54 protein-coding genes and 1 tRNA gene (1 of these 55 only partly in view) are annotated in these 56,100 nt (G+C 63.6%); 26 read left to right on the forward strand and 29 right to left on the reverse strand.

Annotation, left to right across the window (positions count from 1 at the left end):
* Positions 1-433 precede the first annotated feature (433 nt).
* The gene (locus AC0L3H_RS09360; RefSeq protein ID WP_473585270.1) at positions 434-2,395 is read left to right on the forward strand and encodes a M23 family metallopeptidase; all 1,962 of its coding nucleotides are present in this window, start codon (positions 434-436) and stop codon (positions 2,393-2,395) included.
* A gap of 25 nt (positions 2,396-2,420) precedes the next feature.
* On the opposite strand, the gene AC0L3H_RS09365 is transcribed toward AC0L3H_RS09360, so the two are convergent.
* The 9 genes from AC0L3H_RS09365 to AC0L3H_RS09405 all read right to left on the reverse strand — a co-directional run bounded on the left by AC0L3H_RS09365 (position 2,421) and on the right by AC0L3H_RS09405 (position 16,283).
* Positions 2,421-3,971, reverse strand: coding sequence for an MFS transporter (locus tag AC0L3H_RS09365; protein ID WP_473585271.1), 1,551 nt, complete (start codon positions 3,969-3,971; stop codon positions 2,421-2,423).
* A gap of 137 nt (positions 3,972-4,108) precedes the next feature.
* Entirely contained in the window at positions 4,109-5,587 is a 1,479-nt protein-coding gene (locus AC0L3H_RS09370) for a L,D-transpeptidase family protein (RefSeq protein WP_473585272.1), read from the reverse strand.
* Positions 5,588-5,839: 252 nt separating this feature from the next.
* On the reverse strand, positions 5,840-6,205 hold the full coding sequence (locus AC0L3H_RS09375) for an MmcQ/YjbR family DNA-binding protein (RefSeq protein ID WP_027153335.1): 366 nt from the start codon (positions 6,203-6,205) through the stop codon (positions 5,840-5,842).
* 43 nt (positions 6,206-6,248) lie between these two features.
* Positions 6,249-8,855 (reverse strand): ATP-dependent chaperone ClpB, encoded by a 2,607-nt coding sequence (gene clpB / locus AC0L3H_RS09380; RefSeq protein ID WP_473585273.1) that lies wholly within the window; start codon positions 8,853-8,855, stop codon positions 6,249-6,251.
* A 222-nt stretch (positions 8,856-9,077) separates the two neighbouring features.
* Entirely contained in the window at positions 9,078-10,025 is a 948-nt protein-coding gene (locus AC0L3H_RS09385) for a DUF4167 domain-containing protein (protein ID WP_473495583.1), read from the reverse strand.
* A 302-nt stretch (positions 10,026-10,327) separates the two neighbouring features.
* Complete coding sequence (gene prmC / locus AC0L3H_RS09390; protein WP_473585274.1) at positions 10,328-11,218, reverse strand: peptide chain release factor N(5)-glutamine methyltransferase; 891 nt, start codon at positions 11,216-11,218, stop codon at positions 10,328-10,330.
* Positions 11,219-11,358: 140 nt separating this feature from the next.
* Positions 11,359-12,438 carry a peptide chain release factor 1 gene (gene prfA, locus AC0L3H_RS09395; protein WP_287068549.1) on the reverse strand — a complete coding sequence of 360 codons (1,080 nt, stop codon included), beginning with the start codon at positions 12,436-12,438 and terminating at the stop codon, positions 11,359-11,361.
* Positions 12,439-12,577: 139 nt separating this feature from the next.
* Positions 12,578-14,848, reverse strand: a complete 2,271-nt coding sequence (gene ptsP, locus AC0L3H_RS09400) for a phosphoenolpyruvate--protein phosphotransferase (RefSeq protein WP_023797302.1) — start codon at positions 14,846-14,848, stop codon at positions 12,578-12,580.
* A gap of 181 nt (positions 14,849-15,029) precedes the next feature.
* Positions 15,030-16,283, reverse strand: coding sequence for an aspartate kinase (locus AC0L3H_RS09405; RefSeq protein ID WP_023797301.1), 1,254 nt, complete (start codon positions 16,281-16,283; stop codon positions 15,030-15,032).
* A gap of 359 nt (positions 16,284-16,642) precedes the next feature.
* Here AC0L3H_RS09405 and ubiG point away from each other — a divergent pair, with 359 nt between their 5' ends.
* The gene (gene ubiG, locus AC0L3H_RS09410; protein WP_091600073.1) at positions 16,643-17,392 is read left to right on the forward strand and encodes a bifunctional 2-polyprenyl-6-hydroxyphenol methylase/3-demethylubiquinol 3-O-methyltransferase UbiG; all 750 of its coding nucleotides are present in this window, start codon (positions 16,643-16,645) and stop codon (positions 17,390-17,392) included.
* A 19-nt stretch (positions 17,393-17,411) separates the two neighbouring features.
* Here ubiG and AC0L3H_RS09415 read toward each other — a convergent pair whose 3' ends face one another.
* Positions 17,412-18,341, reverse strand: a complete 930-nt coding sequence (locus tag AC0L3H_RS09415) for a DMT family transporter (protein ID WP_473585275.1) — start codon at positions 18,339-18,341, stop codon at positions 17,412-17,414.
* 98 nt (positions 18,342-18,439) lie between these two features.
* Here AC0L3H_RS09415 and AC0L3H_RS09420 point away from each other — a divergent pair, with 98 nt between their 5' ends.
* Positions 18,440-18,925 (forward strand): MarR family winged helix-turn-helix transcriptional regulator, encoded by a 486-nt coding sequence (locus tag AC0L3H_RS09420; RefSeq protein WP_473585276.1) that lies wholly within the window; start codon positions 18,440-18,442, stop codon positions 18,923-18,925.
* A gap of 4 nt (positions 18,926-18,929) precedes the next feature.
* On the opposite strand, the gene AC0L3H_RS09425 is transcribed toward AC0L3H_RS09420, so the two are convergent.
* Genes AC0L3H_RS09425 through AC0L3H_RS09440 form a run of 4 tightly spaced genes read right to left on the reverse strand, consistent with a single transcriptional unit; the run spans position 18,930 to position 21,326 of the window.
* Positions 18,930-19,355 carry a DUF1178 family protein gene (locus tag AC0L3H_RS09425; RefSeq protein ID WP_473585277.1) on the reverse strand — a complete coding sequence of 142 codons (426 nt, stop codon included), beginning with the start codon at positions 19,353-19,355 and terminating at the stop codon, positions 18,930-18,932.
* Positions 19,352-20,233 (reverse strand): carbon-nitrogen hydrolase family protein, encoded by an 882-nt coding sequence (locus AC0L3H_RS09430; RefSeq protein WP_473585278.1) that lies wholly within the window; start codon positions 20,231-20,233, stop codon positions 19,352-19,354. The genes AC0L3H_RS09425 and AC0L3H_RS09430 overlap by 4 nt, the downstream gene beginning before the upstream one ends.
* 10 nt (positions 20,234-20,243) lie before the next feature.
* Positions 20,244-20,513: a glutaredoxin 3 gene (gene grxC / locus AC0L3H_RS09435; RefSeq protein ID WP_027153348.1), complete on the reverse strand. Its 270-nt coding sequence runs from the start codon at positions 20,511-20,513 to the stop codon at positions 20,244-20,246.
* A gap of 27 nt (positions 20,514-20,540) precedes the next feature.
* A complete protein-coding gene (locus AC0L3H_RS09440; RefSeq protein ID WP_091600081.1) occupies positions 20,541-21,326 on the reverse strand; it encodes a ComF family protein in 786 nt (261 codons plus the stop codon).
* A 53-nt stretch (positions 21,327-21,379) separates the two neighbouring features.
* Between AC0L3H_RS09440 and AC0L3H_RS09445 the strand changes: the two genes are divergently transcribed.
* Positions 21,380-22,267, forward strand: coding sequence for a methyltransferase domain-containing protein (locus tag AC0L3H_RS09445; protein WP_473585279.1), 888 nt, complete (start codon positions 21,380-21,382; stop codon positions 22,265-22,267).
* A gap of 28 nt (positions 22,268-22,295) precedes the next feature.
* On the opposite strand, the gene AC0L3H_RS09450 is transcribed toward AC0L3H_RS09445, so the two are convergent.
* The 5 genes from AC0L3H_RS09450 to argJ form a co-directional block, all read right to left on the reverse strand.
* Positions 22,296-22,475 (reverse strand): Flp family type IVb pilin, encoded by a 180-nt coding sequence (locus AC0L3H_RS09450; RefSeq protein WP_023797290.1) that lies wholly within the window; start codon positions 22,473-22,475, stop codon positions 22,296-22,298.
* Between the two features lie 98 nt (positions 22,476-22,573).
* Complete coding sequence (locus AC0L3H_RS09455) at positions 22,574-22,915, reverse strand: hypothetical protein (protein ID WP_023797289.1); 342 nt, start codon at positions 22,913-22,915, stop codon at positions 22,574-22,576.
* A gap of 112 nt (positions 22,916-23,027) precedes the next feature.
* Positions 23,028-23,450 carry a (deoxy)nucleoside triphosphate pyrophosphohydrolase gene (locus tag AC0L3H_RS09460; RefSeq protein ID WP_473495577.1) on the reverse strand — a complete coding sequence of 141 codons (423 nt, stop codon included), beginning with the start codon at positions 23,448-23,450 and terminating at the stop codon, positions 23,028-23,030.
* Positions 23,447-24,226 (reverse strand): GNAT family N-acetyltransferase, encoded by a 780-nt coding sequence (locus AC0L3H_RS09465; protein WP_208602559.1) that lies wholly within the window; start codon positions 24,224-24,226, stop codon positions 23,447-23,449. The genes AC0L3H_RS09460 and AC0L3H_RS09465 overlap by 4 nt, the downstream gene beginning before the upstream one ends.
* On the reverse strand, positions 24,226-25,467 hold the full coding sequence (gene argJ / locus AC0L3H_RS09470) for a bifunctional glutamate N-acetyltransferase/amino-acid acetyltransferase ArgJ (protein WP_473585280.1): 1,242 nt from the start codon (positions 25,465-25,467) through the stop codon (positions 24,226-24,228). Before argJ ends, AC0L3H_RS09465 begins: the two co-directional genes overlap by 1 nt.
* Before the next feature lie 194 nt (positions 25,468-25,661).
* Between argJ and AC0L3H_RS09475 the strand changes: the two genes are divergently transcribed.
* The gene (locus AC0L3H_RS09475; RefSeq protein WP_473585281.1) at positions 25,662-26,303 is read left to right on the forward strand and encodes a TetR/AcrR family transcriptional regulator; all 642 of its coding nucleotides are present in this window, start codon (positions 25,662-25,664) and stop codon (positions 26,301-26,303) included.
* A 79-nt stretch (positions 26,304-26,382) separates the two neighbouring features.
* On the opposite strand, the gene AC0L3H_RS09480 is transcribed toward AC0L3H_RS09475, so the two are convergent.
* A complete protein-coding gene (locus AC0L3H_RS09480; RefSeq protein WP_473585282.1) occupies positions 26,383-27,315 on the reverse strand; it encodes a peptidylprolyl isomerase in 933 nt (310 codons plus the stop codon).
* Positions 27,316-27,567: 252 nt separating this feature from the next.
* Here AC0L3H_RS09480 and secA point away from each other — a divergent pair, with 252 nt between their 5' ends.
* From secA to AC0L3H_RS09500, 4 genes are all read left to right on the forward strand, one after another.
* Positions 27,568-30,300 (forward strand): preprotein translocase subunit SecA, encoded by a 2,733-nt coding sequence (secA, locus tag AC0L3H_RS09485; RefSeq protein WP_023797283.1) that lies wholly within the window; start codon positions 27,568-27,570, stop codon positions 30,298-30,300.
* Between the two features lie 375 nt (positions 30,301-30,675).
* Positions 30,676-32,076, forward strand: a complete 1,401-nt coding sequence (locus AC0L3H_RS09490) for a lipopolysaccharide biosynthesis protein (RefSeq protein WP_473585407.1) — start codon at positions 30,676-30,678, stop codon at positions 32,074-32,076.
* Positions 32,076-33,356, forward strand: a complete 1,281-nt coding sequence (locus AC0L3H_RS09495; protein WP_091600098.1) for a GNAT family N-acetyltransferase — start codon at positions 32,076-32,078, stop codon at positions 33,354-33,356. The genes AC0L3H_RS09490 and AC0L3H_RS09495 overlap by 1 nt, the downstream gene beginning before the upstream one ends.
* Before the next feature lie 539 nt (positions 33,357-33,895).
* Positions 33,896-34,504: a hypothetical protein gene (locus AC0L3H_RS09500; protein ID WP_027153358.1), complete on the forward strand. Its 609-nt coding sequence runs from the start codon at positions 33,896-33,898 to the stop codon at positions 34,502-34,504.
* Between the two features lie 101 nt (positions 34,505-34,605).
* On the opposite strand, the gene AC0L3H_RS09505 is transcribed toward AC0L3H_RS09500, so the two are convergent.
* A tRNA-Leu gene (locus AC0L3H_RS09505) sits at positions 34,606-34,690 on the reverse strand.
* A gap of 287 nt (positions 34,691-34,977) precedes the next feature.
* Between AC0L3H_RS09505 and AC0L3H_RS09510 the strand changes: the two genes are divergently transcribed.
* Positions 34,978-35,565, forward strand: coding sequence for a YqaA family protein (locus AC0L3H_RS09510; protein ID WP_091600122.1), 588 nt, complete (start codon positions 34,978-34,980; stop codon positions 35,563-35,565).
* 92 nt (positions 35,566-35,657) lie between these two features.
* Entirely contained in the window at positions 35,658-36,176 is a 519-nt protein-coding gene (locus AC0L3H_RS09515; protein ID WP_473585408.1) for a disulfide bond formation protein B, read from the forward strand.
* Between the two features lie 152 nt (positions 36,177-36,328).
* Here the strand turns inward: AC0L3H_RS09515 and AC0L3H_RS09520 are convergent, their stop codons facing one another.
* Positions 36,329-36,886, reverse strand: a complete 558-nt coding sequence (locus AC0L3H_RS09520; RefSeq protein WP_023797250.1) for an HNH endonuclease — start codon at positions 36,884-36,886, stop codon at positions 36,329-36,331.
* Between the two features lie 229 nt (positions 36,887-37,115).
* Positions 37,116-37,757: a DNA-3-methyladenine glycosylase family protein gene (locus AC0L3H_RS09525; RefSeq protein ID WP_023797249.1), complete on the reverse strand. Its 642-nt coding sequence runs from the start codon at positions 37,755-37,757 to the stop codon at positions 37,116-37,118.
* Between the two features lie 91 nt (positions 37,758-37,848).
* On the opposite strand from AC0L3H_RS09525, the gene gluQRS reads away from it, so the two are divergent.
* Positions 37,849-38,724 carry a tRNA glutamyl-Q(34) synthetase GluQRS gene (gene gluQRS, locus AC0L3H_RS09530; RefSeq protein ID WP_473585283.1) on the forward strand — a complete coding sequence of 292 codons (876 nt, stop codon included), beginning with the start codon at positions 37,849-37,851 and terminating at the stop codon, positions 38,722-38,724.
* A gap of 380 nt (positions 38,725-39,104) precedes the next feature.
* Positions 39,105-39,980: a DMT family transporter gene (locus tag AC0L3H_RS09535; RefSeq protein ID WP_473585284.1), complete on the forward strand. Its 876-nt coding sequence runs from the start codon at positions 39,105-39,107 to the stop codon at positions 39,978-39,980.
* Between the two features lie 50 nt (positions 39,981-40,030).
* Here the strand turns inward: AC0L3H_RS09535 and AC0L3H_RS09540 are convergent, their stop codons facing one another.
* On the reverse strand, positions 40,031-40,882 hold the full coding sequence (locus AC0L3H_RS09540) for a YihY/virulence factor BrkB family protein (protein WP_031254136.1): 852 nt from the start codon (positions 40,880-40,882) through the stop codon (positions 40,031-40,033).
* A 57-nt stretch (positions 40,883-40,939) separates the two neighbouring features.
* On the opposite strand from AC0L3H_RS09540, the gene AC0L3H_RS09545 reads away from it, so the two are divergent.
* The 7 genes from AC0L3H_RS09545 (at position 40,940) to AC0L3H_RS09575 (ending at position 46,490) form a co-directional block, all read left to right on the forward strand.
* On the forward strand, positions 40,940-41,806 hold the full coding sequence (locus AC0L3H_RS09545; protein ID WP_473585285.1) for an SDR family oxidoreductase: 867 nt from the start codon (positions 40,940-40,942) through the stop codon (positions 41,804-41,806).
* 24 nt (positions 41,807-41,830) lie between these two features.
* Positions 41,831-42,022, forward strand: a complete 192-nt coding sequence (locus AC0L3H_RS09550; protein WP_023797244.1) for a twin transmembrane helix small protein — start codon at positions 41,831-41,833, stop codon at positions 42,020-42,022.
* A 28-nt stretch (positions 42,023-42,050) separates the two neighbouring features.
* Positions 42,051-42,632, forward strand: a complete 582-nt coding sequence (locus tag AC0L3H_RS09555) for a cob(I)yrinic acid a,c-diamide adenosyltransferase (protein ID WP_473585286.1) — start codon at positions 42,051-42,053, stop codon at positions 42,630-42,632.
* 25 nt (positions 42,633-42,657) lie between these two features.
* A complete protein-coding gene (locus AC0L3H_RS09560) occupies positions 42,658-43,461 on the forward strand; it encodes a rhomboid family intramembrane serine protease (protein WP_473585287.1) in 804 nt (267 codons plus the stop codon).
* 333 nt (positions 43,462-43,794) lie between these two features.
* The gene (locus AC0L3H_RS09565; RefSeq protein WP_023797241.1) at positions 43,795-44,544 is read left to right on the forward strand and encodes an electron transfer flavoprotein subunit beta/FixA family protein; all 750 of its coding nucleotides are present in this window, start codon (positions 43,795-43,797) and stop codon (positions 44,542-44,544) included.
* A gap of 20 nt (positions 44,545-44,564) precedes the next feature.
* Positions 44,565-45,494: an electron transfer flavoprotein subunit alpha/FixB family protein gene (locus tag AC0L3H_RS09570; protein ID WP_473585288.1), complete on the forward strand. Its 930-nt coding sequence runs from the start codon at positions 44,565-44,567 to the stop codon at positions 45,492-45,494.
* Positions 45,495-45,611: 117 nt separating this feature from the next.
* Positions 45,612-46,490: a 3-hydroxybutyryl-CoA dehydrogenase gene (locus tag AC0L3H_RS09575; protein WP_023797239.1), complete on the forward strand. Its 879-nt coding sequence runs from the start codon at positions 45,612-45,614 to the stop codon at positions 46,488-46,490.
* Positions 46,491-46,737: 247 nt separating this feature from the next.
* Here AC0L3H_RS09575 and AC0L3H_RS09580 read toward each other — a convergent pair whose 3' ends face one another.
* A complete protein-coding gene (locus tag AC0L3H_RS09580) occupies positions 46,738-47,613 on the reverse strand; it encodes a LysR family transcriptional regulator (RefSeq protein WP_473585289.1) in 876 nt (291 codons plus the stop codon).
* 104 nt (positions 47,614-47,717) lie between these two features.
* Here AC0L3H_RS09580 and AC0L3H_RS09585 point away from each other — a divergent pair, with 104 nt between their 5' ends.
* From AC0L3H_RS09585 to AC0L3H_RS09595, 3 genes are all read left to right on the forward strand, one after another.
* Positions 47,718-48,146, forward strand: coding sequence for a VOC family protein (locus AC0L3H_RS09585; RefSeq protein ID WP_287218910.1), 429 nt, complete (start codon positions 47,718-47,720; stop codon positions 48,144-48,146).
* Between the two features lie 88 nt (positions 48,147-48,234).
* A complete protein-coding gene (locus AC0L3H_RS09590) occupies positions 48,235-48,615 on the forward strand; it encodes a nuclear transport factor 2 family protein (RefSeq protein WP_473585290.1) in 381 nt (126 codons plus the stop codon).
* Between the two features lie 96 nt (positions 48,616-48,711).
* The gene (locus AC0L3H_RS09595; protein ID WP_473585291.1) at positions 48,712-49,362 is read left to right on the forward strand and encodes an SDR family oxidoreductase; all 651 of its coding nucleotides are present in this window, start codon (positions 48,712-48,714) and stop codon (positions 49,360-49,362) included.
* 186 nt (positions 49,363-49,548) lie between these two features.
* Here AC0L3H_RS09595 and AC0L3H_RS09600 read toward each other — a convergent pair whose 3' ends face one another.
* Positions 49,549-50,187 (reverse strand): NrsF family protein, encoded by a 639-nt coding sequence (locus AC0L3H_RS09600; protein WP_473585292.1) that lies wholly within the window; start codon positions 50,185-50,187, stop codon positions 49,549-49,551.
* A 1-nt stretch (position 50,188) separates the two neighbouring features.
* Positions 50,189-50,740 carry a sigma-70 family RNA polymerase sigma factor gene (locus tag AC0L3H_RS09605; protein WP_473585293.1) on the reverse strand — a complete coding sequence of 184 codons (552 nt, stop codon included), beginning with the start codon at positions 50,738-50,740 and terminating at the stop codon, positions 50,189-50,191.
* Positions 50,741-50,947: 207 nt separating this feature from the next.
* Here AC0L3H_RS09605 and AC0L3H_RS09610 point away from each other — a divergent pair, with 207 nt between their 5' ends.
* The 3 genes from AC0L3H_RS09610 (at position 50,948) to AC0L3H_RS09620 (ending at position 54,789) form a co-directional block, all read left to right on the forward strand.
* Entirely contained in the window at positions 50,948-51,955 is a 1,008-nt protein-coding gene (locus AC0L3H_RS09610) for an iron ABC transporter substrate-binding protein (protein WP_473585294.1), read from the forward strand.
* Between the two features lie 174 nt (positions 51,956-52,129).
* Positions 52,130-53,710, forward strand: coding sequence for an ABC transporter permease (locus AC0L3H_RS09615; RefSeq protein ID WP_473585295.1), 1,581 nt, complete (start codon positions 52,130-52,132; stop codon positions 53,708-53,710).
* Positions 53,707-54,789 carry an ABC transporter ATP-binding protein gene (locus tag AC0L3H_RS09620; protein ID WP_473585296.1) on the forward strand — a complete coding sequence of 361 codons (1,083 nt, stop codon included), beginning with the start codon at positions 53,707-53,709 and terminating at the stop codon, positions 54,787-54,789. Before AC0L3H_RS09615 ends, AC0L3H_RS09620 begins: the two co-directional genes overlap by 4 nt.
* 39 nt (positions 54,790-54,828) lie before the next feature.
* Here the strand turns inward: AC0L3H_RS09620 and AC0L3H_RS09625 are convergent, their stop codons facing one another.
* Together AC0L3H_RS09625 and ugpE are read right to left on the reverse strand one after the other, a co-directional pair.
* Positions 54,829-55,896, reverse strand: a complete 1,068-nt coding sequence (locus AC0L3H_RS09625; protein WP_473585297.1) for a sn-glycerol-3-phosphate import ATP-binding protein UgpC — start codon at positions 55,894-55,896, stop codon at positions 54,829-54,831.
* A 7-nt stretch (positions 55,897-55,903) separates the two neighbouring features.
* A protein-coding gene (ugpE, locus tag AC0L3H_RS09630; RefSeq protein ID WP_473585298.1) for a sn-glycerol-3-phosphate ABC transporter permease UgpE crosses the window boundary here: on the reverse strand, positions 55,904-56,100 show its end. Its footprint extends 652 nt past the window's final position; the window shows 197 of its 849 coding nt (coding positions 653-849); its start codon lies beyond the right edge, outside the window; the stop codon is at positions 55,904-55,906.

Genomic DNA, 56,100 nt, shown 5'->3' on the forward strand with positions numbered 1-56,100 from the left:
TCGTCGCCAGCGGCGCGCCGCCCTCGTTGGTGAGGCGTATATAGTCGGCGCCCATCCAAAGTGTCAACAACGATTTCGGTCTTTTTTGAATTTTTTGCGACGAAAGATTGCGGCGCCGATTTTCGGTAGCCGACTTCCGTGGCGGCATGGGGATAACAAAGCCGAACACCGCCACGGAGCCCTATTGCCGCCGCATTGCGGTTTGACACCAACGCCAACGAAGCTGGCGCAGCACCACTGGCGCGGCGCCTTATAAGAGACTGTAAGAGAGCCATTAAGAGAGCCACTAAGAGAGCCACTAAGAGAGAAGTATGACTGGGGATCTCGGCCGAAGCCAGCCGCTTCGTTGACTTCGCCCGCCGTGACAGGCAAATGTCATGGCCACAACAAAAGCGTCAAGCCGTCCCGCCCGGGGAAGAAGCAGCCTTTCTGGATGCCAGATACGGAAAATGTCATAGCCGAACTCGGCAACGAGCCGCCGCTGATTGCGGACGGTCGCAGTGGCCCGCCCGACCGGCGCGAGGTTTCGGCGCGCTGGCTGTCGGGCACTTTTCTTACCGGCGTGACGTCGAGCGTGCTGATGGGTGTGGCGCTGTTCGCAGCCCTCGACGGCCGTCAGCAATTGGCGACGCCGCCCGAAATCGCCGAACTGATCAGCCTTGCGAGAGGCGACGATTCCGGCGAGATCGCCAAGACCACCAGGCTGGTGGCGCCGCGCCAGATCGCCAAGGCCAAGGACCGCCGGCGCATGGAAGTGCCGATGGTGACCAAGGTCGGCGACCGCGATGTCATCCACACCATGCCTTTCGTGCAGATCAAGATGGCGCTTGCCGCCGGGCACACGACCAGCCGCGCCTATCCGCCTTTCAATCCGATGCAGGTGTTTGGCGACGACCGCGACGGCAATGCCGGTCAGCCGGCGACCGCCGCCGCAGGCCAGATCTATGGCGCCAAGGTCGAAAGCGAGTTGAGCCTGAAAACGGTCGATTTCCCAATCGAGACGGCAGCGTTCGACGAAAAGAGTGACTTGTCCGCCGACGAGGTGGAAAAGGTGGTGCGCGAGGCCGGCACGGGTCTGAGCGACGGCGCCGTGCAGGTCGCGTCGCTGCACTATGTCGACCCGCAGCGATTCGGCGATGCATTCGCCGAGAGCATGGCCGGCTCCTACGACGTCAAGATCGTTCCGGAAAACGTCTCGGTGTCGCCGCGTGCTGCCCCCGACGATCAGGCGCCGGCCTTCGCCGAGGAGATCATCCCCTTCACCAGGGACCGCAACATCGTCGAGGCTTTCGCCGATTCGGGCTATATCGGCGAGGACGCCACCGGTATGGCCGAGGCGATCGCCAAATTGCTGAATGCGACAGCGCTCAAGGCGGGAACCGTGCTGCGCGTCGGCCTCGAGATCCATGGCGACGCCGCCAAGGTCGTTCGCACCGGCATCTACGACAGGGCCCAGCATATCGTCACCATCGCGCTCGATGATCACGGCCAATATGTGCCGGCGCAGGAGCCGGAGCCCAATCCCGAATTGCTGACCGCGTTCGATGATTCGCCGCCGGTGGTGGTGCGCGGCAATCTGCCGAACGTCTATGACGGCATCTACCGCGCCGCCTACTCCTACGGCATGTCCAAGGCGATGACCAAGCGGCTGATCAAGCTCCTGGCGTCCGGCGTCGATTTCCAGTCGCGGCTCAATCCGTCGGACCGCATCGAGGTGCTGTTCTCGCAGCCGGATGGCGACGACCGGGCATCTGACGAATCCGAGCTGCTCTATGTCTCGGCGAGCTTCGGCGGCACGACGCGCAATTTCTACCGGTTCCAGATGCAGGACGGCAGCACCGACTATTTCGACGAGGACGGCCGCAGCGCCCAGCAATTCCTGCTGCGCAATCCCCTGCCCGCAGGAAAATTCCGCTCCGGCTTCGGTGCCCGCAGGCATCCGATCCTCGGCTATGTGCGCTTGCATACCGGCGTCGATTGGTCAGCCGCCATCGGCACGCCGATCATCGCCGCCGGCAACGGTGTCGTCGAGAAGGCCGGCTGGGCCGGCGGCTATGGCAAACAGATCATCCTCCGTCACGCCAATGGCTACGAGACCTCCTACAATCACCAGAGCGCATTTGCCAAAGGCATCGCGCCGGGCGTGCGCGTCCGCCAAGGCCAGACCATCGGCTTTCTCGGCCAGACCGGCCTCGCCACCGGTCCGCACCTCCACTACGAGTTGATCGTCAACGGCACCAAGGTCGACCCGATGCGCGTTCGCCTGCCGGTCGGCAAGGTGCTGAAGGGCGACGACCTCGTCGCCTTCAAGCGCGAGCGCGGGCGCATCGATGATCTGCTCAAGCAGGAAGACAATGATTCGCTGAAGGTCGCGAGCGCCAAGATCGAAGGCTGAGCCGAGTTGGGCCTTTGCCGGCTGCTCAGCGCTGCGGAGCCTCGGATCCACGCGGCCATGGCAGTCGCTCGCCGGAAACAGTCGTCCACGCCACGATCGCCGAGAGCAGGCAAAGCAGCGCGGTCACCAAGGCGACTGCTGCGAACGCTGCGTCGCTGGCGGCAAGCCTTGCTGCATCGACATCCGGCGCCGGTTCGCCGAAACCCGGAATGCCGGATGCGGCACCGCTGTTCAGCGCTGCTGCATAGACCCAGGCCGCCAGTGACCCCATCGCCGCCACTGCGATCAGGCCGCCAATGCGCGAGACGGCATTGTTGATTCCCGAGGCAGCACCGGTATCCTTGTCCTCGACCGCCGTCATCACCGCCGTCGACAGCGGCGACACCACCAGCGCCATGCCGAGCCCCATCAGCGCCATCAGCGGAAACACCCCCCACCAGAAACTGTGGATGCCGGCATAGGCCAGCAAGGCAAGCCCGGCAAAGGCGACAGCGACGACGAGACTGCCGCTGGCGATCGGAAAACGCGGACCGATCCGGTCGGACCACTGGCCGACCGGCCCCGACAACAGCGCGATCAAGACCGACAGCGGCAGGAAGATGAAGCCGACCTCGGCGGCGCTCAGCCCCCATCCGGCGATGAGCAGCATCGGCAGATAGAACAGGTTGGCCGACAGTGCGAAATAGAGGAAGAAGGTCGCCACATTGGCGCCGGCGAAGGCGCCGACCCGAAACAGCGAGAGATCGATCATCGGTTCGCGCTGCCGGCGCTCGAAGACAATGAACACGATGAGCAGCACCGCGCCGGCGGCAATGCTCGGGCCGGACATTTGCCCCTCGCCCTCCGCGCTCATCGAAGTCAAGCCGTAGGCAAGCGCTCCGAACGCCAAGGTGGCGAGTGCAGCGCCGCCGAGATCGAGGCTGCGCCTTTCGGTCGGTGCGTCGGCCGGGACCTTGGCGAGCAGAAGATAGATCGAGACAAGACCAAGCGGCAGATTGACCGCGAAGATCACCCGCCAGATGCCGTCGCCGAAGGCCGACAAGACAACGCCGCCCAGCACCGGGCCAAGTGCCGTCGTCAGCGCCGAGGCTGCCGCCCAGATGCCGATCGCCCTGCCGCGCTCCTTCTTCGGATAGGCCTTGGCGATAATGGCGAGGCTGCCTGGCACCATGATGGCAGCACCAATGCCCTGAATCGCGCGAAACGCAATGAGCATTGGCGGGTTCGGCGCCACCGCGCAGGCAAGCGAGGCGGCAATGAACAGCGCGATGCCTGCCACGAAAGCATGCCGCAGGCCAAAACGGTCGCCGGCGGCGCCGCCAACAAGGATGAGTGCCGAAAGCGTCAGCGCATAGGCGTTTGAAATCCACTGCGCCTCGGCGAAACTGGCGCCAAGATCGACGCGGATCGCCGGCGTGGCGATGGCCAGGATCGAGCCGTCGATGAAGCCGAGCGCGGAAGCCAGGATCGCCGCGATCAGCACGAACCTGCGTCGCGATTGCGGGCAGAACATATCGGCCGGCAGCGGCCTGACCAGGGGGACGGCTTCGGCGCCGACTTCGCTTGGAGAACGCATGAAGCCTGCTTAGACCTCCTATGCGCCGGCAACAACCGGCCAGAGGGTTGCTGTCGTTGAAACCAGAACAGGATCACGTCGCCTAAAGAGCCTGCTCCCGGGTTGACCCAGGACTGCGCGATGATTTGGGATTGGGCTCAGTCGATGAATTCCACCGTGACGCCCGGCGCGACGATTTTTGCCAGTTCGCGCGCGTCCCAATTGGTCAGCCGCACGCAGCCATGACTTTCGGTCTTGCCGATCTTGGAGGGGTCGGGTGTGCCGTGAATGCCGTAGGTCGGCTTGTCCAGCGCAATCCAGACCGAGCCGACGGGGCCGTTCGGGCCCGGCGGGATGGTCAGGATCTTGTTGTTTTCGCCCTGCTTGAAATTGATGTTCGGATTGTAGGTGTAGTTCGGGTCGAGAGCGACCCGCGACACCGCATGCGTGCCGGTGGGTGAAGGCGTGTCCGCCGAGCCGATGGTGGCTGGATAGGCCGCGATCAGCTTTCCCGACGCGTCAAAGGCGCGGGCCTGCTTTTTGCCCTTGTCGGCGATGATGCGTGCCACCGGCGTGGCCACCAGCCTGCCGAAATTGGCGACCTTGATGATCGTGCCGGGACGGTTGAAATTGGCTTCCGGATTGAGCGCCTTCAGATAGTTCTCGTCCATGTGGAACCGCTCGGCCAGCGCTTCGGTGACTGAGGTGTAGCTCAGCCGTTCGAGTTGCGCCTTCTGGCCGTAGTCTTCCGGCACCGATGCGACATAGGGGCCGGCAGCATCCTCGGGCGTGATCCTGTAGGAGGCGAAGGCATCGCCGCCGGATTGCTCAAGCGCCGCCTGGATGCCGACCACATCGGTCGACCGCAGATTGCTGCCGATGATCTCGTTGTAGGCGGCGAGCGCCTTGTCGACATTCGAGCCGAAGCGCCCGTCGACGACGCCGGGCGAAGCGCCGGCGCGGTCGAGCAGCACTTGCAGCGCCGCGACCTCCTGGCGTGCACCGAGTGAAAGCGACGGGTCGACGACAATCTTACCGTCGATCTTTGGCGGCAGTGCCGCCTGGTCGCCCGGCGCCATCGGCTCGACCGGTTCGATCGCAGCCTCGTTGAGCGGCTGGCGCTTGACCGTGGGCGGCTTTACCGGCTGCGGCGCTTCCGGATAATTGTTGCCATAGTTGCCGCCATCCAGCGGTGCTTCGGGAAAAGCGTCCACCGGATCGCCGTAGGCATCATATTCGTCGACCGGCGGTACGACGATCAGGCCCTCCTCTTCCAATTGCCTGCGGCGCAAGCGCGCCTGGTCCTCCGGATCGTCGAGATAATAGCGGTCGTCCTCGACCGGTCCGAGATTGCGCAAGCCCTCGCGGCGGAGTGCGCGGCGATCGAACCTGGTCTGCGGCGGCTGGATGGCGAGCACCTTGCCGGTTTCCGTATCGACGATGACGCGGTTTCCTCTGGCGTCGTAGTAGACGTCGAAATCGCCGTTCTGGGCGACCAGCACAGCATGGCTATCCGAGGCTCGGGCATCCGCGGCGCGGGCAGATCGCGGCGCGATGTCCTGCGTCGGCGCGGCCATTACACTCGAAGAAAGCAGCCCGGCGGCGAACGCCGAAAGGGTGAAGATCGTGCGGAACATGCTGGCCAAATTCTCCGGTCCGTAATTGCCGCCGCCCGGCGTTGTCTCTTTAGAGCGCCGCGCGTCCCTTCGGACGCGCAGGGACGCTCTAACACGTAAAAAACTCCGCATCATGCTTTCCGAAAATCCAATTCGATTTTCGGGCCTTTGCGGCAGGCGAACCCTTCGCCAGCAAATCAGTTGCCAACCATAAGGTTCCAACATGAACCGGGCATGAAGATGGCGGATTTCTGGCGGGCTGGAGCAAGAACACTAGCTGGCGGCGAATCCCAATTCCTTGCGCGCCTGCTTCGTCAGCTTGAGCACGACAAGGCGGTGGCTTTCGCGCAGATAGTCCTTTAGCGCGTCATCGTCCATGCTTTGGCTTGTCTGGCGCTGGATCCATTTCATGCCGCGTGAGGCAAGATAGGGCGCGGGCCGAAGGCCCGGCTGTTCCTTCAAGATGTCATAAGCGATGTCGGAGCATTTGAAGGTGACGAACGGCTCCTTGCCATCGCTCCAACCGCCGATCGCAAAGACCTTGGCTCCGACTTTCCAGACATGAGCACCGCCCCACTGGACGACATGGGTCGCCGACGGCAGCGAGGCGCAGAAGCTGTTGTAGTCGTCCAACGTCATCTGCGCCCCGTTTAATTTTTTGATTATGCGGCGGCCTCGAAAATCAGGCCGCCGCCTCGGTCGCTACGATCGTCGGCTTCGACCGGAAGTTCAACCGGTCGGAACCAGCGGTGACCTTGACGGTCGAACTGTCGAGGATGTCGCCGAGCAGGATCTTCTCCGCCAGCGGATCCTGAAGGTCCTTCTGCATCACCCGCTTCAACGGCCGCGCACCATAGGCCGGATCGTAGCCCTTGGCGGCCAGCCAGTCGATCGCCTCCTGATCCAGCGAAAGCGTGATCTTGCGATCTGCGAGCAGGCTTTCCAGCCGCTTGAGCTGGATTTCGACGATGCGGCCCATATCCTGCCGGCGCAGCCTGTGGAACAGGATCACCTCGTCGACGCGGTTGAGGAATTCCGGCCGGAACGACGCCCTGACGACTCCCATCACCTCGTCGCGCACGACATCGACGTCCTGGTTCTCGCCGAGGTTGACCAGATATTCGGCGCCGAGGTTCGACGTCATGATGATCAGCGTGTTGCGGAAATCGACCGTGCGGCCCTGCCCGTCGGTCAGGCGGCCATCATCGAGCACCTGCAGCAGCACGTTGAACACGTCCGGATGCGCTTTCTCGATCTCGTCGAACAGCACGACCTGATAGGGCCGGCGTCGCACCGCTTCAGTCAGCGCGCCGCCCTCCTCATAACCGACATAGCCGGGAGGCGCGCCGATCAGCCGGGCGACCGAGTGCTTCTCCATGAATTCCGACATGTCGATGCGCACCATGGCGCTCTCGTCGTCGAACAGGAAGCTGGCAAGCGCCTTGGTCAGTTCGGTCTTGCCGACGCCCGTCGGTCCGAGGAACATGAACGAACCGATCGGCCGGTTCGGATCCTGCAGGCCGGCGCGTGCGCGGCGCACCGCTTTCGACACGGCCTGCACCGCCTCGCCCTGGCCGACGACACGCTTGCCGATTTCGTCTTCCATGCGCAGCAGCTTGTCACGCTCGCCTTGCAGCATCTTGTCGACCGGAATGCCGGTCCAGCGCGACACGATGTGGGCGACGTGATCGGGGGTGACCACCTCCTCGACCATGCCGACCTTGCCGTCCTGGGCTTCGGCTGCCTTCAACTTCTTTTCCAGTTCCGGAATCTTGCCATAGGCAAGCTCGCCGGCGCGCTGGAATTCACCTTTGCGCTGGGCGATGGCGAGCTCGTTGCGCGCTTCGTCGAGCTGTTTCTTCAGGTCGGCGGCGAGCCCGAGCTTCTGCTTCTCGGCCTGCCACTTCGAGGTCAGTTCGGTCGATTCCTCTTCCAGGGCGGAAAGATCCTTTTCGAGCCGGGCGAGCCGGTCCTTCGACGCGTCGTCCTTCTCGACCTTCAGCGCCTCACGCTCGATCTTGAGCTGCATGACGCGGCGGTCGATCTCGTCCAGCGCTTCGGGCTTCGAATCGACCTGCATCCGCAGCCGCGACGCGGCCTCGTCGACAAGGTCAATCGCCTTGTCCGGCAGGAAGCGGTCGGCGATGTAGCGGTTGGACAGCGACGCTGCCGCGACCAGCGCCGAATCCGAAATGCGCACCTTGTGGTGCTGCTCGTATTTCTCCTTCAGGCCGCGCAGGATGGAGACGGTGTCTTCCACCGTCGGCTCATTGACGAAGACCGGCTGGAAGCGGCGGGCAAGGGCCGCATCCTTCTCGACATGCTTGCGGTATTCGTCGAGCGTCGTCGCGCCGACGCAGTGGAGTTCGCCGCGTGCCAACGCCGGTTTCAACAGGTTCGACGCATCCATGGCGCCATCCGCCTTGCCGGCGCCGACCAGCGTGTGCATCTCATCGATGAACAGGATGATGCCGCCGACCGCAGCGGTGACTTCCGAAAGAACCGCCTTCAGCCGCTCCTCGAATTCGCCGCGATATTTGGCGCCGGCGATCAGCGATCCCATATCGAGCGCCATCAACTGCTTGTCCTTGAGCGATTCCGGCACGTCGCCATTGACGATCCGCAACGCCAGCCCTTCGGCGATCGCCGTCTTGCCGACGCCGGGTTCACCGATCAGCACCGGATTGTTCTTGGTGCGGCGCGACAGCACCTGGATGGTGCGGCGGATTTCGTCGTCGCGGCCGATGACCGGGTCGAGCTTGCCGGCGCGACCGTCGGCGGTGAGATCGCGCGCGTACTTCTTAAGCGCATCATAGCCCTGCTCGGCGCTCGCCGAATCGGCGGTGCGACCCTTGCGGACGTCGTTGATCACCTGGTTCAGCGCCTGTGGCGTCACGCCGGCCTTGGTCAGGATGTCGGCGGTCTTGGCGGATTTCTCGACCGCCAGCGCCGTCAGCAGCCGCTCGACCGTAACGAAGCTGTCGCCGGCCTTCTTTGCCAGTTCCTCGGCGGTCGAGAACACTTTGGCCAGCGGTTGCGCCAGATAGAGCTGGCCGTTGCCGCCCTCCACCTTGGGCATTGCCTCAAGTGCCGTCTCGACGCCCAACTTGACGTCGCGGACGCTGCCGCCGGCGCGCTCGATCAACGACGCTGCCAGGCCCTCGTCGTCGTCGACGAGCACTTTCAATATATGTTCGGGGGTGAATTGCTGGTGGTTGCGCGAGAGCGCCAAGGTCTGCGCCGACTGGATGAAGCCGCGCACGCGCTCGGAATATTTTTCAAGGTTCATATCTGTCTCCTTCCGTCACCGGCCCGCTTTGCGGCACCGGATCAGATTGCGGTGACGGACCCGCCCGTTCGAGCCGGGTCCTGTTCACGCGAGATATGGGGCGCAATCCACGGACCCTCAAGACGTCCCGATAACGGCGGACTTAATATCCCCCGGGGGGCGCACATACAAAAACGGCGGAGATTTCTCTCCGCCGTCCAGGAATGTCTGGGCCTTGCTCGATCAGTTGTTGACGTCGACGACGGTGGGCTCGCCACCGGCGTCTTCCGCCGGAGCAGCATTCACGTTATCGCCGCCAGCATTGTCGTTACCGCCATCCACCTGATCAGCATTGACGCGCGGACGGCGCGGACGCCTGGGGCGGCGGGCAGCGCCGCTTTCGGCGGCGGCTTCGTTCATCTCGGCCTGGGCAGCCAGAGCCGCTGGCGAAAAGCTTTCGAATTGCGGCGCGGGTTCGGCCACAGAAACAGGCTCGTTCGGAGACACAGCTTCCGCCTGCGCGGGGGTTTCGTTCTGAACCGGTCTCTCGTTGCGCCGGTTCTGATCGCCTCGCTGTCCGCCCTGCTCGCCGCGCGCACCAAATTCGCCGCGCTGGCCGTTCTGGCCGTAGCCGCCATTGGGGCGACGGTCGCGATGGCGGTTGTCTCGCCCGCCGGCATCGCGCCCACTGGCATCACGCCCACTGGCATCACGATTGTCGCGGCCGTTTTCCTGGTTGAACGTCAATTCGGCCGGCGTGCCGTCGATGACCGGCTGCGGGCCTGCACCGTGGTTAACCACCGGAGCTGCAGTCTCGCCGACATTACTGTTGCCGGCATTGTCGAACTCGTCGCGATCTTCGTCGCCGTCATCGTCGAAATCGTCGCGGTTCTGCTGAGCGCTCTGGATCGGCAGCTGCGCCTGCGCGGCAGCGATGATGCGATTGTAGTGCTCGGCGTGCTGGAGATAGTTTTCCGCCATCACACGGTCGCCGGAGCTCTGCGCGTCACGGGCAAGGGTTGCGTATTTTTCGGCGATCTGCTGAGCCGATCCGCGGATCTTCACGTCCGGACCGTTGCTCTCGTAATTGCGCGTCAGGGGATTTGGACCCTTGCGGTTGTTGTTATTGTTGTTGCCGCCGCCATTGTTGTTGCGACCGCGCATGCGCCTGTTCTGCTGTTGTGGCCTCATTCGACTCTCTTCATTTTGAAATTTTTCGAAACTTTTCACGAACGGAGGCGCTCATGCAGCCAGCCGTTTCGTCTCTTCACCGGCGTTCGCCCGCATCGATTGCGTTGGCGCCACGTGTCATCCTGTTCCGGTTACATCACTTGCCGGACGATCCCCGCACGAAGCTTGGGCGTCGTTTGCACAAGAAGGCAGCTATTTCCAAGGAAACCGAATCGCTAAGAGCACTGCCTGCTTCGTCTCATCCGGTTAAGGCGACCCTAGCCGCATTCCCCGGCATTGCCAAGCGCTTTTTTTGCACTGCATCACGGCCTTGTCAGTTCAAAGATCAGAACCCTCTCGTTTCCGCCAAAGTCGCGGAATACCCCCGCCGGCATATAGCCGGCTGCGGAGAAAATACCCGTGACCTCTTTGCGCTGGGTGTGGCCGATCTCGACCGCAATCCTGCCCTCGGCTTCCAAAAAACCTGCCGCCTCAGCGGCGATGATCCTGTAGGGACTCAGACCGTCCACGCCGCCATCGAGGGCTTGGCGTGGATCGAAATCGCGGACTTCGCCCTGCAGATTTTCGATGTCTATGGACGCTATATAGGGCGGGTTGGCGGCAATTACATGGTATCGGCCAAAAACTTTTTCGAACCAGTCGGATTCGAGCACCTGGAACCGATCGGCCAACCCCAATTCCCCGGCATTGCGCATGGCGGTCACCAGCGCGCCTGACGAAATATCGACACCGGTGGCGACCGCCGCCGGAACGGCGCTGAGCAGCGCCAGCGCGATGGCGCCGGTGCCGGTGCCGAGATCGAGGATGCGGCACTCGCCTTGCCGTTCCGCTGTCGCCTTCACGAAGGGCAGCACCGCTTCGACCAGCGTTTCGGTGTCCGGTCGCGGCTCCAGCGTTTCCGGTGACAACGACAGGCGCAAGCCATAGAACTCACGATGGCCGAGGATGCGATGCACCGGCTCACCGGCGACCCGCCGCCTCAAGGCTGCATCGATCGCGGCAATCGCGCCGGCATCGACACCGCATTCGGGATCGGCGATGGCTTGTGTGCGGGTCGTACCGGAAAAATGTTCGACGATCAGCCTCGCATCCAGCGCCGGATCGGCGACTGCGGCCGCAGCAAGGCGTGCCCGCGCCGCTTTCAGCAGCAGCCCTAGTGTGGTGGATTTGAGGTTCCTGCTATTTGTTGGCATCAGCGTCCAGGGACCTCAAATCCACCACCTAGATACCAGCAACCTGCCGGTGTGATTTTGAATCCGAAATTCGTCATTGCGCTGCCCCATCGTGATACGAATTTCGAATTCAAAGCCACACCGGCCTACTGGGCAGACTGTCAGCCATCGAGGCCGATATCGGCGAGCAGCTTCGACTGGTGATCGGCGATCAGCGCGTCGATGATCTCGTCGAGTTCGCCCATCATCACCCGGTCGAGCTTATAGAGCGTCAGATTGATGCGATGGTCGGTGACGCGGCCCTGCGGGAAATTATAGGTGCGGATGCGCTCCGAGCGATCGCCCGAACCGACCTGAGATTTGCGCGATTCGGAGCGTTCCTCGTCAGCCTTGCTGCGCTCGAGGTCGTAAAGCCTGGCGCGCAGGATCTGCATGGCTTTGGCCCGGTTCTGGTGCTGCGACTTCTCCGCCTGCACGACCATGATGCCGGTCGGCAGATGGGTGATGCGCACTGCCGAATCGGTGGTATTGACGTGCTGGCCGCCCGAACCCGAGGCGCGCATCGTGTCGATGCGGATGTCTTCGGCCCTGACGTCGATATCGACCTCTTCCGCTTCGGGCAGCACGGCAACCGTCGCCGCCGAGGTGTGGATGCGCCCGCCGGCCTCGGTCGCCGGCACGCGCTGCACACGATGCACGCCGGACTCGAATTTCAGATGGGCAAAGACCCCCTTGCCCGAAATCGTGGCGATGATTTCCTTGTAGCCGCCGACCTCGCCCTCGCTGGCCGACGCCGTCTCGAAACGCCAGCCGCGTGCCGCGGCATAGCGTTCGTACATGCGAAACAGGTCGCCGGCAAAGAGAGCCGCCTCGTCGCCGCCGGTGCCGGCGCGGATTTCGAGGATGGCATTCTTGTCGTCGGCGGCATCCTTGGGCAGAAGTAGGATCTGGATGTCCTTCTGCAGCGCTTCGATGCGTTCCTTGACCTCCGGCAGATCGGCCTCGGCCAGTGCCCGCATTTCGGCATCGGTGCTTTTGTCGGCGAGCATCGCTTGCAGGTCGGCCTGTTCATGCTCGGCGGTGCGCAGCGCCCTGATCTTAGCCACCATCTCCTGCATGTCGGCATATTCCGACGCCATCTTGACATAGGCGTCCGCCGCCGGCCCGGCCGACATTTGCGCTTCGAGCATGTCGAAACGCTTAACGACTTGATCCATGCGGTCGCGGGGCAGGTTGATCATGGTCCTGGAACTTCGATAAGATTCACGTCAGGGCGAGCCGAAAATGACGAGTTTCGAGAACCGGAGCGGAATGTACAATTAGGTACATGAGCACCGGAAGCGCAGAAAATCGACATTTGCAGGCCGCCCTCACGTGAATTTACAACGGAATGGAGCGGTCGTCGGCAAAGGCCTGCAGCAGCGCCCGCATCGGCAACCCCTGGGCCGGCGCCATGAGATTGTCGTCGAAGAACGCTTCCAGCTCGGCCAGCGGCAGTTCCGTCAGCATCGCCTTGACCGGACCGATCGAAGCCGGTGACATCGAGATCGATCGGTAGCCAAGGCCGATCAGCGCCATCGCCGAGATCGGCTTGCCGGCCAGCTCGCCGCACAAGGTCACCGGGGTTTGATTGCGCACCCCGGCGTCGGCAATCTGCTTCAGCGCGCGCAGGAACGGCGTCGACAGCACATCGAAGCGGTCGGCGAGCTGCGTGTTGCCGCGATCGACCGCCATGACGAACTGGAACAGATCGTTCGAGCCGACCGAGACGAAATCGACGGCCTTCATCAGCTCATCGAGCTGGAACAGCAGCGAAGGCACTTCCAGCATGGCCCCGAGCTTCAGGCTGGTCGGCAGATGATGGGCAAAACGCGACAGATGCCGCACTTCGCGATCGATGATTTCGCGCGCCTGGGCGATCTCGCCGAGCTCCGTCACCATCGGCAGCATCAGCTTCAGTTCACGCCCGCCGCATGCCTTCAAAAGCGCTCGGATCTGGGTACGCAACAGGCCCGGCCGGTCGAGCGTCAGGCGGATGGCGCGCCAGCCGAGCGCCGGGTTCTCTTCCTGGATCGTGTCCTTGAAGTAGGGCAGCACCTTGTCGCCGCCGATATCGATGGTGCGGAATGTCACCGGCTTGCCGCGCGCCGCGTCGAGCACGTCACGGTAGAGCCGTTCCTGGGCTTCCGCCCGCGGAAAGGTCGAGGCGACCATGAACTGCAGCTCGGTGCGGAACAGGCCGATACCGGCGGCGCCGGCCTCGGCAAGCTGCGGCAGATCGACGGCCAGGCCCGCATTCATCAAAAGGTCGACCTGGACGCCGTCCTTGGTCATCGACGGCTTCTTGCGCAGCTCGCGATAGACCTCCTGCCGCCGCGCCCGGAAGCGGACCTTTTCGGCATAGGCGGCTTCGAGGTCCGGCTGGGGGCGCAGGTGGATGGCGCCTTCTTCGCCGTCGACAATGATGGCGTCGCCGTTTTCCGCCATGGAAACGGCGCCCTTCATCTGGCCCGCAACCGGTATGCCCATGGCCCGCGCCACGATAACGACGTGGCTGGTCGCTGCGCCGTCCTCCAGCACCAGCCCGCGCAGCTTGTCTCTGGGATAATCGAGCAGTTCGGCGGCCCCCATCGAGCGGGCGACGATGATGGCGTCCTTCGGCAGCGAGACCGCGACATCGTCCGGCCCGCGCCCCATCAGCTGGCGCAGCAGCCGGTTGGCGAGATCGTCGAAATCGCTCATCCGCTCGCGCAGATAAGGATCGGTCATGTGCAGCATGCGGGCACGCATGTCGCTCTGCACTTTTTCCACCGCCGCTTCCGCCGTCAGGCCGTTGCGTACCGCCTCTTCCAACCGGCGCACCCAGCCGCTGTCGTTGGCGAACATGCGATAGGCTTCGAGCACCTGGCGGTGCTCGCCCTCGAAGGCAACTTCGCGGCGTTCCAGCATGTCGTCGATGGAGAGCCGGAGCGAACCGAGCGAAGCATCGAGCCGCTTGATCTCCTCATCGCTGTCCTCGTTGAACAGATTGGTGACGACGATGCGCGGCTCGTGCAGCACGACATGGCCAAGTCCGACGCCCTCGTTGAACGACAGGCCGGTAAAGCTCACCGGGCGGCGCAGATCGAGTTCGAGGCCGGGCCGGGTCAGCCGGGCGAGGTCGCCGGTGGCGATCATCTCGGCGATCACCATCGCCGTCGTTTCCAGCGCCTCGACTTCGTCGTCGCGATAGTGGCGCATGGTCTTGTTCTGGACGACCAGCACACCGAGCGTGCGCCCCGCCCTGAGCACCGGCACGCCGAGGAAGGAATTGTAGATCTCCTCCCCGGTCTCCGGCAGATAGGCGAAGGCTGGATGTTCCTGCGCGTTGGAGAGGTTGAGCGGCCGTGCCGAGGCCGCGATCGTGCCGACGAGGCCTTCCCCCAGCCTGAGCTGCGCCAAATGGACGGCCTTCGGATTCAGGCCCTCGGTGGCATAGAGTTCGAGCACCGAATCGGCGCGCAGCACGTAGAGCGAGCACACTTCAGCGACCATATTGGCGGCGATGTCGCGCACGATGCGGTCGAGCCGCTCCTGCGGCTCTAGCGGCTCCTGCATGAGCTCGCGGAGCCGTTTCAGCAAAACGCGCGGGCCACTGGCCGTATCACGCATCGCGGCTTGTTCTCCAATGGACATTATGCCCGCCGCAGTTTCTCCCGCGGCCGGCGCTCACGCAACAACTCAAATAGAGCGGCGTCGGTCCAATTGGACCCACAAAGGACGCTCCAAGACTTCGAACTGCTGCATCGTGCTTTCCGAAGATCGACCTCCGATTTCCGGACCGAGCAGTCTGCTACTGCTTATCCAGACCGTAGATGGAATGCAAAGTGCGAACAGCAAGTTCTGTGTAGGGACCGTCGATCAGGATCGAAATCTTGATCTCGGATGTGGTGATCGCACGGATGTTGATCGATTTGTCGGCCAGCGCCTTGAAGGCGGTGGCGGCGACGCCGGCATGGCTCCTCATGCCGATGCCGATGACCGAGACTTTCGACATGCCGGCTTCCGACTGCACGACGTCGTAGCCGATCGTGGTCTTCAGCCGCTCGAGCACAGCAAGCGCCTTGTCGACATCGCCGGACGGCACGGTGAAGGTCATGTCGGTGAACTTGCCGTCCTCGGAAATGTTCTGGACGATCATGTCGACATTGATGTTGGCTTCGGCCAGCGGCCCGAAAATGCCGGCGGCGACGCCGGGCCGGTCACCGACACGGCGCAACGAAATCTGCGCTTCGTCCTTGGCGTAGGCAATTCCGGTGACGACCTGCTGTTCCACGATCTCTTCCTCGTCGCAAATAAGCGTTCCGGGCGGATTGAGCAAATCCCCCATTCCGGGCGCGTCGGGATCGTCGAAGGACGACCGCACGAAAGTACGCACCCTGTGCACCATGGCAAGCTCGACCGAGCGTACCTGCAGGACCTTGGCGCCGAGCGAGGCCATTTCAAGCATTTCCTCGAAGGAAATCTTGGCCAGCCGCCGCGCCTTCGGCTCGATGCGCGGGTCGGTGGTGTAGACCCCGTCGACGTCGGTGTAGATGTCGCAGCGGTCTGCCTTGACCGCCGCCGCGATGGCGACAGCACTGGTGTCGGAGCCGCCGCGGCCGAGCGTCGCGATGCGGTTGTCCGGCCCGATGCCCTGGAAACCGGCGACCACCGCCACCTGGCCCTCGCCGAAGCGCTTGATCAGGAACGCGCCGTCGATGTCGAGAATGCGCGCCGCGCCATGCGCATTGTCGGTCTTGATCGGGATCTGCCAGCCTTGCCAGGAACGGGCATGGACGCCCATGTTCTGCAACGCGATCGCCAGCAGGCCGGCAGTCACCTGCTCGCCGGAGGCAACGACGGCGTCATATTCGCGGGCATCGTGCATCGGCGAGGCTTCGCGCGTCCACTGCACGAGCTCGTTGGTCTTGCCGGCCATCGCCGAGACGACCACCGCGACCTCATGGCCGGCATCGACCTCGCGTTTGACATGGCGCGCCACATTGCGGATGCGGACGATGTCGGCGACGGAGGTCCCGCCGAATTTCATCACGATGCGCGCCATGGAAGCGAAATGCCTTTGACTGGGTGCCGAAACGGCGGCCGAAAAATGGAAACGGAGCGTCGGGCTGGGCCAGCCGCTGAATTCGCGGCCTCCTTAGCCAAATGCTTTGGGTTTCGCAAGGCGTGCCACCGCTTGCCCCCCTGCTTGCCCCCTTAGGCGACGAAGGCGACATACGAACGCAACGCGCCTACCCGAACGCCTGTCGCAGAGGCGCAGCCGGCAACAGCCGAAATTTGCTGCCTTGACATTCGCCGGCTCTCGACCGACTTCCTAGCGCACCAGAGCGCGATCAGCAAAAGTGGTATCCGGTTTTGCGCCCGATCGCGCTCTGAATTTTTGAGTCTGCGGGAGACCACACGATGCCAGAACCCCGACGATCGACGATCGATGCCGGAGAAGTGGAGCGTTTTTCCGCTCTTGCCGCCGAATGGTGGAATCCGAACGGCAAATTCCGCCCGCTGCACAAGTTCAATCCGATCCGGCTTGCCTATATACGCGACCAGGTGGCGGCGCGCTTCGGCCGCGACCCGCGCGCGGCGCGGCCGTTCGAGGGCCTGCGCATCCTCGACATCGGCTGCGGCGGCGGGCTGTTGTGCGAGCCGATGGCGCGGCTTGGCGCCGAAGTGGTCGGCGCCGACGCCTCCGCCACCAACATCGAAGTGGCCAGGCTGCATGCAGCGGAGGTCGGCGTGACGGTGGATTACCGTGCCACGACAGCAGAGGACCTGGCTGACGCCGGTGAGAAATTCGACGTCATCCTCAACATGGAAGTGGTCGAGCATGTTGCCGACATCGACCTGTTCGTGGCCAAATGCGGCGAGATGCTCAAGCCCGGCGGCATCATGGTCGTCGCCACCATCAACCGCACGCTGAAGGCGCTCGGTCTGGCCATTATCGGCGCCGAATATGTGCTGCGCTGGTTGCCGCGCGGCACCCACCAGTTCGGCAAGCTGGTGCGGCCAGACGAGTTGGAAAAGGCGCTTGCCGGCGCTGGCCTGACCATCATCGACCGCACCGGCGTCACCTACAATCCGCTCGCCGACCGCTGGCAGCGTTCGAAGGACATGGACGTCAACTACATGGTTCTGGCAGAGAAGGCACCCGCCTGAACTTTCTCACGACGCCTTCTCACGCCGCCACCTTCTCACCCGTCTGACTTTGCGTCTTCGGGGCGGTCTGGCTTTGCGCCTTGGTGGTGATGAACACGCCGGCGACAATGATGGCAGCGCCGGCCCAGGTCAGCAATTGATAGTGCTCGCCGAGAAACATCGTCCCGGCAAACAATCCGACCGCCGCCGCGACATAGCCGATCTGGCTGAGATAGACCGGGCCGCCGACCGCCTGCAGCCGGAAGAAGAAAGCGAACATCGCCGCGGCTGATGCGACCTGCCCGACGACGACCAGCGGCACGCCGGCGAGCAGGGCGAGCGAACCGCCGCCCTGCAGCGTGAAGATGCCGCAAACAAGCAGCGCGGCCGATGCCAGATGGCTGCCGACGGCAAGCTCGATCGGTCCGGTCCCTAACGGCCAGTCGACCGTGCGGTAGATATTGCCGGCGGCAAGGCTGACCGGAATGAGCAGCCCCGCCGCCACCCAGAAAAATTCGGCCGGCTGGCCAGCCTCGCCGCGCGTCACCGCCACCATGACAGCACCAACGAAGCCGACGGCAATGCCGACGATACCAAGCAGATTGGGACGCCGGACGCCGAGCAGGATCGAAAACACCAGTGTAACTACCGGCGACAGCGTGAACATGATACCGGTATAGCCGGCACCGAGATGCGGAATGGCCGAGAACATCAACAGATTGGGGAAGGCGTAGGACACCGCCGCGGTGACGAAGAAATACCGCAGCCGGTGCGGGGTTAGCCGGATGCGCTGCCCGCGCAGCAGCAGGACGCACAAAAGCACGCCGCCGGCGCCGAGCGAGATGACGAGTGCCCAGACCATGGCCGAAACGCCGGCTGCCGTGGCGATCTTGCCGAACGGCAGCGTCAGGCCGAGCAGGCCGCCGGTGACGAGCAAAAGACCGAGCGCTGAATCCCAGAGAAATTTCATGACGAACCTTGTTGTCTTTGCCGCTCTTGGCCAGCACTGCGACTCAAGCTAAGATAACACAAAGATACTTAACGTCAAGATATATGATGGTGAGATAGATGGATCGCGCCGAGAAAGCGATCGAGCAGTGGAAACGGGAACGGCCGGACCTGGATGTCTCGCCGATGGCCGTGCTCGGACGGTTGAACGAAGCCTCGTCGCTGATAGCACGAGAACGCCTCGCGCCGCTGTTTGCGCGTTTCGGACTGCAATCCGGGGAATTCGACGTGCTGGCGACGCTGCGCCGTTCCGGATCACCTTACGCGCTGACGCCAACCGCCCTTTATGAGGCGTCGATGGTGACGTCGGGCGCCATGACCAACCGGCTCGACCGGCTTGAGAAATCCGGATTGATCAAGCGTGGGCCGCATCCCAACGACCGGCGTGGGGTTGTCGTGCAACTGACCGATAAAGGGCTGGCACTGGTCGATGAAGCGGTTGCCGCCCATGTCGCCAACGAACACGAGATACTTTCCGGCCTGACGCGCGCCGAACAGGACACACTTGCTCGCCTGCTTGAGAAATTGATCGGCAGCGTAACCTAGTCAGTCAGTTGCGGTCGTCGGGGAAACTTGGGATCGGCATGAATTCGACGCCGTCCTCGGCCAGGCTCTTGGCCTCCTCCAGCGTCGCCTCGCCATAGATGCCGCGCGGATCGCTCTCGCCGAAATGGATCTTGCGCGCCTCCTCGGCAAACTTGTCGCCGACATAGTCGGCGTTCTCGCGCACCTTCTCGGCCATCGCCTTCAATTGCGCCAACGCCTGCTTCTGGGCCTCGCCCATGGCGAGCGCGATCTTTTCTCGGCTGCGCCCGGTGGAGACGGCCGGCGCCATCAACGCCTTCTCGACCTTGTGCGAGCCGCAGGTCGGGCAATCGACGAAGCCACGCTTCTTCTGGGTGTCGAAATCGTCGTTGCTGCGAAACCAGCCTTCGAATTCATGCTCGTGGTCACAGATCAATGAAAAGAGAATCAAGACGCCGCACCCCTGAGACTTTGCGCCTCGACCGGAGTTGCGTTCAAGGCGAAGTCGCGTGAATTTTTCAGATTTGGGATTTTCTTGCGGGCAGCGACCGACTGCGCCGGGTCGATCTCGGCGACGATCACCGCCGGTTCGTCATGTGCCGCCTCGGCGACGATGCGGCCCCACGGATCGACGATCAGCGAATGGCCATAGGTCTCGCGGCCGTCCTCGTGCAGTCCGCCTTGCGCCGCGGCGACGACATAGGCGCCGTTCTCGATGGCGCGCGCCCGCAGCAGCACGTGCCAGTGCGCCTCGCCGGTCTGGCGGGTGAAGGCGGCGGGCACCGAAAGCAGGTCGGCGCCGGCCAGCGCCTCGGCGCGGAACAGCTGCGGAAAGCGCAAATCGTAGCAGACGGCGAAACCCAGCTTCGCCCCATCGATCCCGGCGCCGCTGATCTCGGTGACGACGGCCTCGGTGCCGGGCTCGTAGGCGGCGGATTCGCGCCAGCTCTCGCCATTGTCGAGATCGACGTCGAACATGTGGATCTTGTCGTAGGTGGCAATGGTGGCGCCATCCGGCCCGAACAGAAGCGCGCGGTTGGCGAGCTTGCCGTCGGCGCGCAGGATGGCGGTCGAGCCGATATGCAGAAAGACGCCAAGTTCTTTCGCCAGCTTGCGCGAGGTCGAGACGATGATGTCCTTGTCCTCGGACGTGAACGAGGCGGCCCGCGCCTGGCTGTCGCTGATCAGCGCACCGGTCATTTCCGGTGACTGGATATAGGTCGCACCCTGGCCCGCGGCCTCGCGCACCAGCCGCTCCAGATCGACCGCGTTGCGCTCGGGGCTGGTGCCCGAACGCATCTGGATCGCCGCCGCCTTGAAAGCACCCATCGTCTTGTCCTCAATTCGTCGAGCCATTGGCGAGCAGACGGTCCAGCCGGCCCTCTGCCTCCAGTTCATGGAGATCGTCACAGCCGCCGACATGCGTGTCGCCGATGAATATCTGCGGAAAGGTCGAGCGGCCATTCGCGCGGGAAATCATTTCCCGGCGCAGTTCCGGCGAGAAGGAGGCGTCATGCTCGGTGTAGGCGACACCCTTGCGCTCGAGCAGCCGCTTGGCCGCCACGCAATAGCCGCACATCATCCGTGTATAGATCGTTACGTCGACCATCGGTCAGCAATCCTGCCTTTTCCCAATCTATATAGTCGCGGACTCGTCGGCCCGAAAGTCCCCCGGCAGCACGCGCGCAAAGGTCAGCACGTCGACCGTCCCGGCACCGCCCTTCTTCAGCGCCTTGGCTACCGCGCGGACAGTGGCGCCGGTGGTATAGACATCGTCGATCAGGAGCACCCGGCGGCCGGCGATCTCGATCTCGGCCTCCTCCGGCACTCTGAAGGCGGCACGCACATTCTCCTCGCGTTCCCGCCGCTCCAGCCCGACCTGCTGGCGGGTGAGTTTGACGCGCCTGACCGCGGAGGGCGCAAAAGGCAGCCCGCCAAGCTGCGATACCGCCCTTGCCAGTTCCGCCGACTGGTTGAACTGACGCCTGAAAAAGCGCCGCCAGTGCAGCGGCACCGGCACGACCACATCGGCTTCCGCGATCAGTTCGGCACCGGCGCGCAGCATCCAGCGCGCCATCCATGGCGCCAGATCAGTGCGGTCCTGGTATTTCAACCCTTGCACCATCTGGCGGGCGACACCGGAGTAAGCGACCGCGGCCCGTGCCCGCTCGAAGGGCGGCGGGTCGGCGATCGCCTCGGCCGACAGGAACCCCTCGCCCATGTGATGGGTGAACGGCGTGCCCATCACCGGGCACCATGGCCGCTCCAGAAGCCTGAGTTTCGGCCAGCAGGCGCCGCACAGCACGCCGGGCTGCGAGACATGCCGTCGGCAGCCCGCGCAAACCGGCGGAAACAGGATGCGCGCCGGCCAGTCCAACGCCTTTCGAGCGATACTCTTGATATCCGGCATTGGATCGGCCACGTGGTTCTTTCTCCGCCACCCTATATCAGAGTGCGGAAACCAGGAACTGTCAGTTGCAACCTATAGTTGATACCTCTCTCTGGCTGGCGCACAAGCGCCGGGCGCTCGCCAACCCGGCTGCCGGCGCGGATTTCCTGATGCGGCGGGCCGCCGAGGAACTCGCCGACCGGCTGGGGGCGGTGGAGCGCCAATTCGATAGGGCGGCCGTCCTGTTTTGCCAGACGCGGGCGGCAGTCGACGTGCTCGCGACAAGCGGCAAGGTGGCGGACATCGTGCGCGTCGAGGCGGATGCGGTTTTCCTGGGCGACGGGGCGGGGGGCGATGCCGCGGGACTGGTGGCGCCGCTGGAAACTGTGCCGTTCGAGCCGGAAAGCCTCGACCTAGCGGTGTCGCTTTTGTCGCTTCAGGCAATGAACGACATTCCCGGCGTGCTGGTGCAGATCCGCCGCGCACTGAAGCCGGACGGTCTTTTCCTAGGCGCTTTTGCCGGCGCCGGCACGCTTTCCGAGCTGCGCGAATGCCTGCTCGCCGCCGAGACCGAGTTTTACGGCGGCGCCAGCCCGCGCGTCATCCCGTTCACCGATGTGCGCGACGCCGGCGCGCTTTTGCAACGCGCCGGTCTGGCCTTGCCCGTCGCCGATGTCGAGACGGTGACGGTGCGCTACGATTCCCTGTTCGGCCTGATGGCGGACCTGCGGGCGATGGGCGAGACCAGCGCGCTCATCGACCGCAGCAGGCGACCGGCCACACGAAAGCTGTTTGCCCGCGCCGCCGAAATCTATGCCGAACGATTTTCGGATGCCGATGGCCGCGTCAGGGCGAGTTTTCCGATCGTCTGGATGTCAGGCTGGGCGCCCGACGCCTCGCAGCAAAAACCGCTGAAACCGGGCTCGGCAAAACTGTCGCTGAAGACAATCCTGGAAAATCCCGGCCGGCGCTGACCGGTTTATTATGGACGCGGCTGGTCGGTTACTGCGCAAAAGCCTTCACAAGCTTGCTGGCATTGTCGCTGAACAGCCACGTGATTGCGTCGGCGACCTTGCCGACGCCGCCTACGATGGTAAGCGACAGCACGGCCACGATCAGCCCATACTCGACAGCCGTCGCGCCGGTCTTGTCTTCCCAAAATCGTTGCAGCAATGTTTTCATGGCCGTCGATCCCGCTTGCCGGAACCCTAGCGCGGACCTGTTAACAAAGGTTAATGACACAGGCTTAACAGGCGCTGAAAGCACCGCTTTGGCCGGTGTCAGCAGTCGCCGCTGCGCTGGCCATTGTCGCGTATCACGCAGATCGAAGTGGGCAGCGGCTGCAGCACGCTCCTGCGCAGCGTGTAGGTATCACGACGGCCGGTCGAGCCCGTGCTTCCAATCGAACCCGTGCTTTCAACCGACCCTGTGCTCATCCTGTCGAGGCCGCCGGCAAAATCGTCGCGGGCTGATCGCGTTCGGTTGTCGAGCAAGGGCGTGGCGATCAGGGCCAGCGCCACCGCGGCCGAGCCGAACAAAAGCGTGATCCGCAATATTCCCATGCCGGCAGCCCTAAAGCTGCGGTCGGGTCGGATCGAATCCCAGTCCCTGTCGAGGCTCATGCAGCCGCCCTCCGGCGAAGGCCTGGACATGACCTTCCTTCGATTTCTGGCGTCATTTTTTCACGGCCAGATAAATCTTCCATTAACGTTGTCTAGGTCTCGGAGGGCAAAATCACAGAAGATCGATGAGGAACTGGATCAGCGGCGCGTCGGCCGGCGGCATCGGAAAATCGCGCATCTGGCGCGGCCGCACCCATTTCAGCGCCTGCCCCTCCTTCGGCTGCGCGATGCCGCGGAAGCGACGGCAGACGAACAGCGGCATCAGCAGGTGAAAATCATCGTAGGAATGGCTGGCGAAGGTGAACGGCGCCAGGCAGGGAATATCGGTTTCGATGCCGATCTCCTCGTACAATTCGCGGATGAGGCATTCTTCCGGCGTCTCGCCGGGCTCGACCTTGCCGCCCGGAAACTCCCACAGGCCGGCCAGCTGCTTGCCTTCGGGGCGCTGCGCCAGAAGCACGCGGCCGTCGGTATCGACCAGCGCGCAGGCTGCGACCAGGAGCAGGCGCTTGCCGACAGGGTGCGGGCCGGTCATGCGCCGGGCGGCCGGCGATAATGGTAGCGATAGACTTCGTCGAACCCGAGCGAACGATAGAGCGCCAGCGCCGGCGCGTTGTCGGCCTCGACCTGCAGCCAGGCTTCCCGGGCGCCGCGCAGCCGTGCCCATTTCAGCGCCGACAGGATGAGGTGGCGGCCATGGCCCTGGTTGCGAACCGATCTGTCGGTGGCGATCTCGAACAGCCCGGCAAGATCGCCGTCATGGACGCAGATCAGCGTCGCCAGCGGTTCGGTGCCGTCTTCGAGCGCGAACAGCCCGGCTTCCGGCTGGATGGCGCCGATGATCTCCGACAGGCCCGGCCGCAGCGACACATCCGAGCCGCTTACTTTTAGCGCCGCGCCGATGAAGCGGCTGATGTCCTTCAGCGGGATCTGGTCCATGGCGGCATCGAGCTGGGCGTCCGCCAGCGGCAGCCGCATCACCAGCGATTCGTCGAATGTGCTCCAGCCCTCGCTGTCGAGATGTTTGGCAAGGATCGGCCCCGACAGCGGCGATATGCGGAAGGTCAGCGGCCGGCCATAGGCGTCGAAACGGCGGCTGGCGCGGCCGATGCGATCGGCAATGTGCTGGATGTCGCCCGGATCGAGCGGGTTGACCGAATTCAGCCGCTTGGCCGGATGGCCCGCCGTCAGCCGCACCACCCAGGTGCCGTCATAATGCACGGCCGCCGCCGGCCAGGCGCGAAAGCCGGCCGCCTCGTAGCGGCGCACGATGGCAAGCACGCTTGCCGGATGTCTGGAAACCAATGCCATCAACTCCGATAATCGCCGTTGATGGCGACATACTCCTTGGTGAGGTCGCAAGTCCACACCGTCGCCTTGCCGCGGCCGATGCCGATATCGGCACGGATGCGGATCTCGTCGCGCTTCATGTAGGCCGATGTCGCCTCCTCGGAGTAGGCGGCGTCGCGCTCGCCCTGATGCGCCAGTCTGGTGTCGCCGAACCAGATCGACAGGAGGTCGCGGTCGGCCGGTTCGCCGGCCTTGCCGACGGCCATGACGACGCGGCCCCAATTGGCGTCTTCGCCGGCGACCGCCGTCTTGACCAGCGGCGAATTGGCGATCGACAGCGCGATGCGCTTGGCCGAGCGGGCCGATTTCGCGCCGGTCACGGTGACCTCGACCTGTTTTCGCGCGCCCTCGCCGTCGCGCACCACTTGCAGTGCCAGCGCTTTCAGCACCTTGCCGAGCGCGCGGCGGAAGGCGCCGAGGCGCGCATCGCCGGAATTCGTGATATCAGGCGCGCCGCGCCGGGCGGCCGTGCCGGTGGCGAATATCAGCAGCGTGTCGCTGGTCGAGGTGTCGCTGTCGACGGTGACCGCATTGAACGTCTTGGCGGTGCCGCGCGACAAAAGATCCTGCAGCACGGGGGCTGTGATCGGCGCGTCGGTGGCGATGAAGGAGAGCATCGTTGCCATGTCGGGCGCGATCATGCCGGCGCCCTTGGCAATGCCGTTGATGGTGACGTCGGCGTCGCCGAGTTTTACGGTCGCGGTCGCCAGTTTCGGGTAGGTGTCGGTGGTCATGATCGCCTTGGCGGCTTCGGTCCACAGGTCCGGCCTGCCGTCCCTGACCAGTCCGGCGAGCAAATGGCCGAACTTGCCGGCATCCAGCGGCTCGCCGATGACGCCGGTCGAGGCCAGAAACACCTCGTCCGGCGTGCAACCCGCAGCCTTGGCGGCAGCCTCGCCGGTCATTGCCGTGGAGGCTCGGCCCTTGTTGCCGGTGAAGGCATTGGCGTTGCCGGAATTGACGACCAGAACGCGCGCCTTGCCATGCCCGAGATTCTGCCGGCAGAAATCGACCGGCGCCGACGGACATTTCGACTTGGTGAACACGCCGGCGACCGTGGTGCCGGCATCGAAGACCATGGTCAGCAGGTCGGTGCGGTTCTTGTACTTTATCCCGGCCTCGGCTGTGGCGATGCGGACGCCCTCGATGTCAGGCATGTTGGGATATCTCTTCGGCGCGAGCGGCGAAATCGTGGCTGACATGAAGACCTCGGGCGGGAAAAACGCAACGGGAACGCCGGTTTGCCCGATAGCGGGCGCCGGCGCAAGGGCGTTTGACGGTTGGGCACATGCCCTTTCTCATCGAAACGAAACGTTCAGTTGTGCGAAACGGACCGTTTCGTTTCGTCGAGAGAGCGTGTACCATCTGCCGACGAAAAGCGTCGAAGGAAAACAGGATGGGGCTGGATCGGGGGCGCAGGTCGATCGGCGCGCGGCGCAACCCCGACAGCGCCGACGCCATTCTCGACGCCGCCGAGGCAGTTCTGGTCGAGGCCGGTTATTCCGGCTTCTCGATCGAAGCGGTGGCGCGGCGGGCGCGTGCGGGGAAGCCGACAATCTATCGCTGGTGGCCGAGCAAGGCCGCCTTGCTGTTCGACGTCTATCAGCGGCTAAAGCGCGTCGATTATCCCGATACCGGTAACCTCGAGGACGATCTCGTCGGCTTCCTCAAAAGCCTGTTCTCCCACTGGCGCGAAACATCGTCAGGCAGCATCTTCAGATCGCTGATCGCCGAGGCGCAGTCGGACGCGACCGTGGCCGCCGTGATTGCCGAATACACCAAAGGACGCCATGCCCATTCCGGCCAGATGATCGAACGCGCCAAGGCAAGAGGCGAAGTCGCGGCCGACGTCGATTCCACGCTCGTCGCCGACCTGGTCGCCTCGTTTGCCTGGACGCATCTTTTGACCAATCGCCTCGACGAAGACGAAACGACGCTGCGCAAGGCGGTTGGCTATCTGTTGAACGGCATAGCTCCACCGGGGAACTCGCCGCCGGCGATCCGGCAGCGTTCAAGGCGTCGACGCATCGTAGGATAGGGCGATCTCGGCGCCGCGCTTCCCTTCTCCCCTTATTGTGGGAGAAGGGAAGAACCGACTGCCCTAGCCTCGCCCTCGCCTACTTGGTGTTTTCCAGCGCGTCGACCGTCTTCTTCAGCTTCTCGTCCGGGATCTCGACCTTGGCCTGGGCGCGCAGCGACTTGACCAGCGCGATGTATTTGTCGCGGATGACTGCCTGGCGGGCCTGATCCTTGACCTGGTCGAAGGCCGGCGGCTGCTTGGCGCGCTTGTCCTCGACCTGGATGACGTGCCAGCCGAACTGCGACTGCACCGGCTGCTCGGTGTACTTGCCGACCGCCAGCGCGAACACCGCCTTGTCGAATTCCGGCACCATCTGGCCGGGTCCGAACCAGCCGAGATCGCCGCCGCTGGTCTTGCCGCTCGGATCGCTGGTGTGCTCGTTGGCGAGTTTCTGGAAATCGGCGCCGCCGTCGAGCTGCTTGATGATCGCATCGGCCTCTTCCTTCGTCTTCACGAGGATGTGACGGGCATGGACCTCGTTGGCCGGCGGCGTGTTGGCGATTTCCTGGTCGTAGCGGGCGCGAACCTCGGCATCGGTGATCTTGCCGACGACATCCTTCTCGACCATTTCGCCATGCAGGGCGCGCTGCTGCAGGAACGCCATGCGGCGCTGAAAGTCGGGATCCTTGTCGAGGCCGGTGGTGACCGCCTGGGCGGCCATGACCTTGATTTCGATCGCTGCCGAAAGGGCTGCGGCGCGGCGCTGTTCGGGCGGCATCTGCGCGAACTGCTGCGACAGCTCGCCTTCGGCAAGCGCAAGGTCGGCCTCGGTCAGCGACTGGCCGTTGATCGTGGCGACCACGGTGTTCGGATCGACCGGCGCGGCCGGCTGGGCGGGTGCGCCCGGTTGGGCGGGGGCTGGTTGGGCGGGCGCGGTGTCCTGCGCCATCGCTGGCGACAGCGACAGCGCCGTCAGCCCGAATGCCAGGCCAAGGCTGGCGAGCGACGCGCGGCGGAACAATAAGGACATACAATTAACTCCAATGGGGGATAGCTAGGGCGGGATGGCTTCCAGACCAGCCGGATTGTGGCGGAATTTGGCACGGTCGTCAGGGCCAGCGCGCCGTTGACATCGATTGAGCCCCCTCTTATCTGTCCAACGACTTTGCGTCCAGAACCGTTTTCCGGGCGCTTTTTGCGTTTGTCCGCGTTTCACGTGGATTTGATGGGGCCGGCCGGCACCCGTCGCAACGACTTGGAATGCTATCGAAAGGACCATTGAATGGTCAGTTTTGGCGGTCTCGCCCGTAAGGTTTTCGGCTCCTCCAACGATCGCCGGGTCAAGTCGACCCGACCGCGCGTCGAAGCGATCAACGCCATGGAAAACGAGATGCGGGCGCTCTCCGACGCCGAACTGACGGCCCGCACGGAAAAATTCCGCCAGGACGTCGCCAACGGCGCCAGTCTCGACGATCTCCTGGTGCCGGCCTTCGCCACCGTGCGCGAGGCGGCGCGTCGCGTGCTCGGCATGCGCCCATTCGACGTGCAGTTGATCGGCGGCATGGTGCTGCATAATGGCGGCATCGCCGAGATGCGCACCGGCGAGGGCAAGACGCTGGTCGCCACGCTGCCCGTCTATCTCAACGCGCTCGCCGGCAAAGGCGTCCATGTCGTCACCGTCAACGACTATCTTGCCACACGCGACTCCGAATGGATGGGCCGCGTCTACAAATTCCTCGGCCTTACGGTCGGCGTCATCGTCCATGGCCTGTCCGACGAGGAACGCCACGCCGCCTATGCCGCCGACGTCACCTACGCCACCAACAACGAGCTCGGCTTCGACTATCTGCGCGACAACATGAAATACGAGCGCGCCCAGATGGTGCAGCGCGGCCACAGCTACGCGATCGTCGACGAGGTCGATTCCATCCTGGTCGACGAGGCCCGCACGCCGCTGATCATTTCCGGTCCGCTCGAGGACCGCTCGGAAATGTACAACACCATCGATGCCTTCATGCTGAAGCTCGAGCCGGCCGACTATGAGATCGACGAGAAGCAGAAGACCTCGATCTTTACCGAGGATGGCACCGAGAAGCTGGAAAACCTTTTGCGCGACGCCGGCCTGCTCAAGGGTGAGTCGCTCTACGACGTCGAGAACGTCGCCATCGTCCACCACGTCAACAATGCGCTCAAGGCGCACCAGCTGTTCCAGAAGGACAAGGACTACATCGTGCGCAACGGCGAGATCGTCATCATCGACGAATTCACCGGCCGCATGATGCCGGGCCGCCGCTATTCGGAAGGCCTGCACCAGGCGCTCGAGGCCAAGGAGCATGTGGCGATCCAGCCGGAGAACCAGACGCTCGCCTCCGTCACCTTCCAGAACTATTTCCGCCTCTACAAGAAGCTCGCCGGCATGACCGGCACGGCGCTGACCGAGGCCGAGGAATTCGCCAACATCTACAATCTCGACGTCACCGAGATCCCGACCAATCTGCCGGTCATCCGTATTGACGAGGACGACGAGGTCTACCGGACCGTCGAGGAGAAGTACAAGGCGATCGTCAGGGAGATCAAGGAAGCCCGCGAAAAAGGCCAGCCTACCTTGGTCGGCACCACCTCGATCGAGAAATCCGAGCTGCTGGCCGCACGCCTGCGTAAGGAAGGTTTTGCCGATTTCGAGGTGCTGAACGCCCGCCACCATGAGCGTGAGGCGGCGATCGTCGCCCAGGCGGGTAAACCCGGCGCCATTACCATTGCCACCAACATGGCCGGCCGCGGCACCGACATCCAGCTCGGCGGCAATGCCGACATGCGCATCGCCGAGGAGCTTGGCGACATGCCGGCCGGCCCCGAGCGCGACGCCAGGGAAAAGGCAATCCGCGACGACGTCGCCCGGCTGAAGGAGAAGGCGCTCGCCGCCGGCGGCCTCTACGTGCTCGCCACCGAACGCCATGAATCGCGCCGCATCGACAACCAGTTGCGCGGCCGCTCAGGCCGCCAGGGCGATCCCGGGCGCTCAAAATTCTTCCTGTCGCTGCAGGACGATCTGATGCGCATCTTCGGCTCCGAGCGCATGGACGGCATGCTGCAGAAGCTCGGCCTCAAGGAAGACGAGGCGATCATCCACCCCTGGATCAACAAGGCGCTGGAAAAGGCGCAGAAGAAGGTCGAGGCGCGCAACTTCGACATCCGCAAGAACCTGCTGAAATATGACGACGTCTCGAACGACCAGCGCAAGGTGGTGTTCGAGCAGCGCCTCGAGCTGATGGACGGTGAAGGCCTGTCCGAGACCATCGCCGAAATGCGCGAGGGCGTCATCGAGGAGGTCGTCGCCAAGGCCATTCCCGAAAACGCCTATGCCGAGCAGTGGAACGTCGCAGGCCTCAAGGCCGAGGTCGCCGAATTCCTCAATCTCGACCTGCCCATCGAGGACTGGGTCAAGGAAGAGGGCATTGCCGAGGACGACATCCGCGAGCGCATCAGCCAGGCCGCCGAGACCGCTGCCAAGGAGCGTGCAGAGCGCTTCGGCCCCGACGTGATGGCCTATGTCGAGCGCTCCGTGGTGCTGCAGACGCTCGACCATCTGTGGCGCGAGCACATCGTCAACCTCGACCACCTGCGCTCGGTCGTCGGCTTCCGCGGCTACGCCCAGCGCGATCCGCTGCAGGAATACAAGGGCGAGGCGTTCGAGCTGTTCCAGGCGATGCTGGGCAATCTGCGCCAGGCCGTCACCGCGCAATTGATGCGCGTCGAGCTGGTCCGCCAGGCCGCCGAAGCGCCGCCGCCCGAGGCGCCCGACATGTTCGGCAGTCATCTCGACGGCACCACCGGCGAGGACGATTTTGATGGCGGCGAGACCGGCCTTCTGGTTCGCCAGGAGACCCACGCCACCGTCGCTCCCGAGAACCGCGACCCGCAAAACCCCGCCACCTGGGGCAAGGTCGGCCGCAACGAGGCCTGCCCGTGCGGGTCAGGGAAAAAGTACAAGCATTGCCACGGGGCGTTCGCGTAAGCACCCACTTCCCTTCTCCCCGTTCACGGGGGTGAGAAGTGGTCCGCGAAGCGGACGGAAAGCCAATTGCTTGGCTTTCCGAACGACGAACGCCCGTAGCGACAGCGAAGGGCCTGGGTGCCCGAAGGGCGGATGAGGGGCGACGCCAACGCCCACGATTAGCCAATCTCCCCACCCGTGGGGGATGGCCGGCTGGCGAGAGGGGGGCGCTGTCCCATCGACACCGGAAATGGGCCTTCAGCTTTTATTTCTTTCCATCAGCTGGCCTGTCGTTTCGTCGCGTTCTGCCGCGAACGGTGACCCACCCAACCGTTTCTTAATGTGTTTTGACTACACCGAGACCCGAAAAGAAGCCGAAAACGGAGTGTGATCAGGGTGCGCTTTTCCGCGGCGACGACAGCCGGGCGGTTCCTGCCGCAGCGCCTTGCGCTGCGCGCAAAGCCGCTGCTTGGCCGCATCGACGCCGTGCTGTTCACCGCCGACGAGCGCGGCGAAGCCAGCCGCATGTCGCTGATCGCCTTTTCCATCCGCATCGTCAGCGCCGTCATCGCCTTCGTCAGCCAGGTGCTGATGGCGCGCTGGATGGGCTCGTTCGAATATGGCATTTTTGTCCTTGTCTGGGTGACGATGGTCATCGTCGGCAATCTCGCCTGCCTCGGCTTCCACACCTCGATCATCCGCTTCATTCCCGAATATCGCGAGCGCAACATGCTGGCCGAACTGCGCGGCATCGTGCTGACCAGCCGCCTGTTCGTGCTGGTCGCCTCGACGGCGATCGCCGGGCTGGGCGCGCTCGGCGTCTTGCTGCTCTCGCCCTTTATCGAGAACTACTATGTCGTGCCGTTCATTCTCGGCCTCATCTGCATGCCGATGATCGCCATGTCCGATCTGCTGCAGGGGCTGGCGCGGGCCAACTCGTGGGCGCTTTTTGCGCTGGCGCCGACTTATCTGGTTCGGCCGGTGCTGATCCTGGCGCTGATGGCGCTGATGCTTCTGGTCGGCTTTGCGCCCGATGCCAGGACGGCGATCTTCGCTTCGATCGCCGCCGCCTATGCCACCACGCTCGGCCAGCTCATCGGCATCACTGCGCGCATCGGCAAAAAAATTCCGGCCGGGCCGAGGAAACTGCATTTCGCGCAATGGTTCCTCGTGTCGCTGCCGATCTTCCTGGTCGAAGGCTTCTTCTTCCTGCTCACCAATGCCGACGTGCTGATGGTCGGCGCCTATATGAGCCCCAACGACGTCGCCGTCTATTTCGCCACGGTCAAGACGCTGGCGCTGGTGCATTTCGTCTATTTCGCGGTCAAGGCGGGCGTTGCCCAGCGCTACGCGCAATTCACCCATGGCGAGCCGGAAAAGCTCGCCGCCTTCGCCCGCGAAACCGTGTCGTGGACGTTCTGGCCATCGCTGTTGATGGCGCTGCTGGTGCTGGTGCTGGGCGAGCCGATGCTGAGCTTGTTCGGGCCTGAATTCGTTGCCGGCTACCCGCTGTTGTTCCTGCTGGTCTTCGGCGTCGTCGCCCGCGCCGCCGTCGGCCCCTGCGAAAGCCTGCTCACCATGAGCGGCAACCAGAATATCTGCGCCGCCGTCTACGCCATGACGCTGGCCTTCAACATCGGCCTCAATCTGGTGCTGATCCCGCTTTTCGGCCTGTGGGGCGCGGCGATGGCCACCGCCTTCGCGATGATCTTCGAAGCCGGCGCGCTGTCCTTCACGGTCTGGCGCAGGCTCGGCATCGTCATGGTCATTTTCGTAGCCGCCAAAGGAGCCGCGTGATGGCTGCCATCCCGTTGCTCGAGGAAACCAGCGGCGGCCCGGCCGGCACCCTGGTGTCGGGCCTCGCAGGGCTCGCCCGCGAAGCCGATCCCGCCCATATCGAATTGTTGGCCAACGGCCGGCCCCAGCGCAAACTGGCAATTTACGCCGCCTCCGCCGGCTTCGACCTGGTCGAGGAACTCGACTATCTCTGCGCCCGCACGATCGAGCCCAACGTGTTCTTCAACCCGCGCTTCCTGGCACCCGCCATGCCGCGACTGGAAGACCGCGAGGTGCGGCTGGCGGTCATCCGCGACGGCGACGAATACCGCAACCGGCTGCGCTTGCTGGTGCCGTTCTCGGTGGAGCGGCCGGCGACGCCGCTCGGCGTGCGGGTGATGCGCACATGGTCGAGCCCGTTCGGGCCGATCGGCACGCCGCTGGTCGACCGCGACGATCCCGTCGGCGTCATCGAGGATTTCTTCGCGATGCTGTCGCGGCCGCATCTCAAACTGCCAAAAGTCTTCGTGCTGCCCGACATCCGGCTCGACGGCCCGGTGGCCAGCCTGCTGGCGACCGTCGCCGAGACGCGTGGCCTGACGCTGGTCACCACCGGCAAGGCCGAACGGCCGATGCTCGAAAGCGAGATCGACGGCGATGAGTATCTGAAGGCCTCGCTGCGCTCGCACCATTATCGCGAGTTCCGCCGCCTAAAACGCCGCCTCGCCGACCTGGGCAGGCTGGAGCATCAGGTGGCGCGCGGACCGGAAAACATCCGCCACGCCATCGAGCGTTTTTTGACGCTCGAGGCCGCCGGCTGGAAAGGCCGCGAGCGCACCGCCATGGCCATCGACCGCTACCGCGCCGCCTTTGCCCGCGAGGCCGTGCACCGGCTGGCCGAACGGGACCTGTGCCGCATCCATTCACTGACGCTCGATGACCGCACCATCGCTTGCCTGGTCGTCTTCGTCGAGGCCGGCGTCGCCTACACCTGGAAGACGGCCTATGACGAGACGCTCGCCGCCTATTCGCCGGGCACGCTGCTGATGATCGAGGTGACCAGGCAGCATCTCGACGATCCCAACATCATGATGACCGATTCCTGCGCCGTGCCCGACCATCCGGTGATGAGCCGGCTATGGACGGAGCGCCGGCCGATCGGCACGCTGGTCCTCGGCCTGACGCCGGACGCCGACCGCCTCGCCCGCCAGGCGGCGTCGCAGATCCACCTCTACCGCGAAACCCGCAACATGGCGCGCCTGCTGCGCAACCGGGTGAAGAGCTTGTTGGGACGGCGGTAGGGCAAAGTGCGGCTCTTCTTTCTTCCCTTTGTGGGAGAAGGTGGCCTCGCGAAGCGAGGTCGGATGAGGCGGTGCTCCAGTGGCACCCAACAGCGCTCCGTCCAGTAACCGTCTTGGCGCTGCGCGCCAATCCACCGCCCGGGGCGAGTCACGGGCCTCGCCCGCCCTTCGGGCCCGACATGGGGAGAAGGCAGAGAGGGGCAGCGACGGCTGGTGTTCGCGGCGCATCATCCAGTACCATCGCCTGGTCTACCGCGCCACCGCGTCGCTTCGCTCCTTGCTCCGGCCTGGGAATGACGAAGGCGCAGGGGCTTACGCTAATCACCAGCGCTGGAAATTGGCAGCTGCAGGCCGGACGGCAGCGACCGTCCACAGTCCCTTTCAGACTCGGTCGAAGAACTGTGTCGAAGGCCTAGGTCATCAGGTTTAATTCTCCCAACCAGCGGAAAGGATTAGCATCGGCGACAATCTCGGCCGCGCAACCAGCATCATTGCCGCCTCGGTCCTGCACGGCCAGAACAAAAATCTGGGAGGAATGCATGACGAAAACAATTCACTTCAGGCGTCGCAGTATTCTCGCTTTGACCGGCCTCATCGGCGCCTGCCTGACTGCGGCCGCGGGTCAGGCCGCCGAGCCCGGCAAGGTCGAGATCGATGCCCTGAAACAATCGCTTTCGAAGTACGAAGACTACAAGGCCGCCATTCGCGACCTCTACCTGTCGACGGTCGGATGCGTTTATTACAGCGGCGAAAAAGTGGCCGGAGCTATGGATTACCCGAAGGGCGCGATGGGCATTCATTTCGTCAACGTCGCGAGCGTCAGCCCGACACCAGATCCGACGCGCCCCAATGTCCTTATCTATGAGCCGGTCGACGGCGGCTTGCGCCTGGTGGCCGTGGAATGGCTTGTTCCGCTGACGCCCGATACCAAGGAGCCGCCGAAACTGTTTGGACAGACGTTCCAGGGGCCGATGGAGGGGCATTATCCGCTTATTCCGGTGGAGTTCTACCATTACGATCTTCACGTCTGGCTGTTCAAAGACAACCCACTTGGAATGTTCAGCCCGACGAACCCCGACGTGAAATGCGACAATTACGCGTTTCCGATGCCGGAGCAGCCGACCAAGATGGTGCCGGGGCCGATGTAATGGCGACGTAGTCTACGCAATGGCCCGGCCTCAATTGGGTTTATCCCAGATGCGCCTGGGATAACCTCCCGCCGAGCTTTCAAGATGTCTCGGGTAGAAAATGGTGCCCCTAGCCGGGATCGAACCAGCACTCCTTGCGGAACTCGATTTTGAGTCGAGCGCGTCTACCAATTCCGCCATAGGGGCTCAGGCCGGGCGGCCTGGATGGGCGCGGACTATACGGTTGGAGGCCTGTTCGTCAACTGGCCAATTCCAGGTGGCCAATTCCGGGCATGTGGCCTTCGCTCGGCCGCGGCCTTTTGATTTCGTGAAGCTCCGGCCATTGTGCGGCGCGAAAAATCTTTCTAGACAGGCAGCGCATTGAAGCGCGTCGCGTCTGGAGAGATTCATCTGGCGCGCTTCTGGTCTTGGTTTTTATGCATTGTTGTCCCAAAGGCGCTGCGCATTTTGGGCGACGTGCATCAGGAGTGCCGATGCTTCGCGGACTTTACGACTGGACCTTGTCGCTGGCGGCGAAGAAATCCGCCGAATGGTGGCTGGCCTTCATCGCTTTCGTCGAAAGCTCGGTGTTTCTGGTGCCGGCCGATGTGCTCTATCTGCCTATGGCGCTGTCGCGGCCGGATCGCGCCTATCGCTACGCGCTGGTCGCCACGCTGGCCTCCGTTCTGGGTGGCATAGCCGGCTGGTACATCGGCCACTACGCCTATGACTCGGTGGCGCGGCCGATCCTTGAATTCTACGGCAAGTATGACGACTTCGAGACACTGCGCGTCTCGGCGGGCACCGGATTCATCGTCCTGATGCTGATCACCTCCGGCCTCGCCCATCTGCCGCCGATCAAGGTGGTGACGATCCTGTCCGGCGTCATCGGCACGCCTTTGCTGCTGTTCATCGTGCTGGCGATCGTGGCGCGCGGCGCCCGCTTCCTGTTCCTCGCCTGGCTGCTGCGCCGCTATGGCGAACCGATCCGCGAGTTCATCGAAAAACGCCTCGGCATGATCGCCGGCGCTGGCGCCGCTGCCCTGATTTCGCTCTATATCGTCGTCAAATACGCGTTTTAGAGCATGATCCCGAACCGAAGGTCAGCGTAGCAAAAAGTGGGCGCCAGCTTTCGGAAAAGATCATGCTCAACAACAAGGCGAACGGCAGATCGATGACAGCGACCGTGAATGCCGACCCTGGACGCCAGCGCATGCGGACGGCGTTGTTCCTCGCCGCCGCCATGGCCGCCACCGTCGGCTCAGCGCTGGCCTTCCAGCATCTCGGCGGCTACATCCCCTGCAAGCTCTGCCTGGAGCAACGCCCACCCTATTACATCGGCGTGCCGCTGATGCTGCTGGCGGCGGCTGCGTCGATATTGCGCGCCCCCGCGTGGCTGACACGCGGCCTGCTGGCCGTCGGCGGCCTGCTGATGGTCTACGGCGTCTATCTCGGAGTCTATCACTCCGGCGTCGAATGGGCGTGGTGGCCGGGGCCGACCGACTGTGCAGCGGCTGCCGGTCCGGTCGATACCGGCGGCAAGGGCGTGCTCGATGCGCTCGACAGATTCGTCCCGCCCTCCTGCGACAAGGCGGCCGTGCGCATCCTTGGCCTGTCGCTGGCCGGCTGGAACGCCATCGCCAGTTTTGTCCTGGCCGTCATCGCCTTCCGCGGCGCCTTTGCCCGCGACTGAGCTGCACAGCGCAGAGTTCGTCCAGAAATTCGTCAGGCCGGAGCGCATGACGTGGGTTTCGAGAACCGAAGCGGAGCGTACTTACAGTATGTGAGCACCGGAAGCGCAGAAAGCTGCGTCAGGCGACCGGCATGGCGGATTTCTGCCGCACTCTATGGCTCCAGTTCGACATCCCAGTAGAGATAATCCATCCAGCTTTCATGCAGATGGTTGGGCGGGAACAGACGGCCATTGTTGTGCAGGTCGTGCACCGTCGGCTGAAAAGGTTTCTGCAGCGGCCACATCTTGGCGTGCGCCGGCATCATGCCGCCCTTCCTCAGATTGCAGGGCGAGCAGGCGGCGACGACATTCTCCCACGTCGTTGCGCCGCCGCGATGGCGGGGAACGACATGGTCGAAGGTCAGATCCTCCGGCGTGCCGCAATACTGGCACTGGAAACGGTCGCGCAGGAAGACGTTGAAGCGGGTGAAGGCCGGATGCCGCGATGGCTTCACATAAGCTTTCAGGCTGACGACGCTCGGCAGCTTCATCGAGAAGGTCGGCGACGACACCGCGTGCTCGTATTCGGCGACGATGTTGACCCGCTCGAGGAACACCGCCTTGATGGCGTCCTGCCACGACCAGAGCGACAGGGGGTAATAGCTGAGCGGACGGTAGTCCGCGTTCAGCACCAGTGCTGGAAGCCCATCCGGAGATACGGCAACCGTCACGTCATTGACCTCCTTGGTTCAGCGCATGACCCCGAAATCGGTTCGATTTTCGGAAGGGATCATGCGCAGCTTCAAAAAGTCCTACAGCGTCCTTTGCGCATCCAACTGGATGCGCGGCGCTGTAGCCTGTCGGCGCGGATACTGTAAGCCCGACATGACAGGGATGTGAAGCGGCTTGTCGATCAATCGCAGCGCTAAAAATGCATGATTTTCATGCTTTTTTGCGGATTCAGCCAGGCGGCGCGGCGTCCCGGCCCCGGGTTTCACGATAATACGCCCAAAAAAGCCGTGATGCGACACCGCGCCACGGGCTCCATGATTCGGCGAGCTTGATCAGCGTTTTCTCGGGCGGGCGCGGGTCGATGCCGAGCGCGTGGCCGACCGCGCTCTGCAGGGCAACGTCGCGTGCCGGGAAGACGTCGGGGTGGCCAGCGGCGAACAGAAGATAGACTTCCGCCGTCCACGGACCGATGCCTGACACCTTGGTCATCGCCGCGATCGCCTCCGCGGCGTCGAGCAAACAGAGATGATCGAGGTCGAGCCCATCGACCACCGCCTGGGCGACGGCGATCAGCCCGCGCTGTTTCGGCCGCGACAGTCCGGCTTCGCGAAAGATGGCTTCGTCAGCGGCAAGGATGGCTTGCGGCGTCAGCGGATCGACGAGTTTTGTCAGCCGCCCGAAGATCGCGTCGGCGCTGGCGCGGGATACCTGCTGCGAGACGATGATCGAGGCAAGGCTTCTGAACCCCGGCTCGGACAGCCGAAGCGGCACCTCGCCGGCCATGCCGCGCACCTTTTCCAGGCGCGGGTCGAGCAGGCAGAGCGCGTCGAGCCCTTGCGAGACGTCGTCGAGCGTAGCGATGCGTTGCATGTCTGCTTGTTCCCGGCGCAAAGTGGCAGATGTAATCAGGCGCAAAGTAGCAACTGGCGAAAGCGCCGCACAACCCGATTGCCGCCGAACGATGACACTCCTGACATTCCGCTTCGCGCCGAGCCCGAATGGCGAACTGCATCTCGGCCATGCCTATTCGGCGCTGCTCAATCAAAAGTTGGCCAGCGCAACCGGCGGGCGGCTGTTGCTGCGCATCGAGGACATCGATACGACGCGCTGCACACCGGAATTCGAGGCCGGCATTTTTCGCGACCTGGAATGGCTCGGGCTTGGCTGGGAACAACCGGTGCGCCGTCAGTCCGAGCATTTTTCGGACTATCAGGCGGTGCTCGATCGGCTGATCAGCGAGGAACTCGTCTACCCGGCCTTCATGAGCCGTGGCGAAATCCGCGCCTTCATTGCCGACCGCGAAAGGCGCGGCCGCGACTGGCCGCGCGACCCGGACGGGGTGCCGCTCTATCCCGCCGTCGACAAGGCGCTGACCATGAAGGAACGCCAGCAGCGGATGGCCGAGAATGTGCCCTTCGCCTGGCGGCTCGACGTCGATGCTGCGGTGGCGCGCGTCGGCACGGGTCTGTCATGGGTGGAATTTTCCGATGAAAGCCTTTCCGCGACACGCACGATAGAAGCCCGGCCGCAGGACTGGGGCGACGTGATCGTGGCGCGCCGTGAAATCCCGACAAGCTATCATCTCGCCGTCGTCGTCGACGACGCGCTGCAGGGCATCAGCCACGTCGTGCGCGGCCAGGACCTCTATTCCGCCACCGGCGTGCAGCGCCTGCTCCAGGAACTCCTCGGCCTGCCGCAATCAGGCTACTTCCACCATCGTCTGGTCCTAGGCCCGGACGGACGAAAGCTGTCGAAGAGTTTTGCCGATACCGGCCTTGCCGCCTTGCGCGAGGCCGGCGCATCACCGGAAGACGTCCGGCGGCTGGTTGGGATTTAAATCAATTCCGTTACCTCAGAACGTCACGACGGTGCAGAACCTTTGATGGCGGAGCGAGGCGCCCCCCTCTGTCGGACATCTCCCCCACAAGGGGGGAGATCGCCGTCACCACCGCCTTCGCGAACCGCCACCGTCGCGGGAGCGAGCGGTACGCCAAAGCTGCCAATCTCCCCCCAAGTGGGGGAGATGTCCGGCAGGACAGAGGGGGGCGCGAAGGATCACGACAGATGAGCATTTATCCGAGTGGAACTGGATCATGTTTTGATCCTTCAATTCGGATGAGCCTATGGATCAACCGTTTGGTTTTGCTAGCAGGGTTGAACCGCATTACAGCGGTCCCGTACAAAACCCCTCACCGAGCACGCGGCAGCCTTTCAAAAATGCACAGCATCAAGCGGTTCATCCCCGCCTCCTTTGTCGTCCTGTGGGCGACCGGCTTCATCGGCGCGCGTTATGCCATGCCGTGGGCCGAGCCTTTCACCTTCCTGGCCGCTCGTTTCGTGCTGGCCGCCGTGCTGTTGGCCGCCTTGATGGCAGCACTCGGCTCCAGGCGAGCGACGCGCAAGGAGGCGTTTCACGCGACCGGCGCCGGCATCCTGATGCATGGCGTCTATCTCGGCGGCGTGTTCTGGGCCATCCACAGGGGCATGCCGGCCGGGTTATCGGCCTTGATCGTCGGGCTGCAGCCGCTGATCACCGCAGTGATGGCCGGCCGGTTTCTCGGCGAGGCGATCCTGCCGCGCCATTGGGTCGGCCTCACTGTCGGACTTGCCGGCGTGGTCATCGTGCTTTGGCCGAAGCTCGGAACGCTCGGCGGCGGCGTGACGGCCGAGACGCTGGCCGCCTCGCTTGTCTCGGTGCTTGGCATGAGCGCCGGCACGATCTGGCAGAAGCGCTTCGCCTCCGGCGGCGATCTCGTGGCGGCCACCACTTGGCAATATGTCGGCGGTGCATCGGTGATGGCTTTGGCCTCGCTCGCTTTCGAGACGCGAACCGTCATCGTCAATGGCGAGTTGATCTTCGCCATGGCATGGCTGGTGCTGGTGCTGTCGATCGGCGCAATCTTCCTGTTGATGGTAATGATCCGCGACGGCGAGATGTCGAAAGTCGCTTCGCTGTTCTATCTGGTCCCGGCCGTCACCGCGGTCATCGCCTGGCTGTTGTTCGGCGAACAGTTGAACCTGGTCCAGATCGTCGGCATGGCGATCGCGACGTTCGGCGTCGGGCTGGCAACCGCTCAGTCGACCAAAGCATGATCCCAAAAAGTGGGAACCGGTTTCGGAAAAGATCATGCTCAAAATAAGAATCAGCCAACGCGCGCGCGTGCCTCCAGATAGCGGCTGATCGCGGCATTGAGTTCACCGCCGAGAATGAAGATCGCCGAGACCATATAGAGGAAGACGACCGCGACCATGATCGAGGCAAGGCCGGCATAGGTCGTCACATAGGACGAGAAACGGTCGAGATAGGCGGCGAAGATGGTCGACCCGATTAGCCAGGCAATCAGCGTGAAGATGATGCCCGGTATGATCGAGACGAAGCGGCGCTTGCCCGCAGGCAGCCAGTAATGCACCGCGAACAGCCCGCCGACGATGACGACCGAGGCGATGATGTAACGCCACAGCGTGATCGTTCCCATATAGGGTTTTACCCATTCGAAATTGGCCTCGGCCAGCCGCGCCAGCAACGGCGCAAACACCAGAAGCACGCTGATCGCCAGAAAACCTGCCGTGGCGATCAGCACGAAGGCGATGCTCTGTACCCGGCGGTAGATGATGCCGCGCGTTTCGGAAACGCGATAGGCGCGGTTGAGCGAGGTGCGCAGCGCCTCGATGCCGTTCGAGGCGAAGAAGGCGGCAAGCAGCACGCCATAGGTCAACAGGTCGGTGCGCTGCACGGTGAGCACGTTGAGCACCTCGCGCGCGATCGGCTCGGCGATCTGCTCGGGCCAGGTGTCGAACACGATATGCACGGCGGTGTCGGCAAAAGCCTGTGCGCCGAGGAAGCTGGCCAGTGTCGTGGCGAAAATCAGAAAAGGGAATAGCGCCATCAGCGCCGTGATCGCCAGATGACTGGCCATTGCCCAGCCATCGTCTGCATCGAAATGGCCGAACGCGTCATAGAGCACGCGCTTGAGGGCTACGATCTTCCGCAACAAGAACCGCGTTCCCTTCGATTGTCTCGACGCCGCGAATATGGGAAGGGATTGCGGCAAATGGCAAGCCTAGGTCAAAGCACGCTTCCTCCTGGAGAAGAGTTGCGCACCATCATCGTCACCGGAGCTTCTTCCGGGATAGGCGCCTATTGCACCCGGGCGCTGAAGGCGGAAGGCTGGCGGGTGTTCGCGACGGCACGCAAGCCGGAGGACATCGCCGCCCTCGAGGCCGACGGCATCGAGGCTTTCTATCTGGATTATCGCGAACCGGGATCCATCGAGACGCTGGTGGCGTCGGTGCTGGAGCGGACCGGCGGCCGGCTCGATGCCCTGTTCAACAACGGCGCCTACGCCCAGCCCGGCGCCGTCGAGGACCTGCCGGTGGCAGCGCTCAGGGAGCAATTCGAGGCGAATATCTTCGGCTGGCATGACCTCACCCGCCGTGTCGTGCCGGTGATGCGTCGCCAGGGCCATGGCCGTCTTGTCCACTGCTCCTCGATCCTCGGCCTGGCGCCGCTGCCCTTTCGCGGCGCCTATTCGGCGTCGAAGCACGCGATCGAAGGGCTGATGCTGTGCATGCATCAGGAACTCCAGGGCAGCGGCATCCATGTCTCGCTGATCGAGCCGGGGCCGGTGACATCGAAGATCGCCAGCAACGGCCTTGTGTGGTTTCTCAGGAATATCGACCGTGAGAATTCCGTGCACCGCCTCGCTTACGAGGCGCAGCTGCAACGGCTGCAGGCCGGCGGCAGCACGTCACGGCTGAAGCCCGGGCCGGAGGTGGTTCATGCGGCCTTGCGCCATGCGCTTCTGTCGCGGCGCCCGCGTCCGCATTATGTGGTAACGGTGCCGGCCAGGATCGGCGTTATCCTCAAACGCATCCTGCCGGCATCAATGCTCTACCGCCTGCTTGCCAAACGCGCCTGAACGCAATCGACTGGAAAACACACTATGGCAACCGTCTTCAACATCCTCGCTGTTCTCGTCATGGTCGCCGTGGTGATCGTGCTGATCCGCGGCCTCATCAATATGATGCGCGGCGGCTCCGGCATGACCTCCAACAAGCTGATGCAGACGCGCGTGCTGCTGCAGTTCGTGGCATTGGTGCTGATCATGCTGGCGGTGTATTTTACCCGCAAGTGACGAGGGTGGCGATTTCGGGAGGCAGAGCGTGGTCAAGCTCAACAAGATCTACACCCGCACCGGCGACGACGGCACCACCGGCCTCGGCACCGGTGAACGGCGGCTGAAATCCGATCTGCGCATCGACGCCTATGGCACGATCGACGAAGCCAATGCCTGCATCGGCATGGCCCGCATCCACACCGCAGCAACATATCCGGCGATCGACGCTATGCTCGGCCGCATCCAGAACGACCTTTTCGACCTCGGCGCCGATCTGGCGGTGCCGGATGACGGCAAGCCGCTCGGCTATGAGCCGCTGCGCGTCACCGCTGTGCAGACCGACCGCGTCGAAAAGGACATCGACCTGCTCAACAAGGATCTGCAACCGCTCAAATCCTTCGTGCTCAACGGCGGCACGCCGGCGGCGGCGGCCCTTCACCTTGCCCGCACGGTGGCGCGGCGGGCCGAGCGCATCATGGTGGCTTTGACGCAAAACCCAGGCGAGCATCTCAACCGCGAGGCGATACGATACATCAACCGCGTATCGGACTTTCTGTTCGTCGCCGCACGCGCGGTCAATGACAATGGAAACGCCGACGTGCTATGGGTTCCCGGCAAGAACCGCTGAATCTGCCGAGGCGGGAGGGGGTCCGATGTTCATCCCGCTTTATGACACCAACCGGCTGCGCCACATCAAGCAGCAATATGTCACGATCGGCCTGATTGCGTTCAACACGCTCATCTACTTCGCCACCGCGCTTGGCGGCGAGCAATTCACCAACGCGGCTGTGCTGGGGCTCGGCTTCATCCCGTCGGTGGTCCATGACAGCGCCGAACTGGCTCCGCAGTTTGCTGTGATCCCGGAGAGCCTGAGCTACGTCACCTATTCCTTCCTGCATGCCGATATTTTCCATCTCGGCGGCAACATGCTGTTCCTGTGGGTGTTCGGCGACAATGTCGAGGACGCGCTCGGTCATATCCGCTTTCTCGCCTTCTATCTGCTCTGCGCCATCGCCGGCGCCTTCTTCCAGGGCCTGTTCGCGTGGGACTCGCAGGTTCCGCTGATCGGCGCCTCAGGCGCCATTGCCGGCGTGGTCGCCGCCTATCTGATCCTCTATCCCAGGGTAAAGGTATGGGTGCTGGCCTTCGCCCGCATTCCGTTGCGCATCCCGGCCTTCATCCCGCTCATCCTGTGGATCCTGTTCCAGATCGTGATGTTCGCCGCCGGTGGCGAGGATCAGATTTCCTGGGCCTGCCATGTGGGCGGCATCATCGCCGGGGCCGTGCTGGTGCTCATCTTGCGCAACCGCGCCGTACCGCTGCTTGCCGGTGCGGATGAAGAGGCCGCGGTGGTCGCCGGCCAAATGCCTGTTGCCGCAGGGCCGGCGCCAGGCGAGCCGCTGCCGGCGCAGCCGGCGCCGCGCTGGGGACGGGCAAGCGCCTCCAGTCCGGACTGACCCGATTTTCCGGACTGAACCGATTTGAGTGCGGCGCGGATGATTTGGGGGCGCCCCGGATATTGACGTACGGGGTCGCCGCAACTACGGAAGCGTTCCCACACCAATGCATGTCGCGCAAACTGTGCAGCGGTTTTGCGATAACGGCATGCATGGAACACACAACCTGAAGCGCGTCGCGTGAGGTCGGCCAAATGCGACGCGCTTTAGACGGTCGGAGACCAGAATTCCGTCCGGAATGTCGGCTTTCGACAACTCTGAAGAGGCGCACACTGCTATAGCGCGCCCAATTATCTCGAAAGAGGTGGCTATCGTGAAAGAGGTGACAGGCAAATGAAGATCCTTGTGCCCGTGAAGCGGGTTGTGGATGCGAATGTCAAGGTTCGTGTGAAGGCTGACGGTTCGGCGGTGGAACTCGCCAACGTCAAGATGGCGATGAACCCGTTCGACGAGATCGCGGTCGAAGAGGCGATCCGGCTGAAGGAGGCCGGCAAGGCGGAGGAGATCATCGTTGTCTCGATCGGGCCGCAGCAGGCGCAGGAGACCTTGCGCACCGCGCTCGCCATGGGCGCCGACCGCGCCATCCTGGTCAAGACCGACGAGCAGACCGAGCCGCTGGGCGTCGCCAAGGTGCTGAAGGGCGTGGTCGAGGCGGAAAAGCCCGGTCTCGTCATTCTCGGCAAGCAGGCGATCGACGACGATTCGAACCAGACCGGCCAGATGCTGGCCGCACTTCTGGGCTGGGCGCAAGGCACTTTTGCCTCCAAGGTCGTTATCGATGGCGACAAGGCCAAGGTGACGCGCGAGGTCGATGGCGGCCTGCAGACGGTGGAGCTGAAGATGCCGGCGATTGTCACCGCGGATCTTCGCCTCAACCAGCCGCGCTATGCCTCGCTGCCCAACATCATGAAGGCCAAGAAGAAGCCGCTCGACGAGAAATCTCCCGCCGATTACGGCGCCGACGTCAAGCCGCGGCTGAAGGTGATCAAGACTGAGGAGCCGGGCGGCCGCAAGGCGGGCGTCAAGGTCAAGAGCGTCGCCGAACTGGTCGACAAGCTCAAGAACGAAGCCGGCGTGCTGTAGGGCTGGGAAGGGACAAAAAGATGACAATTCTTCTGATTGCCGAACACGACAATGCGACGCTTTCCGACCAGACCGCCAAGGCGCTTTCGGCGGCACTGCAGATCGGCTCCGACGTGCATGTGCTGGTCGCCGGCAACGGCGCCAAGCCGGCAGCGGACGCCGCCGCCAAGCTCAAGGGCGTGAGCAAGGTGCTGCTTGCCGAAGCCGACGAGCTCACCGAGCGTCTCGCCGAACCGCTGGCGGCGCTCGTCATCGGCATGGCCGATACCTATGACACGATCGTCGCGCCGGCGACCTCCTCGGGCAAGAATGTCGCGCCGCGCGTGGCAGCCCTGCTCGATGTCGCGCAGATGTCGGAGATCATCGAGATTGTCTCGCCCGACACCTTCAAGCGGCCGATCTATGCCGGCAACGCCATCCAGACGGTGCAGTCGAGCGACGCCAAGAAGGTGATCACCGTGCGCACCGCCTCCTTCCAGGCTGCACCCGAGGGCGGTTCAGCCCCGGTCGAGACGGTTCAGGCAGCAGTCAATCCCGGCCTGTCGAGCTTCGTCGAGAACAGGCTTTCCGAGACCGACCGTCCGGAGCTGACTTCGGCCAGGATCATCATCTCGGGCGGCCGCGCGCTGGGCTCCTCGGAGAAGTTCCAGGAAGTCATCCTGCCGATTGCCGACAAGCTCGGCGCCGCCGTCGGCGCCTCTCGTGCCGCAGTCGATGCCGGCTATGCGCCGAACGACTGGCAGGTCGGCCAGACCGGCAAGGTGGTCGCACCCGATCTCTACATTGCCGTCGGCATCTCCGGCGCCATCCAGCATCTTGCCGGCATGAAGGATTCGAAGGTCATCGTCGCCATCAACAAGGATGAGGAGGCGCCGATCTTTCAGGTCGCCGACTACGGCCTCGTCGGCGACCTTTTCGTCATTCTGCCGGAACTGCAAAAGGCGCTTTGACGCCCTCTGCCAAAGCGTATTAAATTGTGAAGGGCGGGGTAGACGAAGTCGCCCCGCCCTTTTAGTTTGCACCGCACAAAAAGCAGGCCGCAAAGGCCATTTGACGGGATCGGTGTAATGAACAAGATCGAGACGATCGGCATCATCGGGGCGGGCCAGATGGGCGGCGGCATCGCCCATGTGTCCGCGCTGGCGGGCTACAAGGTGCTGGTTTACGACATCTCGCCCGAGCGCATCGAAAAGGGCATCGCCACGATCAGCGGCAACATGGCCCGCCAGGTCGGCTCCGGCAAGCTCGAGGAAAAGCTGCGCAACGAGGCGATGGCGCGCATTTCGTCAGCACCGACCATGGCCGACCTTGCCGGTGCCGACCTGGTGATCGAGGCAGCGACCGAGGACGAGACGGTCAAGCGCAAGATCTACGCCCAGCTCTGCCCGCAGCTCAATCCGGAAGCCATCCTGGCGACGAACACCTCATCGATCTCGATCACGCGTCTGGCCGCGCAGACCGACAGGCCGGAGCGTTTCATCGGCATCCATTTCATGAATCCGGTTCCGGTCATGAAGCTGGTCGAACTGGTGCGCGGCATTGCCACCGAGGACCAGACCTTCGAAGCGGCAAAGGCCTATGTGAACCATCTCGAGAAGACGATCACCGTCTCGGAGGATTTTCCAGCCTTCATCGTCAACCGCATCCTGCTGCCGATGATCAACGAGGCGATCTACACGCTCTATGAAGGGGTCGGCTCGGTCGACGCGATCGACACCGCCATGCGGCTCGGCGCCAACCATCCGATGGGACCGCTGCAGCTTGCCGATTTCATCGGCCTCGACACCTGCCTGTCGATCATGCAGGTGCTGCATGACGGCCTGTCGGATTCGAAATACCGCCCCTGCCCGCTGCTGGTGAAATATGTCGAGGCCGGCTGGCTCGGCCGCAAGACCGGACGCGGCTTCTACGACTATCGCGGCGAGCACCCCGTTCCGACGCGCTGACCGGCGATACGAGCCAACGCGCGCGTCGCGCTGCGTGAAGACCAGACCATGCGGCTGTTCTGTCGACAGCTTCGTGGTCGGGCCGATCTTGCCCGTTTGCTCGCCCACCGCCGAAGCCCGATGGATTTGGCTCAAACCAGCCCGGCAGCGCGTTTCACGTAGACGTTGCCGTTTGAGTCGTATGCCGGAACAGCTTGGTCGCGCCATTTGCGGTCATTTATGCCCGGCAGGATGAAACCCGCGCCACCTACTCGTGCTTATCCGCAGACATCGCCTGCCTGCACTCAAATATGAACCGAGCGGCTGGCTCATCACACGTTGGCGGCGTCAAAATACCGATCTCCCTGAAGGTTTCCGCCTCGCCAAGCTCTATGACGCGCACGCCCCGGAAGTGATCCGCATAAGCTTCCGCCCTCGGCACGATTGCGACGCCCATGCCGTCGGCAACCATGCTCAAAAGCGCAGGAATGTCGTCTATCTCGACCCATTCGTCGACCAGAACGCCTTGTTGTTCGATCAAACGCTCTACCAGCCGCCCGCCGAACGAATGACGGTTGTATCTAAGGAAGGCGTGTCCGTTCATCGCGGCTTTCCAATCCATGTCGTCAGTTCCTGGCGGCGCCACTAAGACGAAACGCTCCTGCACCAACGATTCCCACCGTACGGTCGGCGGCAATCCGAAGCCCGGCCGGATAATGACGGCAACGTCCAATCCGCCTGCGTCCAGGCGATCCAGCAGCTCTAGTGAAGTTCCCGGCACGATCTCGATGTAAAAACCGGGGAAAGCAGGATGGAAAGCCTTCAACGCGCGCCGAAGGATCGTCGGTTGCACGGACGAGATTGCACCGATCCGGAGACGCCCTGTTTGGGTCGACGAATCCAACGGCTCGGTCAGCTTCTCAACACCAGCAAGAACCTCCTGCGCCCGCACCAACACTGTGCGCCCGGTTTGGTTCAGGGTGGCCGAGCGGCCGGTCCGGTCGAAGAGCCGCACCCCGAGCTTGTCTTCAAGACGCCTCATCTGTCCGCTGACCGCGGCCTGCGTCAGACCAATCCGAGCGCCAGCAGCCGCGAAAGTGCCATATCGGGCGACCGCCGACAGCGTTTTCAGTTCAGTGATCATTCCGCATTGATAACTTTTTGTTGAGCTGACCGCAATTATATACAGTTTTTTGTTTTGCTCGGAATCCCCTATCTGACGGTCATCCTCAGAATGGAGTTTCAATGATGACCGACCAGACCATCCGCCCGTTCCATCTCGCCTTTCCGGTCGACGACCTCGAAGCTGCGCGCAGCTTCTACAAAGATCTTCTTGGTTGCGGAGAAGGACGTAGATCATCCGACTGGATCGATTTCGATTTTCACGGCCATCAGATCGTCGCGCACCTGGCGCCCGAAGAAGCCGGCAAAGCCCGGACGAACGCCGTCGATGGCCACGGCGTGCCGGTTAGGCATTTTGGAATCGTTCTCTCGATGGAGGAGTGGCAGAAGACGGCTGAACGTCTGACGGAAGCTGGAATGGAGTTCGTAATCGCTCCCTACATCCGCTTCAAAGGCCAGCCCGGCGAGCAGGCAACGATGTTCTTCAACGATCCGGCGGGAAACGCTATCGAGATGAAGGCTTTCAAGGATATCGGCCAACTATTCGCGAAGTGAAGCCGCGAGACCGCGCCATCCATCTAAGTTCATCAGGTGTGGCACCAGCCTACCAATATCACGTTCAATCAACTGAAAGGACAACACAATGACCAATCCGACATACGTTCAGGAATACGAGGCAATCGTCGAAGTGCTGAACAAGTACAACGAAGGTGGGGCAAAAGCGGACAGCTCGATCATGCGCCCGGCCTTCAGCGAACATGCGACTATTTTCGGCATCGAGAACAGCAAACTGGAAGGGGGGCCGATCGAAGGGCTTTTTAAAACGATCGACACCGCATTCCGGCAATCACCGGAGGCGAAGGCCGCTATCGTGCGCATCGATATCATTGGTACCGTGGCGAACGCCCGCGTCGATACGGACAATATCTCGGGGTTTCGCTTCACGGATTTTTTCAATCTGGTGAAGGTCGACGGTCAGTGGACGGTCGTCAACAAGATCTACCACGCGCACGATAGCAACTGATCGACACCGGCGCATGCAATGAGGGCTTCGGTTCTCATCAGCGCCGGCCCCGCTGTTTCGATCATCGAGACTCCCGCGTACGGAAGGAACATGACGATGTCCAAGATCTTCATCGTCGGCGGCGCCGGAAAAGTGGGCCGTCGTCTTGCTCAGCAACTTTCTGAGCGTGGTCACGAGCCGCTCTCCCTTTACCGCAAAGCTGAACAGCGTGACGAACTGACCGCGCTCGGAGCCACGCCGATTGAAGGCGATCTCACCAGTCTGTCCGTCGAGGATTTGGCGGAGATGATGAAGGGCTGCGACACTGCCGTGTTCAGCGCCGGAGCCGGCCGCGCTGGGATGGAAGTCACCAACGCCATCGATGGGGCCGGGCTCGAAAAGTCGGTCGAAGCCGCGAAGGTCGCGGGAGTTCAGCGGTTCCTGCTGGTCTCGGTTTTCCCCGACGCGCTGCGCAATCAAGAGCGCAAAGAGGGGTTCGAGAACTATATCAGGGTCAAGAAGTTGGCCGACGCTTATCTTGTCGCCAGCGGCCTCGATTACGTCATAGTGCGGCCCGGCACACTGACTGAAGAGACAGGCCGCGGACGCGTGCGCGCCGACCTCGCCATTCCCTACGGCGAAGTGCCGCGGGACGACGTTGCCGCCGTTCTGGCCGAGCTCGTAGACCGGCCGGACGTTACCGGGACGATCATCGAGCTAACCGAAGGAGAGATGCCGGTCTCCGATGCCATCGCGCGTCTCGCGTAAAGCGCGATCATGATGCTTGGGGTTCGGCCGGTGCTCGCCAGCGAGTTGCGTTCGAGACGAAGAAAGTCTCGTGGCAAGATGTCGAGAAAGGGGAGTAAGGGTAGTCGGCGCTCCTAGAGCGACGACCGGTTGATCGCGACAGCTGCCACTCGCATTAGCACCACGGTCTCCCATCGCGGGCAGTCGCTACCAACGCACGAAAAGCCGCCCGCCGAGCGCTCCGAGCGCGGCGAGGATGGCAATCGCGATCGCATACCAGGTGGCGACGAAAAGCGGCGAATCGTCGAAGCAGTGTGCGGCATAGAAGGTTGCCGCCATCCCGCCGGCGAGCAGGCCCGCCACGGCTCCGGCAAGCACCGGCCGCGTCGGGGCGCCATAGCGCAGCACCGCCAGGAAGACGGCAAGCGGACCGATGCCGATCAGCGGAATGAAGCTCAGGCAGATAACCATGTTGCTGCCGACCAGCCGCCTGCCCCAGTCGGCCGCAGGCACCGAAAGGAGTTCCAGACCCACCGCTACGGCCACCAGCAGCGGTGCGGCAATCATCCAGGTCGCCGCCCTGCTCGTTGCTGCACCGGGTGTCGACAGGGCGCGGATCAAGGCGAAGGCGCTGACCGCCAGAGCCATCGTGAACACAAACTTGGCAACGAAACGCGTCGTATACATGGCGGTGGCGATGTCGGTGCGTGGGCCGATCGCCAGCCAGAAAACCACCGCCGCGATCAGCGTAGCCGCACCTGCGCCTATCCACCAGGCCGAGCCAAGCGGCATCGCCGTGCTGCGGACATCGGCGTCGAGCGCCTTGATGAGATCGTCGGTCCTCATGTCATTCCCGCCCGAATTGTTTGGCCCCGAACCGTTTGGCAATGGCGGCGAGACCGCGATGCAGCGACACGCGCACCGCCGTCTCGCTGATACCGAATTTCGCTGCCGTTTCACCAATGGAACGGCCTTCGACCGACACCGACGAAACTACCGAACGCTGCGCCGGCGGCAGGCCGTCCAACGCCCGGTTGATGTCACGCCCGCTGACCGTTTCGGCCTCCGGTTCGGCGAAGGTCTCGGCGATCTCGTCGATCTCGATCTCGATGCGCCGCCCGCGCCGTCGAAAGGCGTCGATCAACTTGAAGCGCGCAATGGCGTAGACCCAGGGCAGCACAGGTAAATCCTGGCGCCAGGTATGCCGCTTCACATGAATGGCCAGTAAGGTTTCCTGCACGACATCCTCGGGATCGACCCCGCCAAGAACGATCTTGCGCCTGATGAAGCCGCGAACGAGAGCAGCCGTCCGGCGCAGAAAATCGGCGTAGGCCCTTTCATCTCCCGCGATTGCGGCCCGCATCAGCCGGGAAAGCTCGGCCTCGTCTTTGCCGGTCACAAGAGTTCACTCCCCGATAATTCGCGCCTCGGCGCTGATTTGTTACGTGGCTGGCGAAATAATGTCCAAGCCAAAGTAAGGAATATCACGAAGGTTTCACCTCCGGCGCCCGATTACGCAGCTCACCAATCTTGACTACACCGATCAGGAATTGATAGTGCAGCCATGCCAAATCAAAGACCATCGAAATCGAGCGGGATGACGTCCATGAAACATGCTCTTTCCGTCCTTGCCGGAGCCACAGCACTTGCAATCAGCCTGGTCGCCAGCCCGGTTATGGCCCAGGACAGCGGCATCGTCGTCTACAATGCCCAGCATGAGAGCCTGACCAATGCCTGGGTGGAAGGTTTCACCAAGGAAACCGGCATCAAGGTCACCGTTCGCCACGGCGGCGACAGCGATTTTTCCAACCAGATCGTCGCCGAAGGCGCCGCCTCGCCGGCCGACGTGTTCCTGACGGAAAACTCGCCCGCCATGGTGCTGGTCGAGTCATCAGGCATGTTCGCGCCGGTCGACGCCGACACGCTGGCGCAGATTCCCAAGGAGTACCAGCCGGCCAGCGGCAAGTGGGTGGGCATCGCCGCGCGCAGCACCGTCTTTGCTTACAACAAAACCAAGCTGACCGCCGAGCAGTTGCCCAAGTCGCTGCTTGAACTCGCCGATCCGAGCTGGAAGGGACGCTGGGCGGCTTCGCCGTCCGGCGCCGATTTCCAGGCGATCGTCAGCGCGCTTTTGCAGCTCAAGGGCGAGTCCGCAACGGCCGACTGGCTGAAGGCGATGAAGGAGAATTTTACCGCCTACAAAGGCAACAGCACGGTGATGAAGGCGGTCAATGCCGGCGAGGTCGATGGCGGCGTGATCTATCACTATTATTACTACGGCGACCAGGCCAAGACCGGCGAGAACAGCAAGAATGTCGGGCTGCATTATTTCAAGAACCAGGATCCGGGCGCCTTCGTCTCGGTTTCCGGCGGGGGCGTGCTGGCCTCCAGCAAGCACCCGAAGGAAGCCCAGGCCTTCCTGAAATGGGTGACCGGCAAGGGTGGTCAGGACGTGCTGAAGACCGGCAATTCCTTCGAATACGCGGTCGGCAAGGGCGCGGAGTCCAATCCGGCGCTGGTGCCGCTGGCCGATCTGCAGGCGCCGAAGGTCGACGCGACGACGCTGAACTCCAGGAAGGTGACCGACCTGATGACGGCAGCCGGCTTGCTTTAGTTCGCGTTCGTCCTAAAACGGCAGCCGACTGCGCTCCTGCGGGAATTCGCTTCCGCAGGAGCGCTCTGTTTTCGAGGTGGCATTCGTCCATGACGACAAGCTGCATTCTTGGCCGTGTTTGCGACCGTTCGATCGTTTCCGCCACCGGGCGGCAACGGCTCGGCGTCTGAGCTGATGCTGCCTGCGGCCGATCTTGCACGTTCACCGACCGGCATGGTGGCTGGGCAATGGACGCGCCGGCGGCCGATATCCTGGATTTCGCTCGCCGCCATCCTGGTCTCACTTTTCTCGCTGCTGCCGCTCGCCTTCATCATCTGGATTGCCGTGCAGACTGGCTGGGACACCGTATCGGCACTGGTCTTCCGGCCACGTGTTGGCGAGCTGCTGGTCAACACCCTGCTTTTGGTGGTGCTGGCGGTGCCGATCTGCATCGTGCTCTCGGTGGCGCTGGCCTGGCTGACCGAACGCAGCAGCCTTCCCGGTGCCCGGCTGTGGGCCTGGCTGTCGGTGGCGCCGCTCGCCATCCCCGCCTTCGTCCACAGCTACGCCTGGATTACCCTGGTGCCGGGACTGCACGGGCTGTGGGCCGGCGTACTGGTTTCCGTCGTCGCCTATTTCCCGTTCCTCTATCTGCCGGTGGCGGCAGCCTTGCGCCGGCTCGATCCTGCTCTCGAAGATGCCGCGGCAGCCGTCGGCCTCGGGCCATGGCGCGTGTTCCGGCGGGTCGTGCTGCCGCAGCTCAGGCTCGCCGTTTGCGGCGGCTCGCTGCTGGTCGGCCTGCATCTCCTGGCCGAGTACGGCCTCTACGTGTTCATCCGCTTCGATACCTTCACCACGGCGATCGTCGACCAGTTCCAGTCGACCTTCAACGGCCCCGCCGCCAACATGCTGGCTGCGGTGCTGGTGACATGCTGTTTCGTGCTGCTCGGGATCGAAGTGCTGGTGCGCGGCGAAGAGCGCTATGCCCGCGTCGGCTCGGGCGCCGCGCGGCAGCAGCAACGCACAAGGCTCGGCCGCGCCACCATCCCGTGCTTGGCTCTGCCCGTTGTCACCGCGCTGCTGGCGCTCGGCGTGCCGTTCGTCACCATCGGCCGCTGGCTTGTGGCCGGCGGCGCCGATGTCTGGCGCCTCGACGAGATCGGCCTGGCGCTCGGCCAGACCCTGTTCCTGGCGCTCGCCGGCGCCCTACTCGCCACAATCGCCGCCATGCCGATGGCCTGGATCTCGATCCGCGCGCCGGGGCCGCTGCAGCGCCTTCTGGAGGGCTGCAACTACATCGTCGGCTCGCTGCCAGGCGTCGTCGTGGCGCTGGCACTGGTCACCATCACGGTGCGCATCGCCCTGCCGCTCTATCAGACCCTGTTCACGATCCTCGTTGCCTATGCGCTGATGTTCCTGCCGCGCGCCCTGATCAGCCTGCGAGCGTCGATCGCGCAGGCGCCGGTCGAGCTCGAGCGCGCCGCCGCCAGTCTCGGCCGGTCACCGCTCAAGGCGCTGTGGTCGACGACGATCCGCCTGTCGGCGCCGGGTGCCGCGGCGGGCATGGCGCTGGTGGCGCTCGGCATCATGAATGAATTGACCGCCACCCAGATGCTGGCGCCCAACGGCACCCGCACGCTGGCGATGGCGTTCTGGGCCCACAGCGGCGAGATCGACTATGCGTCCGCCGCACCTTACGCGCTCATCATGGTGGCGATGTCGCTGCCGCTGACCTGGCTGCTCTACGTCCAGTCGAAGCGGATGGCCGGGCGATGAGCTTCCTCGAACTCACCGATGTGCACAAGCACTACGGCCCGGTGGCCGCACTGGCCGGCGTCGACCTCAGCGTGGCCAGCGGCAGCCGCACGGCGATCGTCGGGCCGTCCGGCTGCGGCAAGACGACCCTGCTGCGGTTGATCGCCGGCTTCGAAGCGCCGGACCAGGGTCGCATCGTGCTCGACGGCGAGGTGCTGGCCAATGGCGGCGCTGCCGTGCCGGCATATCGGCGCGGCATCGGCGTGGTGGCGCAGGACGGCGCCCTGTTCCCGCATCTGAGCATCGCCGCCAATATCGGTTTCGGCATGCGGCATCACCAGGACAAGCGCAGCGAGCGTATCGCCGAGCTCGCCTATATCGTCGGGCTCGACAAGGCGATCCTGAAACGGCGGCCGCACGAGCTCTCAGGCGGCCAGCAGCAGCGTGTGGCGCTGGCCCGCGCCATGGCCATGAAGCCGCGGCTGATGCTGCTCGACGAACCGTTCTCGGCGCTCGACACCGGCCTGCGCGCCTCGATGCGCAAGGCGGTGGCCGAGCTTCTGGAGGCCGCCGGCATCACCACGATCCTGGTCACGCACGACCAGGCCGAGGCGCTGTCCTTTGCCAGCCAGGTCGCGGTGATGCGCGACGGCAAATTCTCGCAGGTCGGCACGCCGCGCGAGCTTTATCTCAAGCCGAAGGACCGGATGGTCGCCGAATTCCTCGGCGACGCCATCATCCTGCCGGCCAGGATCGCGGACGGCTTCGCCAACTCGCCGCTCGGCCGCATCGCCGTCGACAGCACCGATCGGCGTGATCTCGTCCGCATCATGCTGCGGCCGGAACAGGTGCTGTTGAAACGGACATCGCGCGAAGGCATGTCGGGCACGCCGGACATGCTGTTCGGCGAAGTCACGGAGTCCGAATTCGCCGGCTCGATGTGCACCATCGCGGTGCGGCTCTTGAACAGTCCCGATCCGCCGGACGCAGCCGCGATCGGCAACACGCCACTGGTCCTGCGCAAGCCAGGCATGGACACACCGGTGGTTGGCGAGATCGTCCGACTGACGGTGTCGGGCAAGGCGCATGTGTTTGCCTGAACGCTCGGGTAGCGCGCCGATCAGGCCGACAGGCCGGCTTCAATCGACCCGCTTGCCGGCCTGATCGAACCAGTGCAGCTTTTCGGCAATGGCCACGACACGCAACTGGTCGCCGGGCTTTGCGGTGGCGCGCCCTGAGACGCGCACGATGATACGGCTGCCGGCTGCGGCGCAGTGAAGAAAGCTTTCGGCCCCGACCGGCTCGACCGCTTCGACGGCCGCCGGCAGGACGAGCGCACCGGGCAGCGCCTCCGCATTGAAGGTGACGTCGGCATCTTCAGGGCGAAACCCCAGCGTCACGGCTTGCGTTCCGGGAGCCGCAAAGCCGATCGCGGTGCCGTCAGCCAGTATCGGGCCTGAGGAACTTCCGGTCAGCGCCAGGAGATTCATCGGCGGCGCGCCGATGAAGGAAGCGACGAAGATCGACGCCGGCTTTTCGTAGATGTCGAGCGGCGCGCCCGTTTGCTCGACCAGCCCGGCGTTCATGACAACAAGGATGTCGGCCAGCGTCATCGCCTCGAGCTGGTCGTGGGTGACATAGACCGAGGTGACGCCGAGCGTGCGCTGCAAGTTCTTGATCTCGACCCGCATCTGCCCGCGCAATTTGGCATCGAGATTGCTGAGCGGCTCGTCGAACAGGAAGACTTTCGGATTGCGCACGATGGCGCGGCCCATGGCGACACGCTGGCGTTGACCGCCGGAAAGCTCGCGCGGCCGCCGGTCGAGCAGCGCCGAAAGCTCCAGCACCTTGGCGGTCGAACGCACCCTGCTGTCGATCTCGTCCTTCGGCGTGCCGCGATTGCGCAGGCCATAGGCCATGTTGTCATAGACTTTCATATGCGGGTAAAGCGCGTAGTTCTGGAACACCATGGCGATGTCGCGCTCGGTCGGGCCGATGGCGTTGACCACCTTGCCGTCGATGGCGACCGTACCGGCGGAAATGGTCTCCAAACCGGCGATCATCCTCAGCAGCGTGGACTTGCCGCAGCCGGAGGGGCCGACCAGCACGCAAAGCTCCTTGTCGGGAATGGCGATGGAGACGCCCTTCACGGCTTCGACGCCGCTCGGATAGACCTTCTTCACGTCCTTCAGATCGACGGTCGCCATCAGCTTCTCACTTTTCGGATTCGACCAAGCCGCGCACGAACCAGCGTTGCATCAGCACCACCACCAGGATCGGCGGCACGATGGCCAGCATCGCGGTGACCATGACCAGGTGCCATTCGGTATCGGCATCGGCGAAGGAAACCATCTTTCTCAACGCGATGACGATGGTGTTCATGTCGTTGCTGTTGGTAACCAGTAGCGGCC

The sequence above is a fragment of the Mesorhizobium sp. WSM4816 genome (assembly GCF_055811535.1).

Bases quoted from the DNA above. Each gene is read 5' to 3' on its own strand.
- AC0L3H_RS09360 (WP_473585270.1), top strand. From the start codon at position 434: ATGCCAGATACGGAAAATGTCATAGCCGAACTCGGCAACGAGCCGCCG.
- AC0L3H_RS09365 (WP_473585271.1), bottom strand. From the start codon at position 3,971: ATGCGTTCTCCAAGCGAAGTCGGCGCCGAAGCCGTCCCCCTGGTCAGG.
- AC0L3H_RS09370 (WP_473585272.1), bottom strand. From the start codon at position 5,587: ATGTTCCGCACGATCTTCACCCTTTCGGCGTTCGCCGCCGGGCTGCTT.
- AC0L3H_RS09375 (WP_027153335.1), bottom strand. From the start codon at position 6,205: ATGACGTTGGACGACTACAACAGCTTCTGCGCCTCGCTGCCGTCGGCG.
- clpB (WP_473585273.1), bottom strand. From the start codon at position 8,855: ATGAACCTTGAAAAATATTCCGAGCGCGTGCGCGGCTTCATCCAGTCG.
- AC0L3H_RS09385 (WP_473495583.1), bottom strand. From the start codon at position 10,025: ATGAGGCCACAACAGCAGAACAGGCGCATGCGCGGTCGCAACAACAAT.
- prmC (WP_473585274.1), bottom strand. From the start codon at position 11,218: ATGCCAACAAATAGCAGGAACCTCAAATCCACCACACTAGGGCTGCTG.
- prfA (WP_287068549.1), bottom strand. From the start codon at position 12,438: ATGATCAACCTGCCCCGCGACCGCATGGATCAAGTCGTTAAGCGTTTC.
- ptsP (WP_023797302.1), bottom strand. From the start codon at position 14,848: ATGCGTGATACGGCCAGTGGCCCGCGCGTTTTGCTGAAACGGCTCCGC.
- AC0L3H_RS09405 (WP_023797301.1), bottom strand. From the start codon at position 16,283: ATGGCGCGCATCGTGATGAAATTCGGCGGGACCTCCGTCGCCGACATC.
- ubiG (WP_091600073.1), top strand. From the start codon at position 16,643: ATGCCAGAACCCCGACGATCGACGATCGATGCCGGAGAAGTGGAGCGT.
- AC0L3H_RS09415 (WP_473585275.1), bottom strand. From the start codon at position 18,341: ATGAAATTTCTCTGGGATTCAGCGCTCGGTCTTTTGCTCGTCACCGGC.
- AC0L3H_RS09420 (WP_473585276.1), top strand. From the start codon at position 18,440: ATGGATCGCGCCGAGAAAGCGATCGAGCAGTGGAAACGGGAACGGCCG.
- AC0L3H_RS09430 (WP_473585278.1), bottom strand. From the start codon at position 20,233: ATGGGTGCTTTCAAGGCGGCGGCGATCCAGATGCGTTCGGGCACCAGC.
- grxC (WP_027153348.1), bottom strand. From the start codon at position 20,513: ATGGTCGACGTAACGATCTATACACGGATGATGTGCGGCTATTGCGTG.
- AC0L3H_RS09450 (WP_023797290.1), bottom strand. From the start codon at position 22,475: ATGAAAACATTGCTGCAACGATTTTGGGAAGACAAGACCGGCGCGACG.
- AC0L3H_RS09455 (WP_023797289.1), bottom strand. From the start codon at position 22,915: ATGAGCCTCGACAGGGACTGGGATTCGATCCGACCCGACCGCAGCTTT.
- AC0L3H_RS09460 (WP_473495577.1), bottom strand. From the start codon at position 23,450: ATGACCGGCCCGCACCCTGTCGGCAAGCGCCTGCTCCTGGTCGCAGCC.
- AC0L3H_RS09465 (WP_208602559.1), bottom strand. From the start codon at position 24,226: ATGGCATTGGTTTCCAGACATCCGGCAAGCGTGCTTGCCATCGTGCGC.
- argJ (WP_473585280.1), bottom strand. From the start codon at position 25,467: ATGTCAGCCACGATTTCGCCGCTCGCGCCGAAGAGATATCCCAACATG.
- AC0L3H_RS09475 (WP_473585281.1), top strand. From the start codon at position 25,662: ATGGGGCTGGATCGGGGGCGCAGGTCGATCGGCGCGCGGCGCAACCCC.
- AC0L3H_RS09480 (WP_473585282.1), bottom strand. From the start codon at position 27,315: ATGTCCTTATTGTTCCGCCGCGCGTCGCTCGCCAGCCTTGGCCTGGCA.
- secA (WP_023797283.1), top strand. From the start codon at position 27,568: ATGGTCAGTTTTGGCGGTCTCGCCCGTAAGGTTTTCGGCTCCTCCAAC.
- AC0L3H_RS09495 (WP_091600098.1), top strand. From the start codon at position 32,076: ATGGCTGCCATCCCGTTGCTCGAGGAAACCAGCGGCGGCCCGGCCGGC.
- AC0L3H_RS09500 (WP_027153358.1), top strand. From the start codon at position 33,896: ATGACGAAAACAATTCACTTCAGGCGTCGCAGTATTCTCGCTTTGACC.
- AC0L3H_RS09510 (WP_091600122.1), top strand. From the start codon at position 34,978: ATGCTTCGCGGACTTTACGACTGGACCTTGTCGCTGGCGGCGAAGAAA.
- AC0L3H_RS09515 (WP_473585408.1), top strand. From the start codon at position 35,658: ATGACAGCGACCGTGAATGCCGACCCTGGACGCCAGCGCATGCGGACG.
- AC0L3H_RS09525 (WP_023797249.1), bottom strand. From the start codon at position 37,757: ATGCAACGCATCGCTACGCTCGACGACGTCTCGCAAGGGCTCGACGCG.
- gluQRS (WP_473585283.1), top strand. From the start codon at position 37,849: ATGACACTCCTGACATTCCGCTTCGCGCCGAGCCCGAATGGCGAACTG.
- AC0L3H_RS09535 (WP_473585284.1), top strand. From the start codon at position 39,105: ATGCACAGCATCAAGCGGTTCATCCCCGCCTCCTTTGTCGTCCTGTGG.
- AC0L3H_RS09545 (WP_473585285.1), top strand. From the start codon at position 40,940: ATGGCAAGCCTAGGTCAAAGCACGCTTCCTCCTGGAGAAGAGTTGCGC.
- AC0L3H_RS09550 (WP_023797244.1), top strand. From the start codon at position 41,831: ATGGCAACCGTCTTCAACATCCTCGCTGTTCTCGTCATGGTCGCCGTG.
- AC0L3H_RS09560 (WP_473585287.1), top strand. From the start codon at position 42,658: ATGTTCATCCCGCTTTATGACACCAACCGGCTGCGCCACATCAAGCAG.
- AC0L3H_RS09565 (WP_023797241.1), top strand. From the start codon at position 43,795: ATGAAGATCCTTGTGCCCGTGAAGCGGGTTGTGGATGCGAATGTCAAG.
- AC0L3H_RS09570 (WP_473585288.1), top strand. From the start codon at position 44,565: ATGACAATTCTTCTGATTGCCGAACACGACAATGCGACGCTTTCCGAC.
- AC0L3H_RS09575 (WP_023797239.1), top strand. From the start codon at position 45,612: ATGAACAAGATCGAGACGATCGGCATCATCGGGGCGGGCCAGATGGGC.
- AC0L3H_RS09580 (WP_473585289.1), bottom strand. From the start codon at position 47,613: ATGATCACTGAACTGAAAACGCTGTCGGCGGTCGCCCGATATGGCACT.
- AC0L3H_RS09585 (WP_287218910.1), top strand. From the start codon at position 47,718: ATGACCGACCAGACCATCCGCCCGTTCCATCTCGCCTTTCCGGTCGAC.
- AC0L3H_RS09590 (WP_473585290.1), top strand. From the start codon at position 48,235: ATGACCAATCCGACATACGTTCAGGAATACGAGGCAATCGTCGAAGTG.
- AC0L3H_RS09595 (WP_473585291.1), top strand. From the start codon at position 48,712: ATGTCCAAGATCTTCATCGTCGGCGGCGCCGGAAAAGTGGGCCGTCGT.
- AC0L3H_RS09600 (WP_473585292.1), bottom strand. From the start codon at position 50,187: ATGAGGACCGACGATCTCATCAAGGCGCTCGACGCCGATGTCCGCAGC.
- AC0L3H_RS09610 (WP_473585294.1), top strand. From the start codon at position 50,948: ATGAAACATGCTCTTTCCGTCCTTGCCGGAGCCACAGCACTTGCAATC.
- AC0L3H_RS09615 (WP_473585295.1), top strand. From the start codon at position 52,130: ATGCTGCCTGCGGCCGATCTTGCACGTTCACCGACCGGCATGGTGGCT.
- AC0L3H_RS09620 (WP_473585296.1), top strand. From the start codon at position 53,707: ATGAGCTTCCTCGAACTCACCGATGTGCACAAGCACTACGGCCCGGTG.
- AC0L3H_RS09625 (WP_473585297.1), bottom strand. From the start codon at position 55,896: ATGGCGACCGTCGATCTGAAGGACGTGAAGAAGGTCTATCCGAGCGGC.